Genomic DNA, 55,398 nt, shown 5'->3' with positions numbered 1-55,398 from the left:
GATGTTGCGCACCCGGCCCACCGACCGCTCGTCGTAGATCCGGTAGCCGTTGTGGGCCCGCCGGGAGTCGAGCAGTCCGTGCCGTTCGTAGTGCCGCAGCGCGCGCGGGGTGGCGCCGGTGGCCTCCGCCAGCTCGCCGATCAGCATGGTCTGCACCTCCGGGCACCGTTCTACCAGTGCGGCGGGCGACGCCGTCACGCGATCACGGCGCCACCGTCGACCGGCAGCACGACGCCGGTGACGAAGCCGGCCGCCGGGTCGGCGAGGCGCAGGATCGCCCACGCCACCTCCTCGGGACGCCCGACGCGTCCCAGCGGCGTCCGCGCCACCTGCCACCGGCGCACGTCGGCCTGCTGCTCCCGTGTGAGCCCCTGGTGCGCGCCGATCGGGGTGTCGACGGCACCGGGTGCCACCGCCACCACCCTGATCCCGGACGGCGCGAGCTCCACCGCCCAGCTGCGGGTCAGCGAGTCCAGGGCGGACTTCCCGGCCGCGTACAGCGAACTGCCCGGCCAGGCCCGCGACCCGACCGACGTGGTGACGTTGACGACGACGCCCCGGCTGTCGGTCAGCGCCGGCACCGCCGCCTGGGTGAGCAGGAGCGGCGCCACCAGGTTCGTCGCCAGGTGGCGCTCGACGGTCTCGGGGGCGAGCGAACCGAGCGGACCGCCGCCGGCCACGCCCGCGTTGTTGACCAGCACGTCGAGGCGGCCGTGCCGCTGCGTGGCGGTGCCGACGATCAGCTCCGCGGCGCCGGGAGCGGTGACGTCGGCGACCAGCGGTTCGATTCCGGGATGACCGGCGGCGGTCTCCGCCAGGGGCGCGGCCCGTCGGCCCACCGCGACGACGTGCGCCCCCCGGGCGCTGAACCCACGGGCGGTGGCACGTCCGATCCCGGTGCCCGCACCGGTGACGACGACGATCCTGCGTTGCGCTCGACTCATGGTGCGGATCGTCGGACCCTGTCGTCAGTGGCAGGGTCAAGCGGACGGGCTCAGCGCTTGAGGGGGTCGTGGCCCCAGTTCATCAGGGACCAGCGCCACTTCGTGTCGCGGACGTCGCCGGAGGGGCGCTGCGCCATGTGCCGCCGGACGTAGCCGACGACCTTGCGCATGTGCCGGTAGTCGCCCTCGGAGAGTTCGGCACGCTTGCGCCGCAGCAGCTCGATGATCCTGCGGCCCGACTCGTGCCCGACCGACTCGCCGCCGCCGGAGCGCCCACCCTTGTGCCAGCCGACCTGCTTCGACTCGTCGGTCTCCAGCCACGTCGACAGCTCGGCCGGCTTCATGTTCACCGCCTCGGTGAACTCCCGGTAGGTGTCCCGGCCCTCGTCAGCCCTGCTCATGGCGCAGCACCTCCGGTCGGTGTGCGACGTCCCGCCCTGAGTCGTCGTTGCGGATCCGGTACTGCGGGTCGTCCGGCGACGCGTTCACGGCGTGCCCGCGTACGTGCGTCCGTTCGGTGATCTTCTCCTTGACCACGCCGTACGCCCGGCCGCTGTGGCTGGCCCAGGAGACGTGGTCACCGCTGCGGAACTCGCTCTGCTCGGCCATGCGACGCGGGTACCCGGCGTCGATGCCCCGAAACGACGACCGCTATGGCGTGATGTCGGCGATCGGCAGCTTGATCTCGAATGGTTCGACCAGCTCGATCAGCTCCGCGCTGTCGGCGATCAGTTCGTACTGTCGCTCACCGCCCGGCCCGAGCCGATCGCCCCGCCGGTAGGCGTAGAGGTGGATGGGGTCCTGCTCGATCCGCCAGTAGAAGGGGATGCCGGCGGCGGCGTACTCGCCGGGCTTGGCGAACCGGTCGATGCGGCGGGTGCCGGGCGAGACGATCTCCACCGCGAGTACCACGTCCTCCGGACGCAGCAGGGAGCGGCCGGACGGCACCTCGGCCTTTCGCAGCAACACGTCCGGCTGGCGGCTGGTGTTCGTGTTCAGCGCGACGCCGACCGCCTGGGCGACCCGCAGGTGCTCGGGCGTGTGCTGCAGCAGCCAGTGCGCGAGCAACAGAGAGATGTCCTGGTGGCCCAGGGTGGGGGAGGGTGTCACCTGGATGACTCCGTCGACGAGTTCGACGCGGGGGGCGTCGTCCGGCAGGTTGAGCAGGTCCTCCAGCGTGTAGTCGGCACGCTGCTGCCGGATCGGGTCAGGACACCATGGGCCAGGTGGTGTCGCGATCGGCTCGGCGCTCACCGGCTCAGCGTAACCCCGTGGCCCGCCCCGGACGTCGCACCGGCTGTCCGTCGCTCAGGCGGGTCTCTCCGCGACGAAGATGGCGGTGCCGGGGAATAGGCGGCCGCGCAGCGGGCTCCACTGCCCCCAGATCCCCTCGTGCCCCTCGGGCCACTCCGGTTCCACGAGGTCGAGCAGGCGGAACCCGGCGCCCACGAGCTCGCGGACCCGGTCGCCGAGCGTGCGGTGCTGCTCGACGTAGGTGGCGTCGCCGGCCTCGTCCTGCTCCACGTAGGGGGAGCGGTCGAAGTACGAGTGCACCGCGGTCAGCCCGCCCTCGCCGGGGTCGTCGAGGAAGATCCACCGCATCGGGTGGGTCACCGAGAACACCCACCGGCCGCCGGGGCGCAGCACCCGGAACACCTCGCGCATGACCGCCGCCGAGTCGGCCACGAACGGGACCGCCCCGAACGCCGTGCAGGCCGTGTCGAACGCGGCGTCGGCGAAGGGCAGTGCCAGCGCGTCGGCCTGCACGAGCGGCACGCGTACGCCGGTGCGTCCGGCCGCCAGCGCGGCGTGCCGCAGCATGCCGGCGGAGAGGTCCAGGGCGACCGGGCGGGCCCCCTGGGTGGCGAGCCACCGCGCGGCGGCGGCGGCCCCGCAGCCGAGTTCCAGCACCCGCCGTCCGGCCAGGTCGCCCAGCAGCCGTACGTCGGCCTCGCGCACGCCCTCCGGACACCAGACGAAGTCCAGGTCGCCGAGGAAACGGCCGTGCTCGGCCTGGTAGTCGTCGGCGTCGGCGTCCCACCAGCTGCGGTTCGCCCGGCGGGCCTCGGCGTTGCCGACCCGGCGCCGGGTCACCCGGCTGTCGTCATCCACCCGCCCACGCTAGCCCCGCGTGCGCCGTGCGCCGGGCGACCCCCGGAGTGCGGGGTACGGCGCCCGGCGCTACCGTTCACCGGTGATGCCCCTGTGACGGACGCGACACCTGCGACGCCTTCCTGCCGATATCTCCGCTTTCGCAGCTGACGAGGCGGCGAGAGGACGGGAGGGCTTGCACGCTGTGGTAATGCAGCGGGTAGGCTAGATGATGCGCTCGCGGATCGTGTGCCTCGGCAGGGAGCAGGTGCGCGGTCTCCGGGACCACTGGCGGAGCCACATCCATGATCTCACGCGATGATCTTTCGGTGTGCCCGGCGACGGATCCGCTGGCGCGAACAGGTCACCGCGACACACCAGCCTGCTGTGACACACCATCCGACCGGAGCAACCGCCCACATGACGAGCAGCATCGAGGCCCCCTCGAGCGCCACCCGGGTCACCCACGACGATCTCGGTTCCGAGGAGGCTTTCCTCGCCGCGATCGACGAGACCATCAAGTACTTCAACGACGGCGACATTGTCGAAGGCACCGTCGTCAAGGTCGATCGGGACGAGGTCCTGCTCGACATCGGCTACAAGACCGAGGGTGTCATCCCCTCTCGGGAGTTGTCGATCAAGCACGACGTGGACCCGGCCGAGGTCGTTTCGGTTGGTGACCACATCGAGGCCCTGGTCCTCCAGAAGGAGGACAAGGAGGGTCGTCTGATCCTCTCCAAGAAGCGGGCGCAGTACGAGCGGGCCTGGGGCACCATCGAGAAGATCAAGGACGAGGACGGGGTCGTCCGCGGCTCGGTCATCGAGGTGGTCAAGGGTGGTCTCATCCTCGACATCGGGCTGCGGGGCTTCCTGCCCGCCTCCCTGGTCGAGATGCGTCGGGTGCGCGACCTGCAGCCGTACGTCGGGCGCGAGCTCGAAGCCAAGATCATCGAGCTGGACAAGAACCGCAACAACGTGGTCCTGTCCCGCCGGGCCTGGCTGGAGCAGACGCAGTCCGAGGTGCGCACCGAGTTCCTCAACAAGCTGCAGAAGGGCCAGGTCCGCAAGGGCGTCGTGTCCTCGATCGTCAACTTCGGCGCGTTCGTCGACCTGGGCGGCGTGGACGGCCTCGTGCACGTCTCCGAGCTGTCCTGGAAGCACATCGACCACCCGTCCGAGGTCGTCGAGGTGGGCCAGGAGGTCGAGGTCGAGGTCCTGGACGTCGACCTGGACCGCGAGCGGGTCTCGCTGTCGCTGAAGGCGACGCAGGAGGACCCGTGGCGTCAGTTCGCCCGCACCCACGCGATCCAGCAGATCGTGCCGGGTAAGGTCACCAAGCTGGTGCCGTTCGGCGCCTTCGTCCGGGTGGACGACGGCATCGAGGGCCTGGTCCACATCTCCGAGCTGGCCGAGCGCCACGTGGAGATCCCGGAGCAGGTCGTCCAGGTCGGCTCCGAGGTCATGGTCAAGGTCATCGACATCGACCTGGAGCGCCGCCGGATCTCGCTGTCGCTCAAGCAGGCCAACGAGGGCTTCGTCGAGGGCGAGGAGCACTTCGACCCGACCCTCTACGGCATGGCCGCGACGTACGACGCCGAGGGCAACTACATCTACCCGGAGGGCTTCGACCCGGAGACGGGCGAGTGGCTCGAGGGGTACGACAAGCAGCGCGAGACCTGGGAGAACCAGTACGCCGAGGCGCGTCAGCGCTGGGAGGCCCACACCAAGCAGGTGCAGACCTCCCGGGCCGCCGACGCCGAGGCCGCTGCCAACCCGGCTCCGCCCGTCACCGGTGGTGGCACCACCACCTCGACCAGCGCGGCCCCGAGCCGTCAGGCCGAGGAGCCGGCCGGCACCCTGGCCACCGACGAGGCGCTCGCCGCTCTGCGGGAGAAGCTCGCCGGCGGCAAGTGACCCGCTGAACGACGACGGGCCCCGTCCCCGCGATCGCGAGATCGCCGGGGGCGGGGCTCCCGTCTTTCCGCAGCCGCTCCGCCACCGCCGCGCCCTCGCCGCACCTACGCACCCGACGCGGGGGCGACCGGTTGCCTCAGGATGGTGCGTTGCCGCTCGGGCGCGACCCGGCGGAAGTCGCTGAGGTAGATCTCGTGGTGTCTGCCCACCATCCGCAGCCCGTTGCCCGGGACGAACTCACCGTGCAGCCGCGCCAGCACCTCGGCCTCGTCGTCGAAGGAACCGACGTGCAGCGTCTGCACGCACCGTCCCTCGGACAGTGTCGCCAGGCGGACGTCGTCGAGACGCGACGGACGGTTCCTGGCCCCGGCCTGCTCGACGGCGGCGGTGAACAGGTCCTGGCCGATCCAGTCCGGGACCATGATCATCAGCGTCCAGTCCCACCGTTCCTTGTCGCGCCGGGCGGTGAACGACTCCATGTCCTCGGCCCACCACAGGCCCTCCAGGGGCGGGACGACGTAGTCCCGGCCGAGGTCCCGCCTGCTGGCGAACTTCAGCTTGTAGGCCACCGGGTAGAGGGCTTCGATGGCCCCGGTGAACGCCGGTGCCCCGTTCGGGTCGCCGTGGCCGTCGACCATGAGGTACCGCGTGTCGGGCACGTCCACGATCCGGAACTGCCCGCGCCCGGCCTGATAGGCGTCGAGCGTCTTCTTGAAGTCGGTCTTGTCAGTCATCAGGCACCTGGGCTCGGGCGGCGAGCCACTGCCTTTCCGCCTCCAGGAGGCTCAGCGAGTACGAGAAGACCTCCCGCGCCGGGTGCGGGAGGGGGGCCTGCGCCTGCTGCGCCGACCGGAGCGACCCGATGCGGGCCTCGACCCCCGCCAGCCGGGTGCGCAGCGCCTGCGCGTACTCGCGGTCGGAGAGCAGGGGCAGGTTGGCGATGCCGACGAGGAGCGGGTGCCGGACCGGCTGCGGTTGCTCGATGAGCGCCAGCGCGGTGCGCGCCGCGGCCGCCCGGCCCTCGGCGGTGGCGTGGAACACCTGGCGGGACTTCGGAGCGGCGGGAGCCTCGGGTACGTGGACCAGGCCGCGCCTGTCCAGCTTGGCGAGCAGGTAGTAGATCGAGGAGAACCCGACGTCGGACCACTGCCGGATGCCGCGTCGCGCGATCACCTGCTCCAGGTCGTAGCCGTGCCGGGGTCGTTCGATGAGCAGGCCCAGCACGGTCAGCTCGGCGGTGGTCAGCTCCACGGGCCCTATCCTAGTACTAGAATAGGCTCCGGGAGGACCGGCCGGGGTGCCCCCGGTGCCGGCGGCGCGGTGATCATCCGGTTGACTGGTGCAGTGCTGAAGGTGGGACTGACCGGAGGAATCGGGTCCGGCAAGAGCGCCGTGGCGAGGCGACTGACCGAGCGCGGCGCGGTGGTGATCGACTCCGACCGCATCGCCCGGGAGGTCGTGGCACCGGGCACGGAAGGGCTGGCCGAGATCGTCGCGGCCTTCTCCGAGCGGGTCCTCGACGCCGACGGCGTCCTCGACCGGGCGGCGCTGGGCGCGCTGGTGTTCGCCGACGAGACGGCGCGCCGCCGGCTGGAGGCGATCACCCATCCCCGCGTACGGGCCCGCGCCGCCGAGCTGGCCGCCGCGGCGGCACCCGACGCGATCGTGGTCAACGATGTGCCGCTGCTGGTGGAGGTGGGGCTCGCGCCCACGTACCACCTGGTGGTGGTGGTGCAGACGGAGGTGGCCACCCGGTTGGCGCGGCTGGCCCGCGACCGGGGGATGGACCGGGCGGAGGCCGAGCGGCGGATCGCCGCGCAGGCCGACGACGCCCGGCGGCGGGGCGCGGCGGACGTGCTGCTGACCAACGACGGCAGCCTCGACGACCTGCACGCGGCCGTCGACGCGCTGTGGCGCGAGCGGCTGCGGCCCTTTGAGGCGAACCTGCGCGAGCGGCGGGCGGCCGGATCGGAGCACGTCGTCCTGACCGAGGCCGACCCGACCTGGCCCCAGCAGTACGCGCGGCTGGCCGCCCGGATCCGGCACGCGCTCGCCCCCGCCGACCTGCGTATCGACCACATCGGCTCGACCGCGGTCCCGGGGCTCGCCGCCAGGGACGTGATCGACATCCAGCTCACCGTCCCGACCCTCGCCGACGCGGACGGACCGCTGGCCGAACGGCTCGCGGAGGCGGGCTTCCCGCGCCTGCCCGGCGAATGGTGGGACGATCCCCGCCCACCCGGCAGCGGCCGGTGGGAGAAGCGGCTGCACGGCAGCGCCGACCCGGGCCGCCCCGTGCACCTGCACGTCCGCCCGGCCGACGCGCCCGGCTGGCGGTACGCGCTGCTGATGCGCGACCACCTGCGTGCCGACCCGGACCAGCGGTCGGCCTACCTGGCGCTGAAGCGGGAGCTGGCGGCCTCCGCTCCGGACAGCGCCACCTGGACCACCGCGAAGGACCCGTGGTTCGACGAGGAGCACCTGCGCGCCGAGCAGTGGGCGGCGCAGACCGGCTGGCGTCCCTGACCGGTCAGCGGCCCCCGGCCGGGGGCCGGGGCGGTGGGACGAGCCGGGGCACCGTGGTGGGCGTCAGGTCGAGCTGGGCCCAGGCGCCGGTGCGGGTGCGCAGCTCCAGGCGGCGCAGCGCGCCGGACCGGTCGATCCAGTAGCGCAGCAGCCCCCGGGACGTGCGCAGCTCGACCACGTCGACGGTCTTCCCGGCGACGGTGTCGCCGCGCACCCGCAGGGGGGCGCCCCGCCCGCCGGGCGACCGGGCGGCCCGCAGCGCCGCGTCGAGCAGCAGGCCCAGGTCGCCCGCGCGCCGCGGGTCGGCCCCCCAGCCCCGGGCAGGCGGCGGCAGCGGCGGCCGGCCGGGCGATTCCACGGTGCCCGGGACCGTCGCGGCCGGCACCTCCGCCCGGCGCACGCCGGCGACGTCGACGCGCAGCAGCGTCCGGCGCTCCGGCACGCCGAGGTCGGCGATGGTCAGGTAAGCCGCCCGCCCGCTCCAGCTCACCCAGCCGGCTCCGCGCAGGTTCGTGGCGGCGGCGACGGGCGCGGTCAGGGTCACGGCGGCGCCGCCACGGGCGCGCAGCCGGGCGGGCAACCGGTCCAGCCGGCCCCGCTCGACGGCGGTCAGGGCGCGGGGCTGGCCGGGACGGCCGCCGAGGGCGTCGACCGGACGCAGCGTGGGCCGGTCGGTCCGGTTCAGCTGCACGATCACCGGGCCGACGCCGGCCAGCCCGGTCTCCAGCCGGTGCAGCCGCGCGTCCTGGTCGAGCCAGTAGCGGGGGAGCACGTCAGGGGCCGGGACGCCGGGGCCGGTCGGCGGTGCCTGGAGGATGTCGACAGGCGTCGCCCCGACCGTGGCCCCACCGATCCGGCGCGTGGCGTCGGCCGGCGGCTCCGGGCGGTCGGAGGCGAGGCGGAAGAGCAGGTCGAGCACGGCGGCCAGCCCCCGCCCGGCGGGCGGGTCGTGCAGCCGCCAGCGGTCCGCCGGCGGCACCAACGGGGGCGGCGCGGGGGTCGGCACCGCCGTCGGGTCGGGGCGCAGCAGGACCACCGTCGGGGTGGCCTGGAGCAGCCCGCGCTCGGCGCCCGCGCCGGGCCCGCCGACGTCGAGGTAGACCAGCGGCCGGGACCAGTCGACCCAGCCGACCAGTTCCGTACGCGCCGCGCCGGTGCCCGCGGTCACGCGTACCCCGGCCCGCAGGTCCCGGTAGTTGGTGACCCGCATCGCGGCCAGTCGCTCGCGCTCGTCGCCCGTCAGCGCCCTCGGCTGCTCCGGCCGCTCGGGTGCCCAGCTCGCCAGCCCCACGACCAGCGCGGCGGCGGAGAGCACGGCCACGGCCGCGAGCACCAGCAGGACGGTGCGCCGGCGGCCGGTCACCACCCGTGGGATGCCGCCGGTGTGCGCGTCGTCGTGCGTCGGCGGGCCCTGGGGCGGGTGAGGCGGGCCGGAGCGGGCAGCGGAGGTCTCCACGGGAGGTTGAACGGGTTTCACCCCCGTGGGGTGACGAGCAGGGGCGCTCGCGGCGGCCGGTCAGCGCCTCACGCGCGACCACGTCGGGTGCGCACGCCGGGAGTGCCGGGTGCTGCGACCCCTGTGCCGGGGGCGGGCCGGCCGTGACGGCCTGGCCACCTGCCCGGTCGGCCGCCGCGAGCGGCCTACACGGAGAGCGTAGTCCGGTGAGATGCGCCACACAATGCGAATATCGAAGCCGATCACGGACCGGGCGTAGTCGCGCCGCGGTGTCGGACCCCCGGCGTACCGTTGGGGTCATGGCGCTCGACATTCCCCGGCTCGACGGCCGTTTCCAGGTCATCAGCGAGTTCCAGCCGGCCGGCGACCAGCCGGCGGCCATCGACGACCTGGAGCGTCGGGTCCGACGCGGCGACCGCAACACCGTGCTGCTCGGCGCGACCGGCACCGGCAAGAGCGCCACCACCGCGTGGCTGATCGAGCGGGTGCAACGGCCCACGCTGGTGCTGGCGCCCAACAAGACGCTCTGCGCGCAGCTTGCCAAGGAGTTCAGCGAGCTGCTGCCGCACAACGCGGTCGAATACTTCGTCTCCTACTACGACTACTACCAGCCCGAGGCCTACATCCCGCAGACCGACACCTACATCGAGAAGGACTCCTCGATCAACGAGGAGGTCGAGCGGCTGCGGCACTCGGCGACCATGTCGCTGCTCACCCGCCGCGACGTGATCGTGGTGGCCACCGTCTCGGCGATCTACGGCCTGGGCACTCCGGAGGAATACCTCGACCGCGCGGTGCGGGTCGCGGTCGGGCAGGAGTTGGACCGCGACCAGCTGCTGCGCCGGCTGGTCGACATCCAGTACACGCGCAACGACATGGCCTTCAACCGGGGCACCTTCCGGGTCCGCGGCGACACGCTGGAGATCATCCCGGCCTACGAGGAGCTGGCCGTGCGGATCGAGCTCTTCGGCGACGAGGTGGAGAAGCTCTACTACCTCAACCCCCTGACCGGCGACGTGGTCAAGGAGGTCGACGGGCTGGTCATCTTCCCGGCCACCCACTACGCGGCCGGGCCGGAGCGGATGGAGCGGGCGATCCGCGACATCGAGGCCGAGCTGGCCGAGCGGCTGGCCGAGCTGGAGCGGCAGGGCAAGCTGCTGGAGGCGCAGCGGCTGCGGATGCGCACCACCTACGACATCGAGATGATGCGCCAGGTGGGGTTCTGCTCCGGCATCGAGAACTACTCGATGCACATGGACGGCCGGCTGCCGGGCAGCCCGCCGCACTGCCTGCTCGACTACTTCCCCGACGACTTCCTGACGGTCGTCGACGAGTCGCACGTGACCATCCCGCAGATCGGCGGCATGTACGAGGGCGACGCGTCCCGCAAGCGGATGCTGATCGACCATGGCTTCCGGCTGCCCAGCGCCGCCGACAACCGGCCGCTGCGCTTCGACGAGTTCCTGGAGCGGGTGGGCCAGATGGTCTTCCTCTCCGCGACGCCCGGCCCCTGGGAGCTGGAGCAGGCCCAGGGCGAGTTCGTCGAGCAGGTGATCCGGCCCACCGGCCTGATCGACCCGGAGGTCGTCGTCAAGCCCACCAAGGGCCAGATCGACGACCTCATGCACGAGATCAAGCTGCGCACCGAGCGCGACGAGCGGGTGCTGGTCACCACGCTGACCAAGAAGATGGCCGAGGACCTGTCCGACTACCTCCTGGAGAACGGCATCCGGGTGCGCTACCTGCACTCCGAGGTCGACACGCTGCGCCGCGTGGAGCTGCTGCGGGAGCTGCGCAAGGGCGACTACGACGTGCTGGTCGGCATCAACCTGCTCCGGGAGGGTCTCGACCTGCCGGAGGTGTCGCTGGTCGCCATCCTCGACGCCGACAAGGAGGGCTTCCTGCGCAGCGGCCGGTCACTGATCCAGACCATCGGCCGGGCGGCGCGCAACGTCTCCGGTCAGGTGCACATGTACGCCGACAAGATCACTCCGTCGATGGCCGAGGCCATCGGGGAGACCAACCGGCGGCGGGACAAGCAGATCGCGCACAACGAGGCGCACGGCATCAGTCCCGAGCCGCTGCGCAAGAAGATCCACGACATTCTCGACGACATCTACCGCGAGGCGGAGGACACCGAGAACAGCCGCGTCGGCGGAGCCGTACGGCAGCTCTCCCGGGGCAAGGCGCCGGTCAAGGAGACCCGCAGCCGCGCCCGGACCGGCGGCGCCGGGCCCGCGCGGGAGGGGATGGCCCGGGCCGAGCTGGCCCAGCTCATCCAGGAGCTCAACGACCAGATGCTGGCCGCGGCCCGGGAGCTCCAGTTCGAGCTGGCCGCCCGGATCCGCGACGAGGTCGCCGACCTCAAGAAGGAGCTGCGCGGCATGGACGCCGCCGGGGTGAAGTGAGCGGCCCGGGCCCCGCCTGACCTGGTCGGCGGGGCGGGCCGCCCCACGCGGCCACCTGGCCCCTGATTGCGGTACGCGAGCAAGCTATTGCGCTGAGTGATCGTCCTGCCCTACTCTCCCTCGGTGGGGAGGCTGGGGATGCCGTTGCCAACGAGTCCGGTCATTCGTCGCGCCCGGCTGGGCGCCGAGTTGCGTCAGCTGCGCCGGCGGGAGGCGCTGACCCTGGAACAGGTCTGCGACCGGCTGGGTTGGGCCTCCACCTCGAAGCTGTCCCGCATCGAGCTGGGGCAGAGCCGGCCGGACCTGGCCGACGTGCTCGACCTGCTCGACGTCTACGAGGTGCCGCCGCCGCAGCGCGACGCGCTCATCGTCATCGCCCGCGACGCCGCGACCAGCCGGGGCTGGTGGAAGGCGCTGGGAGAGATGGGCGAGCGACAGCGCACCTACGCCGAACTGGAGGCGGGCGCGGCGAGCATCGTGGAGTACCAGCCGGCCGTCGTGCCCGGCCTGCTCCAGTCGCCCGGGTACGCCCGCGAGCGCATCGAGGCCGGCCGGCTGCTCTACCCCGAGGTCAACGTCGAGGCCGACATCCGGGCCCGGCTGATGCGTCAGGACGTGCTGCGCCGCGCCGACCCGCCCCGCTACACCGCGCTGCTCGACGAGCGGGTCTGTGACCAGGCGGACGTGTCGCCCGAGATCTGGCGGGAACAGGTGGCGCACCTCGTCGCGTTGGCCGACCTGCCGCACGTGACGGTCCGGGTGGTGCCCTGTGCCGCCGCGCCGCGCGCCGGGCTGCATCCGCTGACCGGCTACTCCAGCTACGTTTTCCCCGACCCGGCTGATCCGCGTACGGTCATGCTGGAGACGCTGACCGCCGACCTGCGGTTGGTCTCCGAGGCCGACGTCACCCGCTACGAGCGGATGAGCGACTGGCTGGCGTCGGTGGCCCTCGGCGGTGACGAGACGCTGGCGCTGCTGCGGGACAGTGCGGCCGGGTCGGCCAACGGTCGCCTCGAGCCAGAGCGGGCTGTCTCCCCGCAGGGTGGCTGAGTCAGGCTCACAGGTGGCGGCGGAAGCCGCCCTCCGAATCGATCACCTGGCCGGTGATCCAGTCGGCGTCGGACGAGCAGAGGAACCGCACCAGCCGGGCGGCGTCCTGCGGCGTGCCCCAGCGTCCGCTCGGAAAGAGCTTGGCGACCTCGGCGTACGCCTCTGGCGAGGCGTATCCGGTGTCGGTCGGGCCCGGGTGGACGCAGTTGACGGTGATGCCCCGAGGCATCAGCAGCGGGGAGAGCTGGAAGGTCGCGTTCTCCACCGCCGCCTTGCTGACCGCGTAGGCGAGGGTCTGCGGCATCGGGCCGAGGCGCTGGCCGGTGGAGAAGAGCACCAGCCGGCCACCCGATCCGGCGGTGAACGCTTCGGCGAACGCTTCGGCGAGCAGCAGCGTGGCCCGTACGTTGACCAGCAGGTGCCTGTCGATCTCGGCCGGATCCAGCGCGCCGAACGGCGTGTCGGTGCAGTAGGCGTGCACGGCGACCACCGCGTCGAGCCGGCCGTGCCGGCGTAGCGCCTCGGCGACCAGGTTGGCGGGCGCGGCCGGGTCGAGCAGGTCGGCTCGGACGTGTCCGGCGTCGCCCAGCTCGCCCAGCAGGGCCGGCACGCCCTCGGGATCGCCGCCGTAGGGCTGGGCGTCGTCGAACTCCGGCAGGCCGGTGAGCAGCAGCCGCCAGCCGTCCGCGGCGAGTGTGCGGGCGACCGCCGCGCCGATGCCGATCCGACGACTCACGCCCGTCACGAGGGCCACCCGCTGCGTCATGGTGTGCAGTCAACCGGCGTCGGCGACCGGGCGCCAGCGGATATCTCCGCGCGGCAACCGGGCCCGGCGCCCCCGAGCCCGTCGGGACCGGCGGCCGACGCGTGCACGGCGCACCCTAGGGCAGGGGTACGACAGCTCAGGCCGGCACGTCCACGAAGTGCTCGACCAGCGGCGGGTTGGCGAAGTACGGGCCGATCAGCGCCCGCCACTGCGCGAAGCGCTCGGTGGCGCGGAAGTTGTCGTTGTGCGCCTCGACGGAGTCCCACTCGACCAGCAGCACGAACCGGCTCGGGGACTCGACGCCCCGGGTCATCCGCACCGACCGGCAGCCGGGCGTGCCGGCGAGCACCGGATGCCCCTTGGCGTACGCGGCGGCGAACTCGTCCTCGTGTCCCGGCAGTACGTCGATGAGCGCGACCTCAAGCACCATGCCCAGGAGCCTTTCACGCCGCCGTGCGGGCCGGACGCCGCGGGGGCCTGTTCCCGCAGGCCGGGCGGATCTAGGGTGGGCGCGCGGAAAGGGGAGGCGAATGATCGACTGGCTGACCGGTACGGCGTTCACCGTGGCCGGCACCGGCACCACCTGGGCGGAGCTGCTGGGCTTCGCCACCGGGGTGCTCAACGTCTGGCTGGTGGCCCGGCAGCGGATCGCCAACTGGCCGGTCGGCATCGCCAACGTACTGCTGTTGATGCTGCTGTTCTGGACGGCGGGTCTCTATGCCGACGCCGGCCTCCAGGTCGTCTACGTCGGCCTGGGCGTGTACGGCTGGTGGGCGTGGCTGTACGGCGGCGAGCGGCGCACCCGGCTGACGGTCGGCCGGACGGGCCGTGGGGAGTGGTGGGCGCTGGCGGCGGCGGGGTTGGTGCTGACCGGTGGCCTCTGGGCGCTGCTGGACGGGGCCACCGACTCCACCGTGCCGCTGCCGGACGCGCTGACCACCGCGCTGTCGCTGCTGGCGACGTACGGGCAGACCCGCAAGCGGGTGGAGAGCTGGTGGCTGTGGATCGCCGCCGACCTGATCTACATCCCGCTCTACGCCTACAAGGGCCTGTACCTCACCTCGGCCCTCTACGTGATCTTCCTCGGCCTGTGCGTGCTCGGGCTGCGCGAGTGGCGGGCGGACCTGCGGCGCGGTGCCGCCCCGACCCCGGTGCCCCCGGGCCCGGCCCCGGCGGCGGCGTGACCGGGGCGGCCACCGGCAAGCCGCCGGCGGACGGCGTCGGCACCGGGCCGGTGGCGCCGGAGTTCCGGCACGCGATGGTGGTGGGCAAGTTCTATCCGCCGCACGCGGGCCACCACGCGCTGATCGAGGCCGCCGCCGCCCGCTGCGCGGCCGTCACCGTGGTGGTGGCACCGTCCCGCCGGGAGTCGATCCCGCTCGCGCTGCGGCTGGACTGGCTGCGCGAGGTGCACGCGGCCACCCCGTGGGTCCGCTTCGTGGGCCGGTACGACGACCACCCGGTGGACTACGCCGACCCGGCGGTCTGGGACCTGCACTGCGCGGTGTTCCGCGAGGCGCTGGGCGGGGCGCCGGTGGACGCCGTCTTCTCCTCCGAGGCGTACGGCGAGGAACTGGCCCGGCGGTTCGACGCGGTGTCGGTCTGCGTGGATCCGGGGCGGCGCGGCGTGCCCGTGTCGGGGACGGCGGTGCGCGCGGACCCGGCGGGGCACTGGGACCGGCTCAGCGCGCCGGTGCGGGCGTGGTTCGTCCGGCGGGTGGTGGTCGTCGGCGCGGAGTCGACGGGCACCACCACGATGGCCGCCGCCCTCGCCGCGCACTACGGCACCCGCTGGGTCCCGGAGTACGGCCGGGAGCTGACCGCGCGGAAGCTGGCCCGGCTGCGCGGGCGGGATCCGGCGGCCACGGTCTTCGACGTGTCCTGGGACCGCGACGACTTCGCCGAGGTGGTCCGGGAGCAGCAGGCGGCGGAGGACGCCGTGGCACGCTCGTGCGGCCCGCTGCTGTTCTGCGACACGGACGCGCGGGCCACCGCGGTGTGGGAGGAGCGGTACCTGGGGTCGACGTCGGCGCGGGTGCGCGCGGCGGCCCGGCGTCCCGCGCTGTACCTGCTGACCGACCACGTCGGGGTGCCCTTCGACGACGACGGGCTGCGCGACGGCGAGCACCTGCGGGCGTGGATGACGGGGCGGTTCCGGGCGGAACTGGCCGGCTGCGGGGTGCCGGTGGTCGAGCTGGCCGGCCCGCACCGGCGGCGACTGGCCCGGGCGGTGGACGCCTGCGACGCGGTGCTGGCGGCGGGCTGGTCGCTCGCCGATCCGCTGGTCGCGCCCGTCCCGGAGCACTAGCCTCCTAGGACGCCTTACGGGTGGTGCGGCCGGTCTCGATGCCCGCCGCCGACCGGCATCGATGCGTCGGGGTGGGAAAGGACACTCACGACCCGAGATGCGGCCACTGGCGGCGGTGGGCCAGAATGACGGGCGAGGAGGGGAGTATTCCCCCGCGACGGAGTCGTCAGCACGGTCGAGCGCCGATCCCTGGACGCACGACCCGGCCCGTCGGTCGCCGCCCCCTCGGGGACGGCGGCGGAAGAGACCTCCGACAGTCACCAGAGTCAGCGTCGCCGGCACACCGCGTCCACCAAGGGCGTACGGTGTGCCCGTCGTTGCGTGTCTGCCGGAGGAATGAACCTTGGACGTGTCCGGACTGGTCTGGGTGGGGACGCTAGTCGCCCTGACCGGGATCCTGCTCGTGGATCTGCTGATCGTCGGTCGGCGGCCGCACGAGCCCAGCGTGCGGGAGTCGAGCCTCTGGGTCGGCTTCTACGTCGCCCTGGCACTGATCTTCGGCGGTGGCGTCTGGCTGGCCTCCGGGGCCAGCGCGGCCGGGCAGTTCTACACCGGCTGGCTGACCGAGTACAGCCTCTCGGTCGACAACCTGTTCGTCTTCGTGATCATCATGGCCCGGTTCGGGGTGCCCCGGCAGTACCAGCAGAAGGTGCTGCTCATCGGCATCGTGCTGGCGCTGGTCATGCGGGGCGGCTTCATCGCGGCCGGCGCGGCGCTGATCTCCCAGTTCTCCTGGGTGTTCTACATCTTCGGCGCGTTCCTGATCTACACCGCGATCAACCTCGCCCGGCAGGGCGAGCCCGACGAGGACGAGTTCTCCGAGAACCTGCTGATCCGGTGGAGCCGCAAGGCGCTGCCGATCTCCCGGGACTACGACGGCGCCCGGTTGACCACCCACACGGCGAAGGGCAAGCGGATCTTCACCCCGATGCTGATCGTCATGATCGCCATCGGCACCACCGACCTGATCTTCGCGCTCGACTCGATCCCGGCGATCTTCGGCATCACCCAGGAGCCGTACCTGGTCTTCACCGCCAACGTCTTCGCGCTGATGGGCCTGCGGCAGCTCTACTTCCTGCTCGGTGGCCTGCTCAACCGCCTGATCTACCTCAGCTACGGCCTGGCCGTGGTGCTCGGCTTCATCGGCGTCAAGCTGGTGCTGGAGGCCCTCGCGGACAACAGGCTGCCGTTCATCAACGGCGGCGAGCACGTCTCCTGGGCCCCGCACATCCCGATCTGGCTCTCACTGACGATCATCCTCGGCACCCTCGCGGTGGCCACCGTGGCCAGCCTGGTCAAGTCCTCCCGCGACCGGCGGCGGGTGCTGGCCGACGCCCGCCACTGAGGCGTACGCGACGCGACGAGAGGGGGCGCCCCGGTGGGCGCCCCCTCTCGTGTCGTACGCGGGTCAGACGCGGTGCACGCCGACCAGGGTGGCGGTGCGCTCGTCGGGCAGCCGCTCCTCCAGCACGCGGCGCTGCAGGTAGCAGGCGTGCAGCATCCGCCGGTCGTCGCCGGGGCGCGGGTCTGCGGTGACGATCCCGATGTGGTGGATCCTCCGCCCGGGGCGGGCGAAGAAGTAGAGGTCGCCGGGGCGTTCCGCGCCCAGCGGCACCGGCGTGGTCACCGTCGCCTGGTCGCTGGCGTCGCGCGGCAGCAGCACGCCGAGCCGCCGCCAGGCCAGGTGGACCAGGCCGGAGCAGTCGATGCCGTACGCCGACACCCCGCCCCAGACGTAGACGACGTCGATTAGGCGCTGCGCGACGGCCAACACCTCCTCGGCCGACGGGGGCGCGGTGGGCACCGGCACCGCGTCGCCGGCGGGCAGCCAGAGCGGCGCGGAGTGGCCCGGCGCGTGCACCGGCTGCCAGCCGTCGACCGCCGGCCCGGCCGGGATCAGCCGGGTGCCCAGGATCACCCCGGAGAGCAGCTCGGCGCCGCCCGGCGCGTCACGCAGCGCGGTGACGGTGGCGTCGACCACGAGCGGGTCCGCCTCGGGGTCGCCGGCCACGGGGGCGAGCTGCTCGGTGGGCACCCAGCCGGGGTAACCACACGGGTGCAGCCGGGGGGCCGGCTGCTCGACCGCCACCACGTGGGCCCAGCCGTCCGGGCGCAGTTCGGTGACCAGCACCCGCTCGCCGAGCAGCAGTTGGCTCAGTACGCAGTCGCCGACCTGCTGGTCGGTGTCCATGCCGGAGATCCAGGCGGCGATGTCCGTACGCGCGGACAGGGCGGGGCCGTCGACGGGGCGTACCGCCTCGGGGCAGCTCCAGAGGGTCGCGACCGCGACTCGGACCATGGCCTCCCGGCCCGGCTGCAGCTCCACGTCCACCCCCAGCTCGCGCCGAATGTCCCCGCGACCATATGAAAGTTTTCGACGAGCATCAACCAGCAGTCTGCATCTTTACTTCAGTCACGGAGCTGATGCCCAGGCCCGGCGCGTCCGGCAGCACGACGGTCGCGCCGTCGTACCGCAGGCCGCCGCGCACCGGCGACCAGGCCAGCCACCAGGCGGCGTCCAGGTCGGCCACCGCGGTGGTGCCGTAGGCGCCCACCAGGCTCGCGGCGGCGCCGATGCCCACCTGGCTCTCCATCATCGACCCGACGACGGTGCCGAGGCCGTGCGCGGCGGCGAGGTCGAGCAGCGTCCGGGCCGGGTGCAGGCCGCCGCACTTGGCGAGCTTGACGTTGACCATGTCGGCGGCCCGGCGGCGGATCACCTCGACCAGGTCGCGGACGCCGAAGACCGACTCGTCGGCGAGGACCGGCACGTCCACCCGGTCGCTGACCCAGGCCAGCCCGTCCAGGTCCCAGCGGGCGACCGGCTGCTCGACCAGTTCCACGTCCAGCCCGGCGTCCTCGACGCCCCGGATCACCCGGACCGCCTCGCGCGGGGTCCAGCCCTGGTTGGCGTCCAGCCGGATGCGGACCCCGTCGCCGACGGCGGAACGCACCGCGCGGACCCGCTCCAGGTCGCCGGCCGCGTCGGTGCCCACCTTCAGCTTGAGCACGCCGAAGCCCTCCGCCCGCCGCTGCCGGGCCGCCGCCGCCAGGTCCACCGCGTCGCCCGCGGCGAGCGTGACGTCCGTGGGCACCCGCAGGGCGGTGCCCCCGAGCAGCCGCACCAGCGGTACGCCGAGCCGCCGCGCGGCCAGGTCGTGCAGCGCGACGTCGACGGCCGCCTTGGCCGCCTCGTTGCCGACGACCGCCCGTTGCACCTCGGTGCAGCGGGCCACCAGGTCGTCGGCGTCGCGGCCGGTGAGCGCCGGGCCGATCAGCTCGCGCACGCACGCCTCGGAACCGGCGACCGACGCCCCGGTGACTTGCCACACCTGCGGCGCCTCGCCGAAGCCGGACCGGCCGTCGGCATCGACCACCTCCACCACCAGGGTCTCCACCGTGGTGGTGCGGCGCAGCGCGGTCACGAACGGCGTGTGCAGGGGCGCAGAGAGCCGGTGGGTGCGTACCGCGGCGATCGTCATGTGCGGCACCCTATACGGGCACGGGCAGGCGAAGGGGAGGCCGGCATGAGCGAGCGGAGTGAGCGAATCATCAGGTGCAGGGCGGTGGTGTCTCATGGCGGCACGGAGCGCAGCGGAGCGCCGGCATGAGCGGCCGGGACTGGGAACTGGTGGGCGCGCCGAACGCGCGGGACCTCGGCGGCCTGGTCGGCGCCGACGGCCGCAGGGTGCGCCCGGGGGCGCTGATCCGCACGCCGGCGCTGGGTCGGCTGACCGACGAGGACCTGCCGGTGCTGGCCAAGCTCGGCCCGGCCTGTGTGGTCGACCTGCGGGACCACTCGGAGACGGCGGTCGCCCCGCCGGACCGGCTGACCGGCCAGCCGCGGGTGGTGCACCTGCCGGTGCACGACGCCGAGCACCCCGTCTTCACGTACGTCTCGGCGGTGCTGCTCGGGCATGACCTGGGCGCGTACGCGGGCCTGGCGGAGCAGGGCACGCCGGCGGCGATGGCGGCGATCTACCGCTGGTTCGTCAGCGGGGAGTCGGCGCGGGCGAACTTCGGCACGGCGGTGCGGCTGGCGGCCCGGGCGGAGAACCTCCCGCTGGTCTACCACTGCTCGGCGGGCAAGGACCGCACCGGCTGGTTGACGGTGCTGCTGCTCAGCGCGCTCGGCGTGGACGAGGCGGCGATCCGGGCGGACTACCTGGCGAACAACCGGCTGACCGAGAGCCTGCGGGAGGTCCTGCTGGAGGCGATGCGGCGGCGGTCGCCGGAACTGGACGTCGAGGCGGTGCGCCCGGTGCTGGAGGTGCGCGAGGAGTACCTGGACGCCGCGTACGCGGAGGTGCGCCGGGTGCACGGGTCGTTCGGGGCGTACCTGCGCGACGGCCTCGGCGTGACCGACGACGTGGTGACGGCGCTGCGGGCACACCTGCTGGAGTGAGGCCTCAGGTCAGGTCGTGCCGGGCGGCCCAGGCGGCGGCGGACACCCGCGCGATCAGCCGGCAGGCGTCGTCGTCCTCCTCGCCGCTGGGGCCGCCGTCGGCGATGTCGGTGGTGGTGCAGACGACGACGGCGTAGGGCGGCGCGTCGTCGGGGAAGACCACCCCGGCGCCGTGCCGCACGCCGCGCACCCAGCCGTTCTTGTGCGCGATGCGGGTGCCCTCGGGCAGCCCGGCGGCCAGGTCCTCGCGGTGCTCCTGGGCGAACAGCACGTCGAGCATGGCGGCGCAGCCGGCCGGCGAGGCCAGCGGACCCGGGCTCTCCGCGCCGGCGGCCAGCGCACCGAGCAACGCGGCGAGGTCGGCGGCGGTGACGAGGTTGGTGACGCCCGCCTCGCGGGCCGCGAAGTCCTCGATGCCCCGGCCGGTGACGCTGTGCCGGGCCCCGGCGAGGTCCCACACCCGCGCGACCGCCGGCAGTCCGACGTGGCCGATGACCAGGTTGGTGGCGAGGTTGCTGGAGCGGACGATCATGCGGTGGGCGAGCCAGCGCAGTGTCGCCTCGGCGCCGACGCGCTCCCAGACCGCCTCGTCGTTGTCGTAGTGCCGGGCGCAGGAGAACCGGGGCGCGCCGGGCAGCGCCGAGTCGAACTCGTTGCGCACCGGCGCCGGGGCGTCCAGGTCGAGGGCGCCGGCCTCGGCGGCGCGGTGCAGCGCGACGAGCACCGCCGCCTTCATGGTGCTGGCCGCGTAGTGGGTCGCGTCGGCGTGCCGGGTCCAGGTGGGGGTGGCGCCGACCCGCCCCACGTACGCCGACACCGTGCCGGGCACCCCGTCCAGGTGGGCGTCGAGCTCGTCCCAGGTCATGCGGCTGACCGTAACGGATCGCCGACGGGGCAGCGGGTCGGGGCGTCCGGCCGTACCGTGCGGGGATGACGGTTGCCGCCTACGACGCGCACGCCGACTGGTACGAGGCGTTCGCCACCGACACGTCCAGCGACTACATGACGCGGGTTCGCGGCCAGCTCCGCGACCTGCTCGGCACCGGCCCCGGCCGCTGCCTCGACCTCTGCTGCGGCACGGGGCTCCAGGCGGCGGAGCTGCGCCGGCTGGGCTGGCAGCCGGTCGGGGTCGACCTCTCCGGCGGGCAGTTGCGGCACGCCCGCCCGCGCCTGCCGGTGGCCCGCGCCGACGCGGCGGCGCTGCCGGTGGCCGGCGCTTCGCTGCCGGCGGTGGCGTGCGTGCTGGCCCACACCGACGTGCCCGACTACGCGGCGGTGATCGCCGAGGCGGCGCGGGTGCTCGCGCCCGGTGGGCGGTTCGTGCACGTGGGGGTGCACCCGTGTTTCGTGGGGGCGTTCGCCGACCGCTCCGATCCGGCGCGGATCGTGATCGACGGCGGCTACGCCGACCGGGAGCGCAGCTTCCGGGCCTGGTCGCCGCACGGGGTGCGGGTGCGCGTCGGCGCCTGGCACGTCCCGATGGCCGGCCTGCTCAACGCGGTCACCGACGCCGGCCTGACGCTGGTGCGCACCACCGAGGCGGGGCCCGGCCGGGTGCCCGACCTGTTCGCCTTCCTCGCCACCCGTCCGGCCTGACGGCCCGCGCCGCCCCGCCCCCGGCCTGTCGCCCGCTCCCCGTTTGACGTGGTCCGGGGCGGCGAGGTGACGGTGCGGCACCCGCGCCGCGCGTGCGGGGACCTGGGAGGACGTCGACGCGCAGGGCCGGCCGCCACCGGACGGCGTGGCGGGCCCGTGACGGGCGGAGCCCGGACCGCGTGGCGCGGTCCGGGCTCCGAAGGAGACTGCCGTCGTACGTCAGCCGGCGTGCTTGCGGCGGGCGGCGGCCCGACCGCGGAGCTGCTGGTCGAGCACCACCTTGCGGATCCGGACCGCGGCCGGGGTCACCTCGACGCACTCGTCCTCGCGGCAGAACTCGAGGGCCTGCTCCAGCGACAGCTTGCGCGGCGGGATCAGCTTCTCGGTCTCGTCGGAGGTCGACGCGCGCATGTTGGTGAGCTTCTTCTCCTTGGTGATGTTGACGTCCATGTCGTCGGAGCGGGAGTTCTCCCCGACGATCATGCCCTCGTACACCTCGGTGGTCGGCTCGACGAAGAGCTGGCCGCGCTCCTGGAGGTTGATCATGGCGAACGACGTGACGGCGCCGGCCCGGTCGGCGACCAGCGAGCCGTTGTTGCGGGTGCGCAGCTCGCCGAACCACGGCTCGTACGACTCGAAGACGTGGTGCAGGATGCCGGTGCCCCGGGTGTCGGTGAGGAACTCGGTGCGGAAGCCGATCAGGCCCCGGGCCGGGACCAGCCACTCCATCCGGATCCAGCCGGTGCCGTGGTTGACCAGCTGCTCCATCCGGCCCTTGCGGGTCGCCAGCAGCTGGGTGATCGCGCCGAGGTACTCCTCCGGGGCGTCGATGGTGAGCCGCTCGACCGGCTCGCAGGTCTTCCCGTCGATTTCCCGGGTGACGACCTGCGGCTTGCCGACGGTCAGCTCGAACGACTCGCGGCGCATCTGCTCGACCAGGATGGCCAGCGCCAGCTCGCCGCGGCCCTGCACCTCCCACGCGTCGGGGCGCTCGGTGGGCAGCACCCGCAGCGACACGTTGCCGATCAGCTCCTTGTCGAGCCGGTCCTTGACCATCCGGGCGGTGACCTTGGCGCCCTTGACCCGGCCGACCAGCGGCGAGGTGTTGGTGCCGATGGTCATCGAGATGGCCGGCTCGTCGACGGTGATCAGCGGCAGCGGGCGCGGGTCCTCCGCGTCGGCCAGGGTCTCACCGATCATGATCTCGGGGATGCCGGCGACGGCGATGATGTCGCCGGGGCCCGCCGAGTCGGCCGGCTTGCGCTCCAGGCCCTCGGTCATCAGCAGCTCGGAGATGCGGACCCGCTGGGTGCTGCCGTCGGTGCGGCACCAGGCCACCGTCTGGCCCTTGCTGATGGTGCCCTGCCGCACCCGGCACAGCGCCAGCCGGCCGAGGAACGGGGAGGCGTCGAGGTTGGTGACGTGTGCCTGCAGCGGCGCCTCCTCCTCGTACGAGGGCGGCGGGATGGTGTCCAGCAGGGTCCGGAACAGGGGCTCCAGGCTGGTGCTGTCGTCGGGGACCGCGCCGTCGGCGGGCTGGGTCAGCGAGGCGATGCCGTCGCGGGCGCAGGCGTAGACGATCGGGAAGTCGATCTGCTCCTCGTCGGCGTCCAGGTCGAGGAAGAGCTCGTAGGTGTCGTCCACGACCTCCTTGATCCGGGCGTCGGGGCGGTCCACCTTGTTGATCACCAGGATGATCGGCATGCGCGCCTTGAGCGCCTTGCGGAGGACGAACCGGGTCTGCGGCAGGGGGCCCTCACTGGCGTCCACCAGCAGCACCACGCCGTCGACCATGGTCAGGCCGCGTTCGACCTCGCCGCCGAAGTCGGCGTGGCCGGGGGTGTCGATGATGTTGATGGTCACCGGGTCGGAGCCGTCGGCCGGCATGTACCGCACGCCGGTGTTCTTGGCCAGGATGGTGATGCCCTTTTCCCGTTCGAGGTCCATCGAGTCCATGACCCGTTCGGTTACCTCGCCGCGGGCGCCGTAGGCGCCGGCCTGCCGCAACATGGCGTCGACCAGGGTCGTCTTGCCGTGGTCGACGTGGGCGATGATGGCGACGTTGCGGAGGTCGGTGCGAAGCTGCATACCCTCCATACTCCTGTCTGCGGTTGCCGGGCACGCGTCGGGGGGTGTTACCCCCAGATGACCCGGATCTCTGCCGAAACTGATGTTCCGACCGTTTCAGCGCCTGGCATGCTGACCCCCGTGGGAATGGGGGCCCGATGCACGACCTGCTGACCTCGCTGCAGGGCCTGCCGCCCCTGCTGATCTATGTGATCGCCGCGATTGTCGTCGCGGGGGAGACCGCCGTGATCTTCGGTCTGCTGGTGCCGGGCGAGGCGACCCTGTTGCTGGTCGGCTTCCTAGCGTACGCGGGGACGCTGCGGCTCGTACCGGCGCTGCTGGTGATGATCCTTGCAGCAGTGATCGGCGACACACTGGCGTACCGGGCGGGCCGGCGGCACGGGCCCCGGCTGCGCGCCGGGCGGCTGGGCGCGCGGGTGGGTCACGAGCGGTGGAGCCGGGCGGACGCGATGCTCGGCCGGCTGGGCGGGCGCGGGGTGCTCACCGCCCGCTGGGTGGCCTTCGCCCGCACCCTGGTGCCCCGGCTGGCCGGGGCGGCCGGGATGCCGTACCGGCGGTTCGCGCCGTGGAACCTGGCCGGGGTGGTGACCTGGGTGGGCGGCTCGGTGCTCGTCGGCAACCTGGCCGGCGAGTCGTACGAGACGGTCTCCCGGCTGCTCGGGCGGGCGACCGGCGCGGTGCTGGTGCTGGTGGCCGCGCTGGTCGCGGTGGTGCTGGCGGGGCGGTGGCTGGGCCGCAACCCGGATCCGGCCCGGGCGCTGGCGTCCCGGGCGGCGGGGCTGCGGCCGGTGCGCTGGCTCAGCGGCCGGTACGGGGTGCTGTTCTTCCTGCTCGCCATGCACGTCGGGCCGGCCTGGACGCTGCTGATCAACCTGGTCGTGGGCCTGCTGCTGCTCTTCCTGGCCGGGCTCGCCATCGCCTGGGTGCTCGGGGCGGTGGTCCGGCACAGTGGCCTCGCGGTGCTCGACAGCGCGATCGCCGACTGGTTCGCCGACCGGCGTACGCCCGGGGCGGTCGACGTCACGCTCGCGGTGGTCTCGGCGCTGCGCGGATCGGCGCTGATCGTGCTGGTGGCCGTCGTCGCGGCGGTGCTGGCCTGGCGGCACCGTCCCTGGCGGGCGGACCTGCTCAGCGTGGTCGGCACGGTCGGGGCGTTCGTGCCGCTGGTGGTGCTGGCCGTGGTGGTCGACCTGGCGGGGCCGACGGCGGGCGGGCCGGACGGCCGGGACGCCGCACTGTTCCCGACGCAGAACGCCGTGGTGGCGGCCAGCCTCTGCACCCTGGCCTGGCTGCTGTCCCGGGGGGCGCGCTGGCCGGTGGCGGTGGCCGCCTGGACGGCCGCGGCGGCCGGCGTGGTCGGCATCGTCGGCGCCCGCCTCTACCTGGGTCTGAGCACCGCCAGCGGCAGCGCCACGGCGGTGCTGCTCGGGGTGGCCTGGACGGCGTTGTTCGTGGTCGCCTGGGCCACCCGTGACAGGGCGGCGGGCGGCGACGTGGCCGAGCCCGAACCGGTGGCGGCCCGCGCCGACGCGTGAGCCGCCTCCGCCATCGCCGAGCCGCGCACCAGGACCTCCTGGCGGACCGGTGGGGCGGGCGGCCCGGCCCGCCTCCACCAGCCTGCACGGCGCGGCGGTCGGCGTGCCCGGGGCGCGCGAGGGGGCCGTGGCGGTGCCGCCACGGCCCCCGTTCCGGCGGGCCGGTCAGTCCCGGGTGCTCACCTGCTCGCGTCCCGTCGGCGCGTCGTCGCCGTCGCCGGCGGGCTTGCGCGCGACCCGTCCGGGCCACCAGAAGCGGTCGCCGAGCGTGAACGCCAGCGCCGGCACCAGGACCGTCCGCACGAGCAGGGTGTCCAGCAGGACGCCGATGCAGACGATGATCCCGATCTGGGTCAGCAGGATCAGCGGCAGGACGCCGAGGACCGCGAAGACCGCGGCGAGCAGGACACCGGCGCTGGTGATGACGCCGCCGGTGACCCGCAGGGCCGAGAGCATCCCGGCGCGGGTGCCGCTGCGCCGGGCGTCCTCGCGGGCCCGGGTGACGAGGAAGATGTTGTAATCCACGCCGAGCGCCACGAGGAACACGAAGGCCAGCAGCAGGACGCCGCTGTCGAGCGCCGGCATGTCGAGCACGTGGTCGAAGAGCAGCCACGACGCGCCGATGCTGGCGAAGAACGACGCGATCACGGTGAGCACCAGCAGCAGCGGGGCGACCAGGCCGCGCAGGAGCAGCACCAGCACCGCGCCGACGAGCAGCAGGATGATCGGCAGGATCAGCCGCAGGTCCCTGCCGTTGGCCTCGTTCTCGTCGTAGGTGGCCGCGACGTTGCCGCCGACCACCGCGCCGTCGAACGCGGGCGCGCCCTCGACCGCGGGCGGGGCGGAGCCGGGGACCGCCGCGACCGCGTCCCGCAGGGCCTCGACGGCCCGGCTCGCCGCCTCGGTGCCCGGCTCGGCCTCCAGTACGACGTCGACCTGGGCGACCTGGGCGCCGGCCTCACCGGGACGCGCGGAGGCGACGCCGGGGACCCCGGCGGCGGTGTCCGCGACGGCCCGCACCGCCGAGGGGGTGGTGAGCACGGCGACCGGCTGGGTCGTGCCGGCGGGGAAGGACCGCGCGAGGGTCTCCGCGCCGGCGACCGCCTCCGGCTTGACCCGGAACTGCTCGGTCTCCGACAGGCCGGTGCGGATGCCCAGCCCGCCGAGGGCGAGCCCGGCGAGCAGCAGCGTCGCGAGCAGCGCGACCGGCACGGGACGGCGCTCGACGGCGGCGCCGAGCCGGCCCCACAGCCGGCCCTCGCGGATCTCCCCGCCGACCCGGGGCACGAACGGCCAGAACAGGCCGCGCCCGAAGATCACCAGGACCGCCGGGAGGACGAACAGCGCCGAGAGCATGGCGAGGACGACGCCCGTCGCGCAGGCCACGGCGAGGGCGCGGTTGAGCTCCTGCTCCGACAGCAGCAGGGTGAGCACGCCGAGGACGACGGTGGAGCCGCTGGCGAGGATGGGCTCGGCGACCCGCCGCTGCGCGGCGCGCATCGCCACGAAACGGTCCTCCTCGCGGCGTAGCTCCTCGCGGTAGCGGGCGATGAGCAGCAGCGCGTAGTTGGTGGCGGCGCCGAAGACGAGGACGCTGGCGATGCCGGTGACGGCGCCGCCGGGCAGGTTGATGCCGACGGCCGGGACGACCGTGTCGAGGGCGCGCAGCGTGAGCTGTTCCGTCGCCGCGACGACGACGAGTGGCACGATCCACAGGAACGGGCTGCGGTAGGTGATGAGCAGCAGCAGCGCCACGACGCCGGCGGTGACGGCCAGCAGCGTGGTGTCGGCGCCGGCGAAGACCTTCGTCAGGTCGGTGGCGAAGGCGGGCCCGCCGGTGACCTCCACGTTCAGCCCCGCCGGCGCGTCGTCCAGGGACGCGCGGAGCTGGTCGATCCGCTCCGCGACCGCCTCCTGCCCGCCGGCGGTGGACAGCGGCACGGCGACGAGCGCGACGGTGCCGTCGGGGGAGACCTGCGGCGGGCTGACGCGCCCGCCGACGGCGAACTGGTTGAGGTCACCCGACTGGCCGGTCAGGGCCGCGCGGTCGTCCTCGGTGAGGGCGGCCCGGTCGGCGCGGCTGACCACGACGATCGCCGGCTGGACGTCGCGGGAGGGCAGTTGCTCCTGGAGGCGCTCCACCTGGGTGGACTGCCACTCCACCGACAGGCCGGTGGCGGAGACGGCCGCCGGGTTGTCGGGCTTGGGCAGCACGAAGACGGCCGCCCCGAACACGATCGCGGCGGCCACGGTGAGCCACGCGGCGAGCCGTCCGCGCGCCACGCGGGTGAACACTGACATCGGATGCCCTCACGGTCTCTCGACGGATTTCCTTCGACGGTCAAGGCCTCGCGAACGACGCAAAGGGTCGACCGTCGAGTATCTTGATAAACGAGATTATCGACTGCTGAGTTATGCTGCAACCGGAACGGACTGGCAGGAGGCGGCGACCGACGTGGCAGGTCACGGCATGTACCGGCGGCGCGACACGCGCCGCGAGCGACTGGTCGCCGAGATCGGCACCGGGCTGCGGCGCTACTCGGTGGACGCGCAGCACATCGGGCACGCCTTCGCCGCCCTGCACGGGCTGAACGCCACCGACCTGCAGGCGCTGATCGCGGTGATGGACGCCGAGCTGGTCGGCCGGCCGATCACCCCCGGCCGCCTGGGCGAGGCGCTCAACCTGTCGTCCGGCTCGGTCACCGCCCTGATCGACCGGCTGGAACGCGCCGGGCACATCCGCCGCGACCGCGACACCACCGACCGGCGCAAGGTCTTCCTGCACTACGCCGAGCAGGGCGCCGCGCTGGCCATGGAGTTCTTCCGGCCCCTGGGCCGGCGCACCGACGACGTGATGGCCGACTTCAGCGACGACGAGCTGGAGGTGGTGCACCGGTTCATGACCGCGATGACCACCTCGATGGGGGAGCACCGGGACGCGGTGCGCGCCGCCCGCGACGAGCCGGCCCGGCGCGCGAACGGCTGACGTCGTGCTCGACCGGCTGGCAGCCCGCCTCGCCACCGCCGTGCTGCGGTTGCCGCCCGCGCGCACCCGTCGGGTCACCCTCACCCGGGGCATCTCGGTGCGGGTACGCGACGGCGTGCCGCTGCGCACCGACCACTACGCCCCGGCCCTGCCCGGCGCGCCGACCGTGCTGATCCGCACCCCGTACGGGCGGGGCGGGCCCATGCGGCTGCTCGGCCGGCTCGCCGCCGAACGCGGCTTCCACGTGGTGATCCAGTCCTGCCGCGGCACGTTCGGCTCCGGCGGCACCTTCGCCCCGCTTGTGCACGAGCGAGAGGACGGCCTCGACACCCTCGACTGGCTGCGCCGCCAACCCTGGTGGTCCGGCGCGTTCGGCATGTTCGGCGCCAGCTACCAGGGCTTCGTGCAGTGGGCCCTGGCCGCCGACACCGGAGAGGAACTGCGCGCGATGGTCGCGGTGGTGACCGCCTCGGGCACCCGCGACTCGACGTACGCCGGGGAGTCCTTCGCCCTCGACACCGTGCTCACCTGGGCCGAGCTGCTCCAGGCGCAGACCGTGCCGTGGCTGGCCCGGCAGTGGGAGCTCAAGCGCGGCCAGCCCCGGCTGGTCGCGGCGCTGGCCCACCTGCCGCTGACCGAGGCGGACCGGGTGGCCACCGGCGTCACCGTGCCGTTCTTCCAGGAGTGGCTGCGCCACCACACCCCGGACGCCGGCTACTGGCGTACGCGCGTCTTCGGCGACCGGATCGCCGAGGTCCGCGCGCCGGTGGCGATGGTGAGCGGCTGGCACGACATCTTCCTGCCGGCCCAGCTGCGCGACTTCGCGGCGCTGCGCGCGGCCGGCGCCCGGCCCCGGCTGACCGTCGGACCGTGGACCCACGGCAGCCCCGGGCTCTTCCTCGCCGCGCTGCGCGACGGCCTGGACCACCTCGACGCCCACCTCGCCGGACGACCGACCGGTGCCGGCGCGGCGGCCCCCGTGCGGGTGCACGTCGGCGGTGCCGGTGGCGGCTGGCGGGACCTGCCCGACTGGCCGCCCCCGGCGGTGCCGACCCCGTGGCACCTGCACCCGGATGGCGGGCTGAGCACCGCCGCACCTGTCCCGTCGCCCCCGGACCGCTTCCACTACGACCCGGCCGACCCGACGCCCTCGCTCGGCGGGCCGCTGCTGGTCGCCCAGCGTGCCGGTCCGGTCGACAACCGCCCGGTCGAGGCCCGGCCCGACGTGCTCACCTTCACCAGTGCCCCGCTCGACGCGCCCGTCGAGGTGATCGGCCCGGTACGCGCCGAGATCCACCTGCGCAGCGAACTGTCCCACCTGGACGTCTTCGTGCGGCTGTGCGACGTGGACCGGCGCGGCCGGTCCTGGAACGTCTGCGACGGCCTGGTCCGGGTCGCGCCCGACCGGTTCCCCGTCGACGCGGCCGGCGTGGTGCGGGTGCCGGTGGAGCTCTGGCCCACGGCACACCGGTTCGCGCCGGGGCACCGGCTGCGGGTGCAGGTCTCCGGCGGCGCCCATCCCCGCTACGCGCGCAACCCCGGCACCGGCGAGCCCCTCGGCACGGCAGTCACCCTGCGTGCCGGATGGCGGGAGATCCTGCACGATCCACAGTGTCCGTCCGCTGTGGTCCTACCGATCCTGTCGGCGGGGCCGCAGGTTTCCGCTGGCGGAAAAAACCTGCGCTGAGCTGGGCATTTATCAATTTGTGGAGCTATGGTTGGGCCCTGCCCGATGCCGTGCACCAGCCGGTCGGGCCCGCGTGTGAGGCTCCCGCACTGCCTACGCGGTGTCACTGCCGTGCCCGGCCCCCGAACCCGTCACCGAGGGGGAACCCATGACGCGGGCACCGCAAAACCTGTTGGCCGTCCGCCGCCTGCTGCTCGACCACCTCAACGTCGACCCCGACACCGTCCGCGACCAGGACCTCGAACCCGCCGAGGTCGGCATCGTCGGCGACCCGGCCCACCGGGGCGGCTACCACTGCGGCTCCGACCGGGTGCTGCCCAGGGACTACTCCGTCGTCGAATCGCCCCGGGACTCCTCCGGCCTGACCCTCGACGCGGCGGCGCTCGACGTCGGCCTCTTCCGGGTCGTCGTCGCAGGACGGGCGCACGACCTGCGCAGCTTCTCCACCTGGTGCGTCGCGCAGTGCACCGCGGGCACCCCGGACAGCCGGGACCTGCGCGAGATCATCTACTCCCCGGACGGCAAGGTCGTCCGGCGGTGGGACCGCCTGCGCAAGCGGACGAGCGGGGACAACTCCCACCTGTGGCACACCCACTTCAGCTTCTTCCGCGACTCGATCAAGGCGAACCGGGACCAGACCCCGCTGTTCCGCCGTTACCTGACGACCATCGGATTGATCGCACCGCCAGCAGAGGAGTCCGACATGGAACAGACCGACAAGCTCGCCTACAACACCGGTTCGCCCACCCGTACGGTCGGTCAGGTCCTCGCCGACCTGGAGAACCTGCGCAACTGGCTGATCTCGCCCGTCGGGACGCCGGGTCTGCTGACGCCGCCGCTGGCGGGTTCGCCGTTGATGCTCCTGCTCGCGATGGCGCAGGCGTATCCGGCCCTGGTCGCCCAGGTCAAGGCCCTGTCCGAGAGCGACTTCAGCGACGAGCAGGCGATCGTCGCCGGTGTGCTCGCCGGCCTCTCGCCGGAGCAGATCGCGGAGGCGATCCCGCCCACCATCGCCCAGCAGGTAACCGACGAACTGGCCCGCCGCCTGGCGGCCTGACCCCGCCACGTCCGGCGGGTGCGTTCAGGCCCGGCAGGCCGATGGAGGCGCCACGTCGGGGCGGCCGGGCGTGACCAGCAAGTCGGCAACGACAGTTGCGCAATAGGTGTTGCGCAACTGCCGTTGCCGATGTCAGGCTGGCGGCATGACGAACCCCGACGTGCGCCACGTGACCGACTCGCGGGTGCTCGCCGCGCTGTCCCATCCGCTGCGCCGCCGGTTGATGGACGTGCTCAAGGTGCACGGCCCGTCCACCGTCGGCCTGCTCGCCGAGCGGACCGCACAGGCACCGGCGAACGTCAGCCACCACCTCAAGGTGCTGGCCGGCGCCGAGCTGGTCGAGGAGGCGCCCGAGCTGGCCCGCGACCGGCGCGAACGCTGGTGGCGCCTGGTCACCCGGGGCGTGCGCTGGTCCCAGTCGGACTTCGACGACCCCGCCGCCCGGGCCGTCGCCGACGCCGCCACCTCGCTCAACCTGGACCGGCACGTCGCCCTCGCCCGCGCGTGGCACGCCACCGACGAGGCCAGCCGGGCCGCCTGGTCGCAGGGACCGTTCTCCACGGACCGCTGGCTGCACCTGACCGACGCCGAACTCGCCCAGCTGGCCGGCGAGCTGAACGAGGTGCTCGCCCGGTGGGGCGACCGGGACGTGCCCGACGACGGGCGGAAACGCGAGCCGGTCTTCCTGTTCGCCTACGGGATCCCGGCCACGCCGTGACACCGCCCGCCGGCACCACCCCGCCGACCCGTACCGCCACCGCACCGCCGTCCGGCGCGCGCCGCCCGGGCGCCGACCCCACGACCGACCCGGTACGGCCCGCCGGCCGGCCGGCGGCAGCGGCGGCGGCCCGGGGAGGGCTGCTGCGGCACCGTGACTTCCGGCTGCTCTGGGCCGCGCAGACGGCCAGCGCCGTCGGCAGCAACGTCACCGCCGTGGCGCTGCCCCTGGTCGCGGTGACCGTGCTCGACGCCAGCACCTTCGGCGTCGCGGTGCTCACCGCCGCCGCCTGGCTGCCGTGGCTGCTCGTCGGCCTGCCGGCCGGCGCCTGGGTGGACCGGTTGCCGCGCCGGCCGGTGATGATCGCCTGCGACCTGGTCTCCGCACTGCTGTTCCTCAGCGTCCCCGCCGCCGCCATGCTCGGCGTGCTGACCGTGACGCAGTTGCTGGTGGTGGCGTTGGGCGCCGGGCTGGCCCGGGTCTTCTTCGAGACGGCCGACCAGGTATACCTGCCCGTGCTGCTGCGCCCCGAGCAGGTGCCGGAGGGCAACGCCAAGCTCCAGGCCACCCAGACCGCGAGCTACGTGCTCGGCCCCGGCCTCGCCGGTGTGGTCGCACAGGTCGCCGGCGCCGTCACCGCGTTGCTGCTCGACGCGCTGAGCTTCCTGTTCTCGGCCGCCTGCCTGCTGCGCATCCGCACCGTCGAGCGGCGTCCCGAGCGCGTCGGGCCCGCGCGGTCGCTGCGGCGGGAGATCGGCGAGGGGATCCGGTTCGTCGCCCGGGACCCGTACCTGCGGGTGCTCACCGCCTTCGGGGCCGCCAGCAACGTCGGCCTGGTCGGCTACCAGGCGGTCCTAGTGGTCTTCCTGGTCCGGGAGGCGCGACTCGCGCCGGCCCCGGTGGGCGCGCTGGTCGCGGCGATGAGTCTCGGCGGCATCGTCGGCGCGCTGTCGGCCACCCTGCTCGGCCGTCGGATCGGCACCGCCCGGGCCATGCTCCTGGCGGCGGTGTTCACCGGGCCGCCGGCGTTGCTGATCCCGCTCGCCGGACCCGGCGGTCGACTCGCCCTGCCGGCGATCGGCGGGATGCTGGTCAGCCTCGGGGTGGCGGTGGGCAACGTGCTCAAGGGCAGCTTCCGCCAGACCTACACGCCGCACCAACTGCTGGGCCGCGTCACGGTCAGCATGCACATGCTCAACTACGGCACGATCCCGCTGGCCGCCGTGCTGGCCGGGGCGATCGGCGCGGCCCACGGGGCCGGCACCGCGATCGCGGTGATGACGGCCTGGCTCGCGCTCACCCCGGCGATCCTGCTGATCGGGCCGCTACGGCGGCGACGGGACCTGCCCATCGCGCCGAAGCGGCCCTGAAAACGCGCTGCGGCGGCGGCCGTCAGTCGGCCGCCGCCACCGGCACGGGATCTACATCGGGCGGACGTTGTCCGCCTGCGGACCCTTCTGACCCTGGGTCACCTCGAACTCGACCTTCTGGCCCTCGTTCAGCTCCCGGTAACCGCTCGACGCGATGGCCGAGTAGTGGACGAACACGTCCGGCCCTCCGCCATCCTGCTCGATGAAGCCGAAGCCCTTTTCCGAGTTGAACCACTTAACCGTGCCGGTTGCCATGCATCTCTCCCTGTTCCAAAGCGGGTGAACCTCGGTCGTCGACCGATGATCGCCCGGTGCCACCCCGAGAGTAACCGGCCGAACCCCGATCCGCTGGCCGAACTCCCGGCGCGGCGACGCGAAAGCCGGGCGGGACGAGGTCGGCTGGGGCATGCTTGCCCCGATGAGGGGTGCCACAGCCGACGCGCTGACCGAGATCGAGCGGGAGATCGACGCTCCCGGGGGCGGGCTCGACCGGCTCCGGCTGGTGCGGATCCCGTTCGTCCCCGAGGTCCGGCTGCACCTGGCCGAGGACGCCATCGTCTGGTGGGCCCGGATGGAGGCGCAGGCCGGGCACGCCCTGCCCGCGCCGTACTGGGCCTCGGTCTGGGCCGGTGGCCAGGCCCTCGCGCGCCACCTGCTCGACCACCCCGACCTCGCGGCCGGCCGCCGGGTGCTCGACCTGGCCGCCGGGTCCGGCCTGGTGGCGATTGCGGCCGCGCTCGCCGGCGCCGAGCGGGTGCTCGCCAACGACATCGACCCCTACGCGGTCGCGGCGGTCACCGTCAACGCCCGGGCCAACGACGTGACGGTCGCGACCACCGGCGGCGACCTGCTCGACTCCGATCTCGGCGGGGTGGACCTGCTGCTGGCCGGGGACGTCCTCTACGACGCGACGATGGCGGCGCGGGTGCTGCCCTTCCTGCGCCGGGCTGCCGCCGGCGGCGCCGAGGTGCTGGTGGGCGATCCCGGGCGGGGCCACCTGCCGCCGGGCGTGCTGGCGACGGTGGCGAGCTATCCCGTGCCGACCACCGAGCCCTCCGTGGACTCGACCGTGCGCCGGGTGCAGGTGCTGCGCCCCCGGTGACCCCGGGCTCTCAGGGTCGACCCCGAGCCCGATACCAGGGGGCGGTGGGGGATCGGACCCGATGTCCGGGGTGGCCGGGCGGCCATAGCGTACGGGCATGGCGGATTGGCTGACCCAGATCGGAGAGCTCCCCACCACCCTGCTCATGGGGGTGCTCGGGGTGGTGATGCTCTTCGACGCCGTACCGCTGCTCGGGGTGCTGGTCCCCGGCGACGTGGCGATCCTGGCCGCGATGGGGGTCGGCGGCCCGACCACGGGTGCCGCCACCTTCGCCGTGGTGGTGGCCGGCTGCCTCGCCGGCTGGTCGCTGAGCTTCCTCGCCGGCCGGCGGTACGGCGACCGCCTGCGGCACAGCCGCCTCGGCGACTGGATCGGCGAGGCACGCTGGGCGGCGGCGGAGGGGATGCTCCAGCGCGGGGGCGGCCGGATGGTGCTGGTAGCGCCCTTCCTGCCGGTGTTCAACGCGCTGCTGCCGCTGGCGGCGGGCGGGCTGCGGATGTCGTACCCGCGCTTCCTCGGCTGCGCGACGCTCGGCGCGGCGGCCTGGGCCGGTCTCTACCTGGTGCTGGGCACCGCCTCGCGGTCGCTCGCCGGGCTGCTGCCGGGAGAGTCCAGCCCGATGCTGGTCACCATGGCGGTCGGCCTGCTGTTGGCGGGCGCGGTGCTGATGGGCACGCGGCGCCGGGTGCGCGCGGTCACCGGGGCCTGACCCGGCGTCCGACTGGGGACGCGGAAGCCGGGGAACCCGACGGGGGGAGCGGGGCCGGGCGCGGATCGCGCCCGGCCCCGCTGAGGTTCACCAGCCCCGGGCGCGCCACTGGGGCAGCGCGGGGCGTTCCGCGCCGAGCGTGCTGTCCTTGCCGTGACCCGGGTAGAACCAGGTCTCGTCGGGCAGCCGGTCGAAGAGCTTGTGCTCGACGTCGTCGATGAGCGCCGAGAACCGCTCCGGATCCTTGTCGGTGTTGCCGACCCCGCCGGGGAAGAGACTGTCGCCGGTGAACAGGTGCGGCGACCCCGCCGGGTCGCGGTAGAGCAGCGCGATCGAGCCGGGGGTGTGGCCCTTGACGTGGATGACCTCCAGGGCGCAGTCGCCCACCGGCACGCTGTCGCCGTCGGCGAGCGTCCCGGCCTCGATCGGCAGCCCGGCCGCGTCGTCGGCGTGCACCAGGGGCCGGGCACCGGTCTTGGCGACCACCTCCTCCAGCGCCACCCAGTGGTCCATGTGCTGGTGGGTGGTGACCACGGTGGCCAGTCCCGCGTCGCCGACCAGTTCGAGCAGCCGGGGCGCCTCGTTCGCGGCGTCGATCAGCACCTGCTCGCCGGTGGCCCGGCAGCGCAGCAGGTAGGCGTTGTTGTCCATCGGGCCCACCGACACCTTCGTGATGGTGAGCCGGTCGAGCTCGCGTACGGCCGGCGCGCCGCCGGGCGTGACGTCTCCGCTGTAGGTCATGAGGTCGTCTATATCCATTCCGGTGGTTGCGGCAGAGGGCCGTCGGGGGTGACGGTCAGCACGGTGCCCGGGCTGCGGCCGATCAGCCAGGCGGCGAGTTCGGGGGCGGCGCCGGTGACCGTGGGCGCGGCGGTCCGGTCGCCGACGACGAGTTCGTGCCGGCTGCCGTCGAAGCGCAGCACCATCGGCGGCACGTCGGCGCGGTCGGCGAGGTCGCCGACCACCTCGTGCAGCAGCCGGTGGCCGAACGCCTCGGGCCAGTCGGCCGGCTGGTAGCCGGCGTCGAGGTCCACGTGGTGCACCTCGATCTCGCGCAGCCGGCCCCAGACCAGCATGGCCGCCGGCCAGGGGCCGCGCCGCGTCTGGACGGTGGCCGCCCACGCCTCGACCGGCATCGCGGCGACCGCCTCGGCGAACCGGACGGCCGAGCGGCGCAGGTCGTCCAGGTGGGCGGCGGGCGGGCGGGCCGCCCCGGCCTCGATGTCGGCGTCCCGGGCCGCCGCGGAGGCGTACATCGGGATCGGCTCGCCGGTGCGGGCCGCGACGAGCAGGTTGACGAAGCCGTCGGCGTTGCGGGCCAGGTGGGCCAGGACGTGCCCCCGGCTCCACGCCGGCAGCAGCGAGGCGGCGGCGAGGTCGGTGTCGTCGAGGGCGGCCGCGGTCCGCAGCAGACGGTCCGTGGCCGCGTCCACCTCGCCCGTCAGCAGAAGCGGATCCGTGGTCACCCACCGACCCTATCCGCCGGGGGACTCCGCGTCGCCGGGGAAATCGCTTTCGGCGCGTCGCGGCGCGTCCTACCGTCGGCGTGTAACGCGGCACCGGACGGCGGGGAGGTGGTGACCATGCCGGCAGCAGCACGCGTGCGTCAACCGCTCCGACACCGATGAGGATGCCATGACCATCGACCTGACCGCCCTCGGCTGGGATGCCGAGCGGGCGGCACACGTACCGCGACGCGGCGGGCACCGACCGGGCCGGGTGGCCCGGGTGGACCGCGGCGTCTGCACCGTGCTCTGCGCGGACGGCCCGGTCCGCGCCACCCTGGGCGGGGCGGTCCTGGCCGCCGCCGCCCGCGACCTGACCCGCCTGCCCTGCGCGGGGGACTGGGTGCTGCTGGGCACCTGGCCCGACCGCAACGTCACCGTGGAGGCGGTGCTGCCGAGGCGCACCGCCCTCGTCCGGCGGACCGCCGGCAAGGACGCCAGCGGCCAGGTGCTGGCCGCCAACCTCGACGCCGCCGCCGTGGTGGAGCCCGTGCACCCCGAGCCGGACGTCGGCCGGATCGAACGGCTGCTCTCCCTGGCGCACGAGTCCGGCGCCCGGCCGCTGGTCGTGCTCACCAAGGCCGACCTGGCGGCCGACCCGGAGGCCGTCGCGCGCCAGCTCGCCGGGATCGCCCCCGGGGTGCCGGTGCTGGCCGTCAGCGCCGAGCGCGGCACCGGGCTCGACCCGCTGCGCGCCGAGGTGGCGCCCGGCCGCACGCTCGGCCTGCTCGGCCCGTCCGGCGCGGGCAAGTCGAGCCTGGTCAACGCGCTGGCCGGGGCGGCGCTGATGCCGACGCAGGCGATCCGGCGCGTCGACGGCAAGGGCCGGCACACCACCACCTGGCGGGCGCTGCTCCCGGTGCCCGGCGGCGGCGCCGTGCTGGACACCCCGGGGGTACGGGCGGTCGGCCTGCTCGACGGCTCGGCGGGGCTCGACCGGGCGTTCGCGGACATCGCCGAGCTGGCCACCGGCTGCCGGTACGCCGACTGCGGGCACGACGGGGAGCCCGCCTGCGCGGTGCGCGAGGCGCTGGAGACCGGCGAGCTGCCGGCGCGGCGCTGGGAGAGCTGGCGCAAGCTCCAGCGGGAGCTGGCCTTCGAGAGCCGGCGGCGGGAGGTCCGGCTGGCCGCGCAGCGGCGTGGCGGCTGGCGCGCGGGCCGGCGGCGGGCGGCCCGCCCCTGACGGAGGTACCACGGGCGGGACCGGTCGTCGACCGGTCCCGCCCGTTTCTTCAGGGCCGGCTTCTTCGCCCGCTGCGGATCGGCTTCCTCGGGCGCTGCGACCCGCTTGCTCGGGCGCGGCGGGCCGGCCTCCTCGGGCGCGGCGGACCGGGCTGAGCTGGGGGAATGTGCCGGCGAGGGAAGTTGTCGTACCTCGGGGCTAGAGTTGCCGAGGCGCCTTTCTGCGCGCCCACAACCACTCAGACAACCGCTCAGAGCAGCCTTGGAGCGGACATTTCCTCCTCATCTTCTTCACCCGGGAGTACACGGACAGTGGCCGACCGACTGATCATCCGTGGCGCGCGCGAGCACAACCTGCGTGACGTCAGTCTCGACCTGCCCCGGGATGCCCTGATCGTGTTCACGGGGCTCTCCGGGTCGGGCAAGTCGAGCCTGGCCTTCGACACGATCTTCGCCGAGGGGCAGCGCCGCTACGTCGAGTCGCTGTCGTCGTACGCGCGGCAGTTCCTCGGCCAGATGGACAAGCCGGACGTCGACTTCATCGAGGGCCTGAGCCCGGCGGTCTCCATCGACCAGAAGTCCACCTCGCGCAACCCGCGCTCGACGGTGGGCACCATCACCGAGGTCTACGACTACCTCCGGCTGCTCTTCGCCCGCATCGGCGAGCCGCACTGCCCGGTCTGCGGCGAGCGGATCTCCCGGCAGACCCCGCAGCAGATCGTCGACCGGGTCCTCGCGATGACCGAGGGCACCAAGTTCATGGTGCTCTCGCCGGTGGTGCGCGGCCGCAAGGGCGAGTACGTCGACCTCTTCGCCGAGCTCCAGGCCAAGGGCTACGCCCGGGCCCGGGTCGACGGCGTGGTGCACCCGCTGACCGAGCCCCCGAAGCTGAAGAAGCAGGAGAAGCACACGATCGAGGTGGTGATCGACCGCCTCACCGTCAAGCCGAGCGCCAAGCAGCGGCTGACCGACTCGGTCGAGGCCGCCCTGGGCCTGTCCAACGGCCTCGTCCTGCTCGACTTCGTCGACCTGCCCGAGGACGACCCGGACCGCGAGCGGCGCTACTCCGAGCACCTGGCCTGCCCCAACGACCACCCGCTGGCGATCGAGGACCTGGAGCCCCGGGTCTTCTCCTTCAACGCGCCCTACGGCGCGTGCCCCGAGTGCACCGGCCTGGGCACCAAGAAGGAGGTCGACCCCGAGCTGGTCGTCCCCGACCCGGAGCGCACCCTGCGCGAGGGCGCGGTCCAGCCCTGGTCGACCGGGCACAACCTGGAATACTTCCTGCGCCTGCTGGAGGCCCTCGGCGCGGCCGAGCACTTCGACGTCGACACGCCCTGGCGGGCCCTGCCGTCGCGGGCGCAGAAGACGATCCTGCACGGCTCCGACGACCAGGTGCACGTGCGCTACCGCAACAAGTTCGGCCGCGAGCGCTCCTACTACACCGGCTTCGAGGGCGTGGTGCAGTGGATCGAGCGCCGGCACACCGACACCGAGTCGGAGTGGTCGCGGGAGAAGTACGAGGGCTACATGCGCGACGTGCCCTGCGCGGCCTGCGGTGGCGCCCGGCTCAAGCCCGAGGTGCTCGCGGTCACCCTGGCCGGCAGGAGCATCGCCGAGGTCTGCAACCTCTCCGTCGGCGAGGCCGCCGACCTGCTCGCCGGCATCGAGCTGACCGACCGGCAGAAGATGATCGCCGAGCGGGTGCTCAAGGAGATCAACGCCCGGCTGAAGTTCCTGCTCGACGTCGGCCTCGACTACCTCTCCCTGGACCGCCCGGCCGGCACCCTCTCCGGCGGCGAGGCGCAGCGCATCCGGCTGGCCACCCAGATCGGCTCCGGCCTGGTCGGGGTGCTCTACGTCCTCGACGAGCCGTCGATCGGGCTGCACCAGCGCGACAACCACCGGCTGATCGAGACCCTGGTCCGGCTGCGCGGCCTGGGCAACACGCTGATCGTCGTCGAGCACGACGAGGACACGATCCGCACCGCCGACTGGATCGTCGACATCGGCCCGGGCGCGGGCGAGCACGGCGGCAAGATCGTGCACAGCGGCTCCGTGCCCGCGCTGCTGGAGAACCCGGAGTCGGTGACCGGGGCCTACCTGTCGGGCCGCCGGTCGATCCCGACGCCGCAGGGGCGCCGCGCCCAGACCCCGGAACGCGAGCTGGTGGTGCACGGCGCGCGCGAGCACAACCTGCGCAACCTGACAGTGTCGTTCCCGCTCGGTCAGCTCATCGCCGTCACCGGGGTCAGCGGCTCCGGCAAGTCGACGCTGGTCAACGACATCCTCTACGCGGTACTGGCCAACCAGATCAACGGCGCCCGGCTGGTGCCCGGCCGACACACCCGGGTCTCCGGGCTGGAGCACGTCGACAAGGTGGTCGGCGTCGACCAGTCGCCGATCGGCCGCACCCCGCGCTCCAACCCGGCCACCTACACCGGGGTCTGGGACCACGTCCGCAAGCTCTTCGCCGAGACCACCGAGGCCAAGGTCCGGGGCTACGGCCCCGGCCGGTTCTCGTTCAACGTCAAGGGCGGCCGCTGCGAGGCGTGCTCCGGCGACGGCACCATCAAGATCGAGATGAACTTCCTGCCCGACGTGTACGTCCCGTGCGAGGTCTGCAAGGGCGCCCGCTACAACCGGGAAACCCTGGAGGTGCACTACAAGGGCAAGACCGTCTCCGACGTGCTGGAGATGCCGATCGAGGAGGCGGCCGAGTTCTTCTCCGCCATCCCGGCCATCCACCGGCACCTCAAGACGCTTGTCGACGTCGGCCTCGGCTACGTCCGGCTCGGCCAGCCCGCGCCCACGCTCTCCGGCGGCGAGGCGCAGCGGGTCAAGCTCGCCTCCGAGCTGCAGAAGCGCTCGACCGGGCGGACGGTCTACGTCCTCGACGAGCCGACCACCGGCCTGCACTTCGAGGACATCCGCAAGCTGCTGATGGTGCTCGAAGGGCTGGTCGACAAGGGCAACACGGTGATCACCATCGAGCACAACCTCGATGTCATCAAGACGGCCGACTGGCTGATCGACATGGGCCCCGAGGGCGGTCACCGGGGCGGCACGGTGCTCGCCACCGGCACCCCCGAGGATGTCGCCGAGGTGCCCGGCAGCCACACCGGCCACTTCCTGCGCCAGGTGCTCAGGCTCGACGGCGACGCGAAGGGCGCGGCGGCGGCCACCTCCAGGGCGGCCAAGGCCAACGGCACCAAGTCCACCCGCCCCCGCAAGGCGCCGGCCGGGGCGCGCTGACCGCACGCTCCCAGGTCGCGTGGCCCGGGCAGTCGCCCCGGCCACGCTGGCACGGGGCGGATCGCCGACGGGGCCACCCGGGGCGGGCCCACGGCCCACCCCCCGGGTGGCCCTCGGTCGCCGATCAGGTGAACCGTCGGGCAGAGTGATCCGTGTACCCGAGTGTGGCCGCGGATCATGACCAGGCGGCGGCAGCCGAGAGAAGGGCGAGGCATGAGTGACGATCAGGGGCTGACCGGGCCGGCGACGCGGACGCGACGCGCCCTCCTCACGGGCGCGGGCGCGGTCGGCGCGGCGGTGGTCCTGGCCGCCTGCGGCAGCGACGACTCCGGCGACGGGGCGGCCCCGACCAGCGGTGGTCCGGCGGTGCCCAGCACCGGTGACGCCGGCGGCGGCGACCGTCAGGGCGCGCAGTCGCTGGCCCGTACGGCCGACATCCCGGTCGGCGGCGGCACCGTCTATCCCGCCCAGGGCGTGGTGATCACCCAGCCGCGCGAGGGGGAGTTCAAGGGGTTCGACTCGATCTGCACCCACCAGGGCTGCCCGGTGACGAACGTCGACGGCGGCACCATCAACTGCACCTGCCACTTCAGCAAGTTCTCGATCGAGGACGGCTCGGTGAAGGGCGGCCCGGCCACCAAGCCGCTGCCGCCTAAGAACGTCAAGGTCACCGGCGACCAGATCTCGCTGGCCTGACCCGTCGGGTGCGGCCGGTGACCCGAACCGGGCCGCCGGCCCCGCTCAGTCCGCGGCGGCGCCCGCGTCGACCGCCGGCGGCCGCTCGACCGCTGCCGGCCGCTTGCCCGTCGGCGGCGGCTCGCGCAGGGCGGCCGGCGGCAGGCCCCGCTCCAGCAGCAGGATGCCGGCGACGCCGACGGCGTTGAGCAGCGCCAGCACCAGCCAGGGCGCGGCGGTGCCGACCTCGTACAGGGTGCCGAAGAAGGCCGGCGCGACCATCGAGGCGAGGGCGAAGGAGTACTGGAAGGCCGCCAGGTAGCGGCCCCGGGCGGCGATCGGGGCGGCGGCCGCGGCCAGCGCGGCGGACGCCGGCGCGTGCACCAGCTCCGCGACGGTGAACAGCAGCGTCGCCGCCACCAGCAGCGCGGCCACCACGCCGAGGCGCCCCGGGCCGAGGGTCGCCATGGCGAGGCTCCAGAGCGTCCAGAGGGCGGCGGCCAGCGCGACCGCACGGGTGCGGCGGTGCCGCGGCAGGCGAGCGCCGACGGGCGCCGACAGCAGGGCCACGAGGAACGCGTTGCCGGCCAGGACGGCGGAGGTCAGCCACGCGGGGCCCCGCAGGTCCGTGAGCATCATCGTGGGCAGGGCCAGGCCGAGCATCATGGTGCTCAGCGCGAAGACGGTGTTCAGGCCGATGAGGGCGAGGAACGGGCGGTCCCGCAGCAGCGTGGCGTACCCGCCCCGCCCGGATCCCGCCGGGCGGTCGGTGGCCGGTGGGATCCGCACCCGGGCGGCGATGAGCACCGCGGCGAGGGCGAAGCAGGCCGCCGCCGCGTAGGCCACCGCGCGGTAGGTGCCGGCCCGCCCGTCGGCCACCACCACGCCCGTGGTCAGGCCCCCCACCGCCAGGCCGGCGGTACGGGCGCCGTTGCTGATGGCGTACCAGGTGTCCCGGGCCCAGCCGCCCGGGCTGCCGTCGGCGTAGTCGGCGACCGCCGTGAAGACGGCGGACCAGAAGAACCGCACGCCGACGGCGACCAGCGCCGCCGCCACGAAGACGCCGACCGGCCCCCGCACCCAGGCGTACGCCAGGTAGCCGGCGGCCTGGAGCAGCTGGGAGGCGACGACCACCGGCAGCGCCCCGAGCCGGTCCGCCAGCGATCCCGCCCACAGCGGCACCGGCAGGGTGAGCACGGTCGCCGCGCTGAGCAGCACCCCGAGCAGCGCCAGGGGCACGTCGGTGAGCCGCAGGAAGTACACAAGCGACAGGGGCAGGAAGAGCCCGTTGCCGACCGAGTCGACGGTGAGCGCCGCCACGAGGACGGCACTCCCTCGGCTGCGTACCGCGGGGTTCGCGCCCATGTCCCCGTCTCCCCCCCCCCGTGGTCGGCCGGCCAGGGGCGGATGTTAGCGGGGAGCGACTCCGGCGGCACCGGAGTTTCGGGTTGCCGGGGGCCGGCGGGCGGGGCGGGGCGGGGACGCGGCGTCCGGGGGGCTGTCGGGGGTGCGGACTAGGCTTGCTGCCGTGGCTGACCCCTCGACCTACCGTCCCGCGCCCGGCACCATCCCGGAGTCACCGGGGGTCTACCGGTTCCGCGACGGCACCGGCCGGGTGATCTACGTCGGCAAGGCGAAGAACCTGCGCAGCCGGCTCAACTCCTACTTCGCCGACCTGTGGGGCCTGCACCAGCGCACCCAGCAGATGGTCACCACCGCCGAGTCGGTGGACTGGGTCACCGTCGGCACCGAGGTCGAGGCGCTCCAGCTCGAATACACCTGGATCAAGCAGTACGACCCGCGTTTCAATGTCCGCTACCGCGACGACAAGTCCTACCCCTACCTCGCGGTCACCCTCGACGAGGAGTTCCCCCGGTTGCAGGTGATGCGGGGCGCCAAGCGCAAGGGGGTGCGCTACTTCGGGCCCTACTCGCACGCCTGGGCGATCCGCGAGACGCTCGACCTGCTGCTGCGGGTCTTCCCGGCGCGCACCTGCTCGGCGGGGGTGTTCAAGCGCGCCAGCCAGGTGGGCCGCCCCTGCCTGCTGGGTTACATCGGCAAGTGTTCGGCCCCCTGCGTCGGCAGCGTCACGCCCGAGCGGCACCGGGAGATCGTCGACGGTTTCTGCGACTTCATGGGCGGCCGCACCGACACGATGGTGCGCCGGCTCGAACGGGAGATGACCGAGGCCAGCGAGCAGCTGGAGTTCGAGCGGGCGGCCCGGTTGCGCGACGACGTGGCCGCGCTGCGCCGGGCGATGGAGAAGCAGACAGTCGTGCTCGGCGACGGCACCGACGCCGACGTGGTCGCGTTCGCCGACGACCCCCTCGAAGCGGCCGTCCAGGTCTTCCACGTGCGCGACGGCCGGGTCCGTGGCCAGCGCGGCTGGGTGGTGGAGAAGACCGAGGAGCTGAGCACGGGCGACCTGGTGCACCACTTCTGCACCCAGGTCTACGGCGGCGAGCAGGGCGAGGCCGACGTGCCGCGCGAGCTGCTCGTGCCGGCGCTGCCCGCCGACGCCGACGCGCTTGCCGACTGGCTCTCCGGCCACCGGGGCAGCCGGGTGAGCCTGCGGGTGCCGCAGCGCGGCGACAAGCGGTCGTTGCTGGAGACGGTCGAGCGCAACGCCAAGGACGCCCTGGCCCGGCACAAGCTGCGCCGGGCCGGCGACCTGACCACCCGCAGCAAGGCGCTCGACGAGATCACCGAGGCGCTCGACATGCGCACCTCGCCGCTGCGCATCGAGTGCTTCGACATCTCCCAGATGCAGGGCACCGACGTGGTGGCGAGCATGGTCGTCTTCGAGGACGGGCTGCCCCGCAAGAGCGAATACCGGCGCTTCATCATCCGGGGCGCCACCGACGACCTCTCCGCCATGTCCGAGGTGCTGCGCCGCCGCTTCGCCCGCTACCTCGACGCCCGCGCCGAGACCGGCGAGGCGGGCGTCGAGCCGGCCGACGACCCGGTCGCCCCGGCCGGGCAGCCCGCTCCCGGCGAGCCCCACGAACCCGGCGAGCCCCACGGACCCGGCGAGCCCAGCGCGCCCGACGAGTCCGGTGGGTCCGACGAGCGCGCCGTCGGCGTCCTGATCGACCCGACCACCGGACGGCCGCGCCGGTTCGCGTACCCGCCGCAGCTGGTGGTGGTCGACGGCGGCGCGCCGCAGGTCGCGGCGGCGGCCCAGGCGCTCGCGGAGCTGGGCGTCGACGACGTGGCGCTGTGCGGCCTGGCCAAGCGGCTGGAGGAGGTGTGGCTGCCCGACGACGAGTTCCCGGTCATCCTGCCGCGCACCTCGGAGGGGCTCTACCTGCTGCAACGGGTGCGCGACGAGGCGCACCGCTTCGCCATCACCTTCCACCGGCAGCGGCGCTCCAAGCGGATGACCGAGTCGGCGCTCGACAGGGTGCCCGGCCTGGGGGAGGTGCGGCGCAAGGCGCTGCTGCGGCACTTCGGCTCGCTCAAGCGGCTCTCCGCCGCCACCGTCGAGGAGATCACCGAGGTGCCCGGCGTGGGCCGGCGCACCGCCGAGGCGATCCTCGCCGCGCTGGGCGGCGAGGCGAAGGCCCCGGCGGCGGACTGACCCGCCGCCGTCGGCCCGCGCGCCGACGCCTGGCCGGGCCCGCGCAGCACCCGGTGCGACCCGAAGGCCAGGTGCACATCGCGGCCGGTGGCGCGGCCGGCCGTCACTCGGCCAGGACGGCCAGGATCTGCTCGCCGTACTTCGCGAGCTTGTTCTCGCCGACGCCGCTGACCGCGGACAGCTCGGCCAGCGACGTGGGCGCGTCGGTGGCGATCTGCCGCAGCGTGGCGTCGTGGAAGATCACGTACGCCGGGACGCCCTGCTCCTTGGCGGTGGCCCCCCGCCAGGCGCGCAGCCGCTCGAAGACCCCGGCGGCGGTCGGGGACAGCTCGGCGACGACGGTGGCGGCCCCGCGTGGCTTCGCCGACCGGGACGAGGCGATCTTCTCCGGCTCGCGGCGCATCATCACCGTGCGGCGGCGGCCCAGCACCTCCGCGCTGGCCTCGGTGAGGGCCAACGTGCCGTAGTCGCCCTCGACGGCCAGCAGCCCCTCGGCCAGCAGTTGCCGCACCACACCGCGCCACTCGGCCTCGCGCAGCTCGCCGCCGATGCCGAAGACGGTCAAAGAGTCGTGGCCGTACTGGGTGACCTTGTCGGTCGTGCGGCCGAGCAGGATGTCGACGCAGTGCCCCGCGCCGAAGCGCTGGTTGCGTTCCCGGTCGAGCCGGAAGACCGTGGAAAGCAGCTTCTGCGCCGCGACGGTGCCGTCCCAGGACTCCGGCGGGCTGAGGCAGGTGTCGCAGTTGCCGCAGGCGGCTTCCGCCTTCTCGCCGAAGTAGTCGAGCAGCTGGCCCCGCCGGCAGCGGACGGTCTCGCAGAGGGCGAGCATCGCGTCGAGGTGGGCGGCGAGGTTGCGCCGGTGGGCAAGGTCCCCGTCGGAGGTCTCGATCATCTTGCGCTGCTGCACCACGTCCTGGAGCCCGTACGCCAGCCAGGCGGTCGACGGCAGCCCGTCGCGCCCGGCGCGGCCGGTCTCCTGGTAGTAGCCCTCGACCGACTTGGGCAGGTCGAGGTGGGCGACGAAGCGGACGTCGGGCTTGTCGATGCCCATGCCGAACGCGATGGTCGCCACCATCACCAGGCCGTCCTCGCGCAGGAAGCGCTGCTGGTTGCGCGCGCGCGTCGCCGCGTCCAGGCCGGCGTGGTAGGGCAGCGCGGCGACGCCGTTGGCGGTGAGGAACTCCGCCGTCTTCTCCACCGAGGCGCGCGACAGGCAGTAGACGATGCCCGCGTCGCCGGGGTGCTCGTCGCGCAGCAGGCTCAGCAGCTGCTTGCGCGGCTCGCGCTTGGGCACGATCCGGTACTGGATGTTGGGCCGGTCGAAGCTCGCCACGAAGTGCCGGGCGTCGGTGAGCTTGAGCCGGGTCGCGATCTCGTCGCGGGTCGCGCTGGTGGCGGTGGCGGTGAGTGCGATGCGGGGCACGTCGGGCCAGCGCTCGTGCAGCATCGACAGGGCGAGGTAGTCGGGGCGGAAGTCGTGCCCCCACTGCGACACGCAGTGCGCCTCGTCGATGGCGAACAGGGCGATCCTGCCCCGGTCGAGCAGCTGCTGCACCCCGCGGGTGCCCAACGCCTCCGGGGCGAGGTAGAGCAGGTCCAGCTCGCCGCCGACGAACGCCCGCTCCACCACGCGGCGGGCGTCGAGATCCTGGGTCGAGTTGAGGAAGCCGGCCCGCACCCCGACCGCCGTCAGCGCGTCGACCTGGTCCTGCATGAGCGCGATCAGCGGGGAGACCACCACCGCCACGCCGTCGCGGACCAGCGCGGGGATCTGGTAGCACAGCGACTTGCCGCCGCCGGTGGGCATCAGCACCAGCGCGTCGCCGCCGGCCACCACGTGGTCGATCACCTCCTGCTGGAAGCCGCGGAAGGCGTCGTAGCCGAAGACCCGGCGCAGCACCTCCAGGGCGTCGGCGGAGCGCAGGTCGGTGGGGGAAGCCATCCGGGGATTCTACGAACCTCCCCCGACAGCCGGCGGACCCGAGCGGGCGGGTCGCGGATCAGGGCGGACCGCCGGACCGGAGCGTCGCGGTCCGGCGGTCTCCGGGTCGCTCAGTCGGGCTGGGCGGAACGCCTGGCCAGCCCGCGCGGCGGGGCCTTCATCCCGACCACGATGTCGACGATCTCGATGTAGCGGGCCTTGTTGCCCATCCGGAACGCCGTGGCCGCCGCGTTGATCTCCTCCAGGGTGTCCGCCTCGACCATGGTCACCTGGTCGTAGCGGCCGTTGACCCCGGTGCAGACCACGTGGGTGAGCTGCTTGGCGAAGCGGCCCAGGTCGCGGGCGTGCTCGGCGGAGACCTCGTGGATGCCCTCCCGGCCCAGGGCGAAGTACTCCGGGTTGATCCTCATGAACAGGAAGCCGACGTATTTGTTCTTCTCCGCCAGATCGTGCATCCCGCCTCCCAGAAACCAGTCGCCACCTGCGGCGATCACGTGCAGCGTATGGACGGTGACTGATCGTCATCAAGGGGTCCGCCTGTCGGGAGCACGACCCTCGCGCCCAGGTCAAACCCTCCGTCGGGGCGGACGCCACCACGGCGGCGGCCGGGGACGTGCCGGCAACGCCCGGATGGTGCGGGATAGAGTCGCTGATTGACCACGCGCGGCCGGGGGTGCCGGCCGCGGCGCCACGGCTTGGGGGTAGTGGGTGAGCGAGGCGCGTACGGCCGAGGAACGGGGCGCGACGGTGACCGGGCAGCAGACACCGGCGGAGTCGGACACCACCCTGGTGGTGGTCACCGGGCTCTCCGGCGGCGGTCGCAGCACGGTGGCGAGGGCGTTGGAGAACGTCGGGTTCTACGTGGTGGACAACCTGCCGCAGGCGCTCATGCTCGACATGGCCGAGCTGGCGTTCAAGGCGGGCGGGGCGGCCCGGCGTACGGCGATGGTGCTGGACGTGCGCTCGCGCGCCTTCTCCACCGACCTGGCGGGGGCGATCCGGGAGCTGAAGGAGCGCGGCTTCTCGCCCCGGGTGGTCTTCGTCGACGCCGACGACGAGGTGTTGATCCGGCGGTTCGAGAGCGTCCGGCGCTCGCACCCGTTGCAGGGCGACGGGCGGCTCGCCGACGGCATCGCGGTGGAGCGCGGCCTGCTGGAGGAGGCCCGCGACCAGGCCGACGTGATCATCGACACCAGCCACCTGAACGTCAACCAGCTGCGTCGCCGCGTCGAGGAGCTCTTCGGCGGCGAGGACGCCCGCCGGCTGCGGGTCACCGTGCTCTCCTTCGGCTTCAAGTACGGCCTGCCGCCGGACGCCGACTTCGTGCTCGACGCCCGCTTCCTGCCCAACCCGTACTGGGTGCCGGAGTTGCGCGAGCACACCGGCCGGGAGGAGGCGGTCAGCTCGTACGTGCTGGGGCAGGAGGGCGCGGAGGCCTTCGTCGGGTCGTACGCCGACCTGGTCAACGCGACCACAGTCGGCTTCGAGCGGGAGGGCAAGCGCTACCTGACGGTGGCGGTCGGCTGCACCGGCGGCAAGCACCGCAGTGTGGCCATCGCCGAGGAGCTGGCCGCCCGGCTGCGCCACTCGGGTCTGGCCGCCAACGCGCAGCACCGGGACCTGGGGCGCGAGTGACGGCGACGCGTGTGGTCGCCTTCGGCGGCGGGCACGGCCTGTCCGCCTCGCTGCGCGCCCTGCGCCGCTGCGCTCCCGAGCTGGACCTCGACATCACGGCGGTGGTCACCGTCGGCGACGACGGCGGCTCCAGCGGCCGGCTGCGGGCCGAGCGGGGCGGCCTGCCCCCGGGCGACCTGCGGCAGGCGCTGGTCGCGCTGGCCGGCGACCATCCGGCCACCCGGCGCAGTGCCAAGCTCTTCCAGCACCGCTACGCCGAGGTGTCGCCCGCCGCTGGCGGCCCGGCTCCCGCCGGGGGCGGAGCGGCGGGCCGCCCACCGGTCTCCGGTACCGGACGGGCCCCTTCCGACCCGGGGCCGGCCGGGGGCGCCGAAGGGACGCCCGGAGGGGCGGCCGGTGGGGCCGCCGGAGGACGGGCGGGTGCCGGTGCGGCCGGCCGGGCGGGCGGCGAGGCCGGCGGGCTGGCCGGGCACGCGGTGGGCAACCTGGTGCTCTGCGGGCTGATGGAACTACTCGGCGACCCGGTGGCCGCCCTGGAGCACGCCGGCGCGATGCTCGGCGCGGTCGGCCGGGTGCTGCCGATGTCGTGCGAGCCGGTGGGGATCGAGGCGCGGGTACGCGGCGCCGACCCGGGCCGGCCGGACGAGGTGCGCACGATCACGGGCCAGCACCAGGTCGCGGTGACCACCGGCCGGGTGGAGTCGTTGCGGCTCACCCCGGTCGCGCCGGAGGCCTGCCCGCAGGCGGTCGCCGCGATCGGCGCCGCCGACTGGCTGATCTTCGGGCCGGGCAGCTGGTACACGAGCGTCCTGCCGCACCTGCTGGTGCCGCAGCTCGCAGCCGCGATCGTCGCCAGCCCGGCGCGGCGGCTCGTCACGCTGAACCTCGCCGCAGAGAAGGAGACCTCCGGGCTCTCCCAGGCCGACCATCTGGCCGCGCTGCGCTCGTACCTGCCGGAGCTGAGGGTCGACCGTGTGGTCGCCGATTCCAAGGCGGCGGGTGACCCCGAACCGGTCGAACGTGCGGCAGAATCGCTGGGTGCCCGCCTGGTCCTCGCTCCCGTCGCGGTCACCGACGGCACTCCCCGTCATGATCCGGCCGCCCTGGGCGCCGCACTGGTGCCTGTCCTGGGCGCCGATCGTTAGACACGTACGTAATCTCCGGCGACACGCCGGAACAGGTCCGTGAGGGGACGCACAATGGCGATGACGGCTGCGGTCAAGGACGAGCTGAGTCGGGTCGACGTGCCCAAGCCCTGCTGCCGGCGGGCGGAGATGGCGGCGCTGCTGCGCTTCGCCGGCGGGCTGCACATCGTCTCCGGTCGGGTCGTGGTGGAGGCCGAACTCGACACGGGGGCGGTGGCCCGGCGGCTGCGACGGGAGATCGCGGAGGTCTACGGCTATCCGAGTGAGATCCACGTGCTCGCGTCCGGTGGCCTGCGCAAGGGTAGCCACTTCATCGTGCGGGTGGTCAAGGACGGTGAGGCCCTCGCGCGGCAGACCGGGCTGCTCGACGTGCGCGGGCGTCCGGTGCGGGGGCTGCCGCCGCACGTCGTCGCCGCGAACGTCTGTTGCGCGGTGTCGGCCTGGCGCGGCGCGTTCATGGCGCACGGCTCGCTGACCGAGCCGGGCCGCTCCAGCGCGCTGGAGATCACCTGCCCGGGTCCGGAGTCCGCGCTGGCCCTGGTGGGCGCGGCCCGGCGGATCGGCATCACCGCCAAGAACCGCGAGGTGCGCGGCGTGGACCGGGTGGTGGTCAAGGACGGCGACGCGATCGCCGCGCTGCTCACCCGCATCGGTGCCCACTCCAGCGTGCTGGCCTGGGAGGAGCGCCGGGTGCGCCGCGAGGTGCGGGCCACCGCCAACCGGCTGGCCAACTTCGACGACGCCAACCTGCGCCGCTCGGCGCGGGCCGCGGTCGCCGCCGCCGCCCGGGTGACCCGGGCGCTGGAGATCCTCGCCGAGGACGCGCCCAACCACCTCACCTCCGCCGGCCGGCTGCGCCTGGAGCACCGGCAGGCCTCGCTGGAGGAGCTGGGCGCGCTGGCCGATCCGCCGCTGACCAAGGACGCGATCGCCGGCCGGATCCGCCGGCTGTTGGCGCTGGCCGACAAGCGGGCCCGGGACCTGGGCATCCCGGATACGGAAGCAGCAGTCACGCCCGACATGCTCGTGGTCTGATAGGACGGTGCGGGTCGGCGGCGCCGGTGGGGTCACCACCCGGCGCTGCACTGCGCCGCACGCTCGGATAAGGTCGCTGCGTACGGCAAGGGGGCCGGCACAGGCACTCCTCGCCGTGCACACCGCCTCGGGCGGTCAGGTCCTTCGAGACCGCGGCGGGGTGGCCGAGATGAACCGTCAACGGCCGGCTCCAACGGTCGGCGCACACACCTCCGCCGGCCCGGGTCTTACGCCGGCGGACCAGAACGCAAGGAGATGGGACCTGTGACCATCCGGGTTGGCATCAACGGCTTCGGCCGGATCGGCCGCAACTTCTTCCGGGCAGTGCTGGCGTCCGGCGCTGACATCGAGGTCGTGGCGGTCAACGACCTGACCGACAACGCGACGCTCGCCCACCTGCTCAAGTACGACAGCATCCTGGGTCGTCTGCCGCACGAGGTGAAGGCCACCGCCGACGAGATCACCGTGGGCGGCAAGACCATCAAGGCGTACGCCGAGAAGGACCCGTCGAAGCTGCCGTGGGGCGACGCCGGCGTGGACGTGGTCATCGAGTCCACCGGCTTCTTCACCGACGCCACCAAGGCGAAGGCGCACGTCGACGGCGGGGCCAAGAAGGTCATCATCTCCGCCCCGGCGAAGAACGAGGACGTCACGGTCGTCATGGGCGTCAACCACGACCAGTACGACCCGGCCAAGCACACCATCATCTCGAACGCCTCCTGCACCACCAACTGCCTGGCGCCGATGGCGAAGGTCCTGCACGACACGTTCGGCATCCAGCACGGCCTGATGACGACGATCCACGCGTACACCCAGGACCAGAACCTCCAGGACGCGCCGCACTCCGACCTGCGTCGGGCCCGCGCCGCCGCCCTGAACATCGTGCCGACCTCGACCGGCGCGGCGAAGGCGATCGGCCTGGTGCTGCCGGAGCTGAAGGGCAAGCTGGACGGCTACGCGCTGCGCGTGCCGATCCCGACCGGCTCGGCCACCGACCTCACCGTCGACGTCGCCCGGGAGACCACCGTGGACGAGGTCAACGCCGCGCTGAAGGCCGCCGCCGAGGGCCCGCTCAAGGGCATCCTGGTCTACAACGAGGACCCGATCGTCTCCGCCGACATCGTCACCGACCCGGCGTCGTGCATCTTCGACGCGCCGCTGACCAAGGTCGTCGGCAACCAGGTCAAGGTCGTCGGCTGGTACGACAACGAGTGGGGCTACTCGAACCGCCTGGTCGACCTGGTCAAGCTGGTCGGCCAGTCCCTGTGACGAAGCCGACGGTCACGAACGGAGGCCTGGCCTAAGTGAGCATCCGTACCCTCGACGACCTGCTCGCCGAGGGGGTGTCGGGTCGGCGCGTGCTGGTGCGCGCCGACCTGAACGTCCCGCTCGACAAGCAGACCGGTGACATCACCGACGACGGCCGGATCCGCGCCGTGCTGCCGACGCTCGGCGCGCTGGTGGAGGCCGGCGCCAAGGTGGTCGTCTGCTCCCACCTGGGCCGCCCGAAGGGCGCGCCGGACCCGCAGTTCAGCCTGAGCCCGGTCGCCGGCCGCCTCGGGGAGCTGCTCGGCACGCGGGTGCACTTCGCCACCGACACCGTCGGCGAGTCCGCCCGCTCCACCGTGGACGCGCTCGCCGACGGCGAGGTCGCGCTGCTGGAGAACCTGCGTTTCAACAAGGGCGAGACCAGCAAGGACGACACCGAGCGGGGCGCCTTCGCCGACCAGCTCGCCGCCTTCGGCGACGCGTACGTCGACGACGCGTTCGGCGCGGTGCACCGCAAGCACGCCAGCGTCCACGACGTGCCGGCCCGGCTGCCGCACGTCGCCGGCCGGCTGGTGCTGCGCGAGGTGGAGGTGCTGTCCCGCCTGACCGGCGAGCCGGAGCGCCCGTACGTCGTGGTGCTCGGCGGTTCGAAGGTCTCCGACAAGCTGGCGGTGATCGAGGCGCTGCTGCCGACGGTCGACCGGCTGCTCATCGGCGGCGGGATGTGCTTCACCTTCCTCAAGGCGCAGGGCCACGAGGTGGGCTCCTCGCTGCTGGAGGAGGAGATGGTCGAGACCTGCCGCAGCCTGCTGGAGCGCTCCGAGGGCAAGATCATGCTCCCGGTCGACGTGGTGGCCGCGGACGCGTTCGCCCCGGACGCCGCGCACGACACCGTGCCGGCCGACGGCATCCCCAGCAAGCGGGTCGGGCTCGACATCGGGCCGGAGACGGTCGCCGGCTTCGCCGCCGCCCTCAAGGGCGCGCGGACGATCTTCTGGAACGGCCCGATGGGCGTGTTCGAGATGCCGGCGTTCGCCCACGGCACCCGCGGGATCGCCGAGACCATCGCGAAGAGCGAGGCGTTCACCGTCGTCGGTGGCGGTGACTCCGCCGCCGCGGTGCGGGCGCTCGGGCTGGACGAGTCGTCCTTCGGGCACATCTCCACCGGCGGTGGCGCCTCCCTGGAATACCTGGAGGGCAAGACCCTCCCCGGCATCGCGGCCCTGGAGAACTGATGGCGAGCGTCACCCGCCGGCCCCTGATGGCCGGCAACTGGAAGATGAACTGCAACCACCTCGAGGCCAACCTGCTGGTGCAGAAGCTGGCGGCCAGCCTCACCGAGAAGCAGCTCACCGACGTCGAGACGGTGGTCCTGCCGCCGTTCACCGACCTGCGTACGGTGCAGACCGCCGTCGACGGCGACAAGCTGCTCATCGGCTACGGCGCGCAGGACCTCTCGCCGTACGCGTCGGGCGCCTACACCGGGGAGATCTCCGGCTCGATGCTGGCGAAGCTCGGCTGCACCTACGTGGTGATCGGGCACTCGGAGCGGCGGGCCTACCACCACGAGGACGACGCGCTCGTCAACGCCAAGGTGCAGGCGGCGCTGACCAACGGGCTCACCCCGATCCTCTGCGTGGGGGAGGGACTCGACGTCCGCGAGCAGGGCACCCACGTGGCGCACTGCAGCGAGCAGCTCGACGGCGGCCTGAAGGGGCTCACCGCCGAGCAGGTGGAGAAGGTCGTGGTGGCGTACGAGCCGGTCTGGGCGATCGGCACGGGCAAGACTGCCACCCCGGAGGACGCCCAGGAGGTGTGCGGCGCGGTCCGTCAGCGCCTGGCCGAGTCCTTCGGCCAGGACACCGCCGACAAGGTCCGGGTCCTCTACGGCGGGTCGGTCAAGTCGTCGAACGTCGCGGCGATCATGGCTCAGCCGGACGTCGACGGGGCGCTCGTGGGCGGCGCGAGCCTGGACGCCGAGGAGTTCGCGAAGATCTGCCGGTTCCCGGAGCACATCTCCCGCTGATCGCTCGCTATCCTTGACTCCGCCCGTCCGTCGGTCGGTGCCACCGTGCCCGATCTGCCCGGGCGAGGATCGTAACGAGAGGACTGACCCCAGCCATGCCGATCTGGTTCGCATACACGTTGATCGTGTTGCTGGTCATCACGAGCGTTCTGTTGACCATGCTGATCCTGCTGCACCGCGGTAAGGGCGGCGGGTTGTCGAGCATGTTCGGCGGTGGCGTCAGCTCCAGCCTCGCCGGTTCCTCGGTGGCGGAGAAGAACCTCGACCGCTACACCGTCCTGGTGGGCATCGTCTGGTTCGCCTGCATCGTCGGGCTGGGGCTCTGGCTCCGCCTCCAGATGGCCAGCGGCACGGTCTGAGCCCGCCAAGTCGTACAATCTGCGCGCGGTCCGTCGTCGACGGGCCGCGCGCAGTCCGTCTTACCCGCTGCACCGCGTCGCCCGCCGCCCTCTCCGCGGCGGTTCCCCTCCGACGACAGGAGCGAGCAGCCGTGCCCATCGGCAACGTCATCCCGGGCACCCGGGTCGGATCCGCGCCCGAACGCCACCAGCCGGCCCCGTGCCGGACGGTGACCTACTGGTGCCGCAACGACCACCAGACCGCGATCCGGCTCGCCGCCGAGGTCGAGGTGCCGCAGGTGTGGGACTGCCCGCGTTGCGGCCTCCCCGCCGGCCAGGACGCGCAGAACCCGCCGGGCCGCGTCCGGCCCGAGCCCTACAAGACCCACCTGGCGTACGTGAAGGAGCGGCGCACCGCCGAGGAGGGCGAGGCCATCCTGGCCGAGGCCCTCGCCGCCCTGCGCCGCCGCCGGGGCCGCCCCACCGGCTAGGCGGGTGTAAGGAAGGGCCCCTTCTCAACGTTATGCGTCGAGAAGGGGCCCTTCCTTACACCTCAGCGCAGGCTGCGGAAGCGGGCGGGGACGTCGGCCGCCGCCGCCCGGTCCAGCAGCCAGAGGGTCCGGCCCGTGCCCTGTACGCCGGCCGCCGGCAGTTGCACCGGCCCCGCCCCGGCCAGCGCCATGCCGACCGCCCGTGCCTTGTCGGCCCCGCCGGCCACCAGCCAGACCTCCTCGGCCGTGTTGATCGCCGGAAGGGTCAGCGTGGTCCGCACCGGCGGGGGCTTCGGGCTGCCCCGCACCGCGCTGACCGGCCGGCTGTCGTGGTGCACCGGATGCTCGGGGAAGACCGAGGCGACGTGCCCGTCCTCGCCGACACCCAGCATCAGCACGTCGAAGTGGGGGAGCGCGGCGTGTCCCGGCCGCGCCGCGCGGGCCAGTTCCTCGGCGTAGCGGGCCGCCGCCTCCTCCGGGTCGGGCCCGGCCGGACCGTCGGAGGCCGGCATCGGGTGGACCCGGGCCGGGTCCAGCGGCACCGCGTCCAGCAGCGCCGCTCGGGCCTGGGTCTCGTTGCGCTCGGGGTCGCCGGTGGGCAGGA

The 55,398-nt window shown here is 73.6% G+C and carries 52 protein-coding genes (2 of these 52 only partly in view); 29 read left to right on the top strand and 23 right to left on the bottom strand.

Going from position 1 to position 55,398, the window contains the following annotated elements; all coding sequences use genetic code 11:
• The 6 genes in view from AC0OO9_RS05185 to AC0OO9_RS05160 are tightly spaced (at most 54 nt apart) and all read right to left on the bottom strand, a layout consistent with a single transcriptional unit that may run on beyond the window.
• Positions 1–147 carry the 5' end (the start) of a MerR family transcriptional regulator gene (locus AC0OO9_RS05185; protein WP_484517855.1) on the bottom strand. The gene continues 219 nt to the left of window position 1, outside the view, so 147 of the gene's 366 nt are visible here — the first part of the coding sequence; the start codon lies at positions 145–147; its stop codon lies beyond the left edge, outside the window.
• Between the two features lie 47 nt (positions 148–194).
• Complete coding sequence (locus AC0OO9_RS05180; RefSeq protein ID WP_484515978.1) at positions 195–944, bottom strand: SDR family NAD(P)-dependent oxidoreductase; 750 nt, start codon at positions 942–944, stop codon at positions 195–197.
• Positions 945–994: 50 nt separating this feature from the next.
• Positions 995–1,345: a DUF3140 domain-containing protein gene (locus AC0OO9_RS05175; RefSeq protein ID WP_132236459.1), complete on the bottom strand. Its 351-nt coding sequence runs from the start codon at positions 1,343–1,345 to the stop codon at positions 995–997.
• Positions 1,332–1,553: a hypervirulence associated TUDOR domain-containing protein gene (locus AC0OO9_RS05170; protein ID WP_311413586.1), complete on the bottom strand. Its 222-nt coding sequence runs from the start codon at positions 1,551–1,553 to the stop codon at positions 1,332–1,334. Before AC0OO9_RS05170 ends, AC0OO9_RS05175 begins: the two co-directional genes overlap by 14 nt.
• Before the next feature lie 42 nt (positions 1,554–1,595).
• On the bottom strand, positions 1,596–2,198 hold the full coding sequence (locus AC0OO9_RS05165; protein ID WP_484515975.1) for a Uma2 family endonuclease: 603 nt from the start codon (positions 2,196–2,198) through the stop codon (positions 1,596–1,598).
• A gap of 54 nt (positions 2,199–2,252) precedes the next feature.
• Entirely contained in the window at positions 2,253–3,056 is an 804-nt protein-coding gene (locus tag AC0OO9_RS05160) for a class I SAM-dependent methyltransferase (RefSeq protein ID WP_484515973.1), read from the bottom strand.
• A 297-nt stretch (positions 3,057–3,353) separates the two neighbouring features.
• On the opposite strand from AC0OO9_RS05160, the gene rpsA reads away from it, so the two are divergent.
• Positions 3,354–4,949, top strand: a complete 1,596-nt coding sequence (rpsA, locus tag AC0OO9_RS05155; protein WP_421451877.1) for a 30S ribosomal protein S1 — start codon at positions 3,354–3,356, stop codon at positions 4,947–4,949.
• A 104-nt stretch (positions 4,950–5,053) separates the two neighbouring features.
• Here rpsA and AC0OO9_RS05150 read toward each other — a convergent pair whose 3' ends face one another.
• Together AC0OO9_RS05150 and AC0OO9_RS05145 are read right to left on the bottom strand one after the other, a co-directional pair.
• On the bottom strand, positions 5,054–5,683 hold the full coding sequence (locus AC0OO9_RS05150) for a GyrI-like domain-containing protein (RefSeq protein ID WP_484515971.1): 630 nt from the start codon (positions 5,681–5,683) through the stop codon (positions 5,054–5,056).
• Positions 5,676–6,200, bottom strand: a complete 525-nt coding sequence (locus AC0OO9_RS05145; RefSeq protein ID WP_484515969.1) for a PadR family transcriptional regulator — start codon at positions 6,198–6,200, stop codon at positions 5,676–5,678. The genes AC0OO9_RS05150 and AC0OO9_RS05145 overlap by 8 nt, the downstream gene beginning before the upstream one ends.
• Before the next feature lie 93 nt (positions 6,201–6,293).
• On the opposite strand from AC0OO9_RS05145, the gene coaE reads away from it, so the two are divergent.
• Complete coding sequence (gene coaE, locus AC0OO9_RS05140) at positions 6,294–7,475, top strand: dephospho-CoA kinase (RefSeq protein ID WP_484515967.1); 1,182 nt, start codon at positions 6,294–6,296, stop codon at positions 7,473–7,475.
• 4 nt (positions 7,476–7,479) lie between these two features.
• Here the strand turns inward: coaE and AC0OO9_RS05135 are convergent, their stop codons facing one another.
• A complete protein-coding gene (locus AC0OO9_RS05135) occupies positions 7,480–8,931 on the bottom strand; it encodes a hypothetical protein (protein ID WP_484515965.1) in 1,452 nt (483 codons plus the stop codon).
• A 299-nt stretch (positions 8,932–9,230) separates the two neighbouring features.
• On the opposite strand from AC0OO9_RS05135, the gene uvrB reads away from it, so the two are divergent.
• Both uvrB and AC0OO9_RS05125 read left to right on the top strand, forming a co-directional pair.
• On the top strand, positions 9,231–11,339 hold the full coding sequence (gene uvrB, locus AC0OO9_RS05130) for an excinuclease ABC subunit UvrB (protein WP_311413579.1): 2,109 nt from the start codon (positions 9,231–9,233) through the stop codon (positions 11,337–11,339).
• Between the two features lie 138 nt (positions 11,340–11,477).
• Positions 11,478–12,389 (top strand): helix-turn-helix domain-containing protein, encoded by a 912-nt coding sequence (locus AC0OO9_RS05125; RefSeq protein WP_484515963.1) that lies wholly within the window; start codon positions 11,478–11,480, stop codon positions 12,387–12,389.
• 7 nt (positions 12,390–12,396) lie between these two features.
• Here AC0OO9_RS05125 and AC0OO9_RS05120 read toward each other — a convergent pair whose 3' ends face one another.
• The gene (locus AC0OO9_RS05120; RefSeq protein WP_393171807.1) at positions 12,397–13,155 is read right to left on the bottom strand and encodes an SDR family oxidoreductase; all 759 of its coding nucleotides are present in this window, start codon (positions 13,153–13,155) and stop codon (positions 12,397–12,399) included.
• A gap of 136 nt (positions 13,156–13,291) precedes the next feature.
• The gene (locus AC0OO9_RS05115; RefSeq protein WP_132240368.1) at positions 13,292–13,585 is read right to left on the bottom strand and encodes an antibiotic biosynthesis monooxygenase family protein; all 294 of its coding nucleotides are present in this window, start codon (positions 13,583–13,585) and stop codon (positions 13,292–13,294) included.
• Positions 13,586–13,685: 100 nt separating this feature from the next.
• On the opposite strand from AC0OO9_RS05115, the gene pnuC reads away from it, so the two are divergent.
• The 3 genes from pnuC to AC0OO9_RS05100 all read left to right on the top strand — a co-directional run bounded on the left by pnuC (position 13,686) and on the right by AC0OO9_RS05100 (position 16,808).
• Positions 13,686–14,339 (top strand): nicotinamide riboside transporter PnuC, encoded by a 654-nt coding sequence (gene pnuC, locus AC0OO9_RS05110; protein ID WP_484515961.1) that lies wholly within the window; start codon positions 13,686–13,688, stop codon positions 14,337–14,339.
• On the top strand, positions 14,336–15,463 hold the full coding sequence (locus AC0OO9_RS05105; RefSeq protein ID WP_484515959.1) for an AAA family ATPase: 1,128 nt from the start codon (positions 14,336–14,338) through the stop codon (positions 15,461–15,463). Before pnuC ends, AC0OO9_RS05105 begins: the two co-directional genes overlap by 4 nt.
• Positions 15,464–15,806: 343 nt before the next feature.
• Positions 15,807–16,808: a TerC family protein gene (locus tag AC0OO9_RS05100; protein WP_132240366.1), complete on the top strand. Its 1,002-nt coding sequence runs from the start codon at positions 15,807–15,809 to the stop codon at positions 16,806–16,808.
• 63 nt (positions 16,809–16,871) lie between these two features.
• Here the strand turns inward: AC0OO9_RS05100 and AC0OO9_RS05095 are convergent, their stop codons facing one another.
• The gene (locus AC0OO9_RS05095) at positions 16,872–17,789 is read right to left on the bottom strand and encodes a C40 family peptidase (RefSeq protein WP_484515957.1); all 918 of its coding nucleotides are present in this window, start codon (positions 17,787–17,789) and stop codon (positions 16,872–16,874) included.
• Between the two features lie 58 nt (positions 17,790–17,847).
• Positions 17,848–18,945: a mandelate racemase/muconate lactonizing enzyme family protein gene (locus AC0OO9_RS05090; RefSeq protein ID WP_484515955.1), complete on the bottom strand. Its 1,098-nt coding sequence runs from the start codon at positions 18,943–18,945 to the stop codon at positions 17,848–17,850.
• Positions 18,946–19,070: 125 nt separating this feature from the next.
• Between AC0OO9_RS05090 and AC0OO9_RS05085 the strand changes: the two genes are divergently transcribed.
• Positions 19,071–19,868 carry a tyrosine-protein phosphatase gene (locus tag AC0OO9_RS05085; protein WP_484515953.1) on the top strand — a complete coding sequence of 266 codons (798 nt, stop codon included), beginning with the start codon at positions 19,071–19,073 and terminating at the stop codon, positions 19,866–19,868.
• 4 nt (positions 19,869–19,872) lie between these two features.
• Here the strand turns inward: AC0OO9_RS05085 and AC0OO9_RS05080 are convergent, their stop codons facing one another.
• Complete coding sequence (locus tag AC0OO9_RS05080) at positions 19,873–20,733, bottom strand: serine hydrolase (protein ID WP_484515951.1); 861 nt, start codon at positions 20,731–20,733, stop codon at positions 19,873–19,875.
• A 65-nt stretch (positions 20,734–20,798) separates the two neighbouring features.
• On the opposite strand from AC0OO9_RS05080, the gene AC0OO9_RS05075 reads away from it, so the two are divergent.
• Positions 20,799–21,464 (top strand): class I SAM-dependent methyltransferase, encoded by a 666-nt coding sequence (locus tag AC0OO9_RS05075; protein ID WP_484515950.1) that lies wholly within the window; start codon positions 20,799–20,801, stop codon positions 21,462–21,464.
• A gap of 219 nt (positions 21,465–21,683) precedes the next feature.
• Here the strand turns inward: AC0OO9_RS05075 and typA are convergent, their stop codons facing one another.
• The gene (typA, locus tag AC0OO9_RS05070) at positions 21,684–23,552 is read right to left on the bottom strand and encodes a translational GTPase TypA (protein WP_132240360.1); all 1,869 of its coding nucleotides are present in this window, start codon (positions 23,550–23,552) and stop codon (positions 21,684–21,686) included.
• 137 nt (positions 23,553–23,689) lie between these two features.
• Here typA and AC0OO9_RS05065 point away from each other — a divergent pair, with 137 nt between their 5' ends.
• Entirely contained in the window at positions 23,690–25,087 is a 1,398-nt protein-coding gene (locus AC0OO9_RS05065; RefSeq protein ID WP_421451837.1) for a DedA family protein, read from the top strand.
• A 165-nt stretch (positions 25,088–25,252) separates the two neighbouring features.
• Here AC0OO9_RS05065 and AC0OO9_RS05060 read toward each other — a convergent pair whose 3' ends face one another.
• Positions 25,253–27,388 (bottom strand): MMPL family transporter, encoded by a 2,136-nt coding sequence (locus AC0OO9_RS05060; protein WP_484515947.1) that lies wholly within the window; start codon positions 27,386–27,388, stop codon positions 25,253–25,255.
• 169 nt (positions 27,389–27,557) lie between these two features.
• Here AC0OO9_RS05060 and AC0OO9_RS05055 point away from each other — a divergent pair, with 169 nt between their 5' ends.
• From AC0OO9_RS05055 to AC0OO9_RS05035, 5 genes are all read left to right on the top strand, one after another.
• On the top strand, positions 27,558–28,073 hold the full coding sequence (locus AC0OO9_RS05055) for a MarR family winged helix-turn-helix transcriptional regulator (protein ID WP_421451831.1): 516 nt from the start codon (positions 27,558–27,560) through the stop codon (positions 28,071–28,073).
• Positions 28,074–28,077: 4 nt separating this feature from the next.
• Positions 28,078–29,760, top strand: a complete 1,683-nt coding sequence (locus AC0OO9_RS05050) for a CocE/NonD family hydrolase (protein WP_484515945.1) — start codon at positions 28,078–28,080, stop codon at positions 29,758–29,760.
• A gap of 148 nt (positions 29,761–29,908) precedes the next feature.
• Positions 29,909–30,817, top strand: coding sequence for a hypothetical protein (locus tag AC0OO9_RS05045; protein WP_484515943.1), 909 nt, complete (start codon positions 29,909–29,911; stop codon positions 30,815–30,817).
• Between the two features lie 145 nt (positions 30,818–30,962).
• Positions 30,963–31,535, top strand: a complete 573-nt coding sequence (locus AC0OO9_RS05040; RefSeq protein WP_484515941.1) for an ArsR/SmtB family transcription factor — start codon at positions 30,963–30,965, stop codon at positions 31,533–31,535.
• Positions 31,532–32,905 (top strand): MFS transporter, encoded by a 1,374-nt coding sequence (locus AC0OO9_RS05035; RefSeq protein WP_484515940.1) that lies wholly within the window; start codon positions 31,532–31,534, stop codon positions 32,903–32,905. Before AC0OO9_RS05040 ends, AC0OO9_RS05035 begins: the two co-directional genes overlap by 4 nt.
• 51 nt (positions 32,906–32,956) lie before the next feature.
• Here the strand turns inward: AC0OO9_RS05035 and AC0OO9_RS05030 are convergent, their stop codons facing one another.
• Positions 32,957–33,160 (bottom strand): cold-shock protein, encoded by a 204-nt coding sequence (locus AC0OO9_RS05030; RefSeq protein ID WP_007462771.1) that lies wholly within the window; start codon positions 33,158–33,160, stop codon positions 32,957–32,959.
• 163 nt (positions 33,161–33,323) lie between these two features.
• On the opposite strand from AC0OO9_RS05030, the gene AC0OO9_RS05025 reads away from it, so the two are divergent.
• Together AC0OO9_RS05025 and AC0OO9_RS05020 are read left to right on the top strand one after the other, a co-directional pair.
• Positions 33,324–34,007, top strand: coding sequence for a class I SAM-dependent methyltransferase (locus AC0OO9_RS05025; protein WP_484515938.1), 684 nt, complete (start codon positions 33,324–33,326; stop codon positions 34,005–34,007).
• Between the two features lie 97 nt (positions 34,008–34,104).
• The gene (locus AC0OO9_RS05020; protein ID WP_421451819.1) at positions 34,105–34,716 is read left to right on the top strand and encodes a DedA family protein; all 612 of its coding nucleotides are present in this window, start codon (positions 34,105–34,107) and stop codon (positions 34,714–34,716) included.
• Between the two features lie 87 nt (positions 34,717–34,803).
• Here AC0OO9_RS05020 and AC0OO9_RS05015 read toward each other — a convergent pair whose 3' ends face one another.
• Together AC0OO9_RS05015 and AC0OO9_RS05010 are read right to left on the bottom strand one after the other, a co-directional pair.
• Positions 34,804–35,457 (bottom strand): MBL fold metallo-hydrolase, encoded by a 654-nt coding sequence (locus AC0OO9_RS05015; RefSeq protein ID WP_484515937.1) that lies wholly within the window; start codon positions 35,455–35,457, stop codon positions 34,804–34,806.
• Positions 35,458–35,465: 8 nt separating this feature from the next.
• Positions 35,466–36,182 carry a maleylpyruvate isomerase family mycothiol-dependent enzyme gene (locus AC0OO9_RS05010; protein WP_484515935.1) on the bottom strand — a complete coding sequence of 239 codons (717 nt, stop codon included), beginning with the start codon at positions 36,180–36,182 and terminating at the stop codon, positions 35,466–35,468.
• A gap of 169 nt (positions 36,183–36,351) precedes the next feature.
• On the opposite strand from AC0OO9_RS05010, the gene rsgA reads away from it, so the two are divergent.
• From rsgA to AC0OO9_RS04995, 3 genes are all read left to right on the top strand, one after another.
• Positions 36,352–37,404, top strand: coding sequence for a ribosome small subunit-dependent GTPase A (rsgA, locus tag AC0OO9_RS05005; protein ID WP_421451811.1), 1,053 nt, complete (start codon positions 36,352–36,354; stop codon positions 37,402–37,404).
• A 311-nt stretch (positions 37,405–37,715) separates the two neighbouring features.
• On the top strand, positions 37,716–40,658 hold the full coding sequence (gene uvrA / locus AC0OO9_RS05000) for an excinuclease ABC subunit UvrA (RefSeq protein ID WP_484515934.1): 2,943 nt from the start codon (positions 37,716–37,718) through the stop codon (positions 40,656–40,658).
• A gap of 213 nt (positions 40,659–40,871) precedes the next feature.
• The gene (locus AC0OO9_RS04995) at positions 40,872–41,354 is read left to right on the top strand and encodes a Rieske (2Fe-2S) protein (RefSeq protein WP_151456977.1); all 483 of its coding nucleotides are present in this window, start codon (positions 40,872–40,874) and stop codon (positions 41,352–41,354) included.
• A gap of 45 nt (positions 41,355–41,399) precedes the next feature.
• Here the strand turns inward: AC0OO9_RS04995 and AC0OO9_RS04990 are convergent, their stop codons facing one another.
• Positions 41,400–42,698, bottom strand: coding sequence for an MFS transporter (locus tag AC0OO9_RS04990; RefSeq protein ID WP_484515932.1), 1,299 nt, complete (start codon positions 42,696–42,698; stop codon positions 41,400–41,402).
• Positions 42,699–42,840: 142 nt separating this feature from the next.
• On the opposite strand from AC0OO9_RS04990, the gene uvrC reads away from it, so the two are divergent.
• A complete protein-coding gene (uvrC, locus tag AC0OO9_RS04985) occupies positions 42,841–44,913 on the top strand; it encodes an excinuclease ABC subunit UvrC (RefSeq protein WP_484515931.1) in 2,073 nt (690 codons plus the stop codon).
• 103 nt (positions 44,914–45,016) lie between these two features.
• On the opposite strand, the gene recQ is transcribed toward uvrC, so the two are convergent.
• Both recQ and AC0OO9_RS04975 read right to left on the bottom strand, forming a co-directional pair.
• Positions 45,017–46,855 carry a DNA helicase RecQ gene (gene recQ, locus AC0OO9_RS04980; RefSeq protein WP_484515929.1) on the bottom strand — a complete coding sequence of 613 codons (1,839 nt, stop codon included), beginning with the start codon at positions 46,853–46,855 and terminating at the stop codon, positions 45,017–45,019.
• A 110-nt stretch (positions 46,856–46,965) separates the two neighbouring features.
• Positions 46,966–47,310 carry a hypothetical protein gene (locus AC0OO9_RS04975; RefSeq protein WP_484515927.1) on the bottom strand — a complete coding sequence of 115 codons (345 nt, stop codon included), beginning with the start codon at positions 47,308–47,310 and terminating at the stop codon, positions 46,966–46,968.
• 292 nt (positions 47,311–47,602) lie between these two features.
• On the opposite strand from AC0OO9_RS04975, the gene rapZ reads away from it, so the two are divergent.
• The 8 genes from rapZ (at position 47,603) to AC0OO9_RS04935 (ending at position 54,794) form a co-directional block, all read left to right on the top strand.
• Positions 47,603–48,490, top strand: a complete 888-nt coding sequence (gene rapZ, locus AC0OO9_RS04970; RefSeq protein WP_484517854.1) for an RNase adapter RapZ — start codon at positions 47,603–47,605, stop codon at positions 48,488–48,490.
• Positions 48,487–49,635, top strand: coding sequence for a gluconeogenesis factor YvcK family protein (locus AC0OO9_RS04965; protein WP_484515926.1), 1,149 nt, complete (start codon positions 48,487–48,489; stop codon positions 49,633–49,635). The genes rapZ and AC0OO9_RS04965 overlap by 4 nt, the downstream gene beginning before the upstream one ends.
• A 54-nt stretch (positions 49,636–49,689) precedes the next feature.
• Positions 49,690–50,670, top strand: coding sequence for a DNA-binding protein WhiA (whiA, locus tag AC0OO9_RS04960; RefSeq protein WP_088999356.1), 981 nt, complete (start codon positions 49,690–49,692; stop codon positions 50,668–50,670).
• Between the two features lie 264 nt (positions 50,671–50,934).
• Positions 50,935–51,939 carry a type I glyceraldehyde-3-phosphate dehydrogenase gene (gene gap, locus AC0OO9_RS04955; protein WP_132240340.1) on the top strand — a complete coding sequence of 335 codons (1,005 nt, stop codon included), beginning with the start codon at positions 50,935–50,937 and terminating at the stop codon, positions 51,937–51,939.
• Positions 51,940–51,974: 35 nt separating this feature from the next.
• Complete coding sequence (locus tag AC0OO9_RS04950; protein WP_484515923.1) at positions 51,975–53,174, top strand: phosphoglycerate kinase; 1,200 nt, start codon at positions 51,975–51,977, stop codon at positions 53,172–53,174.
• Positions 53,174–53,965, top strand: a complete 792-nt coding sequence (tpiA, locus tag AC0OO9_RS04945; protein ID WP_132240338.1) for a triose-phosphate isomerase — start codon at positions 53,174–53,176, stop codon at positions 53,963–53,965. Before AC0OO9_RS04950 ends, tpiA begins: the two co-directional genes overlap by 1 nt.
• Before the next feature lie 95 nt (positions 53,966–54,060).
• Complete coding sequence (secG, locus tag AC0OO9_RS04940) at positions 54,061–54,324, top strand: preprotein translocase subunit SecG (protein ID WP_088999360.1); 264 nt, start codon at positions 54,061–54,063, stop codon at positions 54,322–54,324.
• Positions 54,325–54,455: 131 nt separating this feature from the next.
• Positions 54,456–54,794, top strand: a complete 339-nt coding sequence (locus tag AC0OO9_RS04935) for an RNA polymerase-binding protein RbpA (protein ID WP_421451786.1) — start codon at positions 54,456–54,458, stop codon at positions 54,792–54,794.
• 62 nt (positions 54,795–54,856) lie between these two features.
• On the opposite strand, the gene pgl is transcribed toward AC0OO9_RS04935, so the two are convergent.
• Positions 54,857–55,398, bottom strand: the 3' portion of a protein-coding gene (pgl, locus tag AC0OO9_RS04930; RefSeq protein ID WP_484515921.1) for a 6-phosphogluconolactonase. Its footprint extends 229 nt past the window's final position; only the last 542 of its 771 coding nucleotides appear in the window; the start codon falls outside the window, past its right edge; the stop codon is at positions 54,857–54,859.

The organism is Micromonospora sp. USAFONa4 (genome assembly GCF_057197825.1).
The sequence above is the reverse complement of the archived record's forward strand: the minus strand, read 5'-3'. Positions and strand labels throughout refer to the sequence as shown.

What these genes read in the sequence shown, in the direction of transcription:
- AC0OO9_RS05180 (WP_484515978.1), bottom strand. Translation starts at nt 944, where the DNA reads ATGAGTCGAGCGCAACGCAGGATCGTCGTCGTCACCGGTGCGGGCACC.
- AC0OO9_RS05175 (WP_132236459.1), bottom strand. Translation starts at nt 1,345, where the DNA reads ATGAGCAGGGCTGACGAGGGCCGGGACACCTACCGGGAGTTCACCGAG.
- AC0OO9_RS05170 (WP_311413586.1), bottom strand. Translation starts at nt 1,553, where the DNA reads ATGGCCGAGCAGAGCGAGTTCCGCAGCGGTGACCACGTCTCCTGGGCC.
- rpsA (WP_421451877.1), top strand. Translation starts at nt 3,354, where the DNA reads ATGATCTTTCGGTGTGCCCGGCGACGGATCCGCTGGCGCGAACAGGTC.
- AC0OO9_RS05150 (WP_484515971.1), bottom strand. Translation starts at nt 5,683, where the DNA reads ATGACTGACAAGACCGACTTCAAGAAGACGCTCGACGCCTATCAGGCC.
- uvrB (WP_311413579.1), top strand. Translation starts at nt 9,231, where the DNA reads ATGGCGCTCGACATTCCCCGGCTCGACGGCCGTTTCCAGGTCATCAGC.
- AC0OO9_RS05125 (WP_484515963.1), top strand. Translation starts at nt 11,478, where the DNA reads ATGCCGTTGCCAACGAGTCCGGTCATTCGTCGCGCCCGGCTGGGCGCC.
- AC0OO9_RS05120 (WP_393171807.1), bottom strand. Translation starts at nt 13,155, where the DNA reads ATGACGCAGCGGGTGGCCCTCGTGACGGGCGTGAGTCGTCGGATCGGC.
- AC0OO9_RS05115 (WP_132240368.1), bottom strand. Translation starts at nt 13,585, where the DNA reads ATGGTGCTTGAGGTCGCGCTCATCGACGTACTGCCGGGACACGAGGAC.
- pnuC (WP_484515961.1), top strand. Translation starts at nt 13,686, where the DNA reads ATGATCGACTGGCTGACCGGTACGGCGTTCACCGTGGCCGGCACCGGC.
- AC0OO9_RS05090 (WP_484515955.1), bottom strand. Translation starts at nt 18,945, where the DNA reads ATGACGATCGCCGCGGTACGCACCCACCGGCTCTCTGCGCCCCTGCAC.
- AC0OO9_RS05085 (WP_484515953.1), top strand. Translation starts at nt 19,071, where the DNA reads ATGAGCGGCCGGGACTGGGAACTGGTGGGCGCGCCGAACGCGCGGGAC.
- AC0OO9_RS05080 (WP_484515951.1), bottom strand. Translation starts at nt 20,733, where the DNA reads ATGACCTGGGACGAGCTCGACGCCCACCTGGACGGGGTGCCCGGCACG.
- AC0OO9_RS05075 (WP_484515950.1), top strand. Translation starts at nt 20,799, where the DNA reads ATGACGGTTGCCGCCTACGACGCGCACGCCGACTGGTACGAGGCGTTC.
- typA (WP_132240360.1), bottom strand. Translation starts at nt 23,552, where the DNA reads ATGCAGCTTCGCACCGACCTCCGCAACGTCGCCATCATCGCCCACGTC.
- AC0OO9_RS05065 (WP_421451837.1), top strand. Translation starts at nt 23,690, where the DNA reads ATGCACGACCTGCTGACCTCGCTGCAGGGCCTGCCGCCCCTGCTGATC.
- AC0OO9_RS05060 (WP_484515947.1), bottom strand. Translation starts at nt 27,388, where the DNA reads ATGTCAGTGTTCACCCGCGTGGCGCGCGGACGGCTCGCCGCGTGGCTC.
- AC0OO9_RS05055 (WP_421451831.1), top strand. Translation starts at nt 27,558, where the DNA reads ATGTACCGGCGGCGCGACACGCGCCGCGAGCGACTGGTCGCCGAGATC.
- AC0OO9_RS05045 (WP_484515943.1), top strand. Translation starts at nt 29,909, where the DNA reads ATGACGCGGGCACCGCAAAACCTGTTGGCCGTCCGCCGCCTGCTGCTC.
- AC0OO9_RS05040 (WP_484515941.1), top strand. Translation starts at nt 30,963, where the DNA reads ATGACGAACCCCGACGTGCGCCACGTGACCGACTCGCGGGTGCTCGCC.
- AC0OO9_RS05030 (WP_007462771.1), bottom strand. Translation starts at nt 33,160, where the DNA reads ATGGCAACCGGCACGGTTAAGTGGTTCAACTCGGAAAAGGGCTTCGGC.
- AC0OO9_RS05025 (WP_484515938.1), top strand. Translation starts at nt 33,324, where the DNA reads ATGAGGGGTGCCACAGCCGACGCGCTGACCGAGATCGAGCGGGAGATC.
- AC0OO9_RS05020 (WP_421451819.1), top strand. Translation starts at nt 34,105, where the DNA reads ATGGCGGATTGGCTGACCCAGATCGGAGAGCTCCCCACCACCCTGCTC.
- AC0OO9_RS05015 (WP_484515937.1), bottom strand. Translation starts at nt 35,457, where the DNA reads ATGACCTACAGCGGAGACGTCACGCCCGGCGGCGCGCCGGCCGTACGC.
- rsgA (WP_421451811.1), top strand. Translation starts at nt 36,352, where the DNA reads ATGACCATCGACCTGACCGCCCTCGGCTGGGATGCCGAGCGGGCGGCA.
- AC0OO9_RS04995 (WP_151456977.1), top strand. Translation starts at nt 40,872, where the DNA reads ATGAGTGACGATCAGGGGCTGACCGGGCCGGCGACGCGGACGCGACGC.
- AC0OO9_RS04990 (WP_484515932.1), bottom strand. Translation starts at nt 42,698, where the DNA reads ATGGGCGCGAACCCCGCGGTACGCAGCCGAGGGAGTGCCGTCCTCGTG.
- recQ (WP_484515929.1), bottom strand. Translation starts at nt 46,855, where the DNA reads ATGGCTTCCCCCACCGACCTGCGCTCCGCCGACGCCCTGGAGGTGCTG.
- AC0OO9_RS04975 (WP_484515927.1), bottom strand. Translation starts at nt 47,310, where the DNA reads ATGCACGATCTGGCGGAGAAGAACAAATACGTCGGCTTCCTGTTCATG.
- whiA (WP_088999356.1), top strand. Translation starts at nt 49,690, where the DNA reads ATGGCGATGACGGCTGCGGTCAAGGACGAGCTGAGTCGGGTCGACGTG.
- tpiA (WP_132240338.1), top strand. Translation starts at nt 53,174, where the DNA reads ATGGCGAGCGTCACCCGCCGGCCCCTGATGGCCGGCAACTGGAAGATG.
- secG (WP_088999360.1), top strand. Translation starts at nt 54,061, where the DNA reads ATGCCGATCTGGTTCGCATACACGTTGATCGTGTTGCTGGTCATCACG.